Genomic DNA, 55,941 nt, shown 5'->3' with positions numbered 1-55,941 from the left:
AACAGACGGGCGGTCGCGGCCGCCTCGAGCGCGAGTGGTCCGCACCCGCGGGCGGCGTCTGGGTGAGTATCGTAACGCGGCCGACTATCACGCCCGCGCAGGCACCGCTGTACACGCTCGCAGCGTCGGTCGCGATCGCGACGGTTGCGCGAGAGGCCGGCGTCGACGCCCGGATCAAGTGGCCAAACGACGTGGTCGTCCCGGTCGGCGAGGACGGAGACTACCGGAAGCTCGCGGGGATTCTCACGGAGATGGAAGGCCAGACCGATCGGGTGGACTGGCTCGTTCCCGGTATCGGTGTCAACGCGAACCTCGATTCCGACGGGCTCCCCGAGGGTGCGACCAGCATCCGCGACGAGGCCGGCGACGTCGACCGCCGTCACTTCGTCCAGCGGCTCCTCGAGGAGTTCGATCGGTACCGGACCGATCTCGAGGCGGTCGTCCCCGCGTGGCGCGAACTGGCGCTGACGCTCGGCCAGCGCGTGCGAGTCGAGCGTTCCGCGGGCGAGGTCGTCGGCGAGGCGATCGACGTGACCGATTCCGGCGCGCTCGTCATCGAGACCGACGACGACGAGCGGGTGACGGTCTCGGCGGGCGACTGCGAACACCTGCGTCCCGTCTGAGAGACGAGCCGAACGCAGGGCGTGGCGGATGGGGCGACGCGAGGGCCGCTTAGACGACGAGGAGGATCGAACTGGCGGCTGCGGCGACGACCCACCCTGCACCCACCCACGACAGCACGAAAAACGCCTCGCGAGCACCGGCCTCCGTCCAGCCGGAGCTGACCTCGAGTCGGTCCTTCATCCCCTCGATGGTTCTCCCGAGACCGACCGCCGTCGACCACGCGGTGACGCCGAACCCGAGAACGAGCGCGCCGAGTGCGAACGCCGTGTCGGTCGCGGCTCGCGGCGACCAGATCGTCAGCAGCGCGAGCGAGACGGCGACACCGACGACGCCGCCGACGGCGGCCCAGCGAGCAGCGGCGACCACGAGCGCGAGAGTGCGCTCGAGGAGGGGCTCCGAGGGGACGCGAGAATCAGTCGACGGCATCCCTCATGCGGGGGTCGAGGGCGTCTCGCATCCCGTCACCGAGGAGATTGAATCCCAACACGGTGAGGGCGAGGAACAGCCCTGGGAAGAACGACCACCACCAGGCCCCCGAGAACAGGCCCCGCTGGACGCCCTCGGAGAGCATCATCCCCCACGAGGGGTCGCCCGGGCTCGCGCCGAACCCGAGGAACGACAGCGCCGCGATGTCGATGATCGCCAGGCCGTAGTTCAGCGTCGACTGAACGGTGATCGGTGCCAAGCAGTTGGGCAGGACGTGCCGAATCAACAGCCGCGGATCGGTCGCGCCGAGGGCGCGCGTCGCCTCGATGTACTCGTCCTCGAGGACTTTGAGCGCTGCGCCACGGACGACGCGGGCGAACCGCGGCGTGTAGACGAGCGTGAGTGCGGCGACCGCACGCCACAACCCCAGCGAATCGGGGAAGATCGTGACGAGTGCAAGCGCCAGTAGTAGCGACGGGAACGACAGCAGCACGTCCATCGTCCGCATGATAACATTGTCGGTGAGGTCGCCGTAGTAGGCGGCGACGATGCCGGCAGTGATGCCGAGGATCGTCGACGCGAGGACGGTCGCGGTCCCGAACTTCAGTGCGAACCACGCGCCGTAGAGAACACGGGGGAAGATGTCGCGGGCCTGTCCGTCGGTCCCGAACCAGTACTCGGCGCTCGGACTTGCTTGCGTCGGGTTCGATCCGAACTGTGTGTCGACGACCGCGCCGAGATCGTACGCGAACCGCGCGTAGATGGCGACGGCGAACATCCCACCGATGATGGCGAGGCCGATCACGGCGATGCGATTCGACAGCAGTTCCGTGAGGAACGGACTGGCGCGGAGGCGATCCACAGTACTGCGCTCGATGTCTGACGATTGGGTTTCCGTGCTCATTGGTCGATCCGTGGGTCGAGGATGGAGTACGTGATGTCGACGAGGAGATTCACGATCGTGTACATGAACGCGAACACGAGAACGGTCGCCTGTACCACCGGGTAGTCGCTCTGGTTGATCGCGGACACGAGCAGCGTCCCGATGCCGTTGATCTCGAAGACGGTCTCGGTCAGTACGGAGCCGCCGAGCATCGAGCCGAACTGGATACCGATGATGGTGATAACGGGGATAAACGCGTTCCGGAGCCCGTGTTTCATGATGGTCGTCTTCGCGCCCTGCCCTTTCGCGCGGGCCGTCCGCATGTAATCCTGTCGGACGACCTCCAGCATCGACGACCGCATCATTCGGGAGATAAACGCCATCGAATAGACACCGAGGACGACGACGGGCATGAGCAGATGGCGAGCAGCGGACTGGAACGCCGCCATGTCCCCGGCCAGCAGCGTGTCGACGAGGATGAACCCGGTCGTCGAATCGATGAAGTACGTCGACCCGAGACGGCCACTCGTCGGCAGCACGCCCAGAATCTGGGCGAACAGCAGTATGAGGAGCGGACCGCTCCAGTAGATCGGGATGCTGATACCTGCGAGGGCCCCGACCCGAGAGAAGTGGTCGGTCAGCGTGTCCTGTTTGACGGCGCTCAATATACCGAGCGGGAGCCCGAACAGCAGGCCCGCAGCCTGGCCGAGAATTGCGAGTTCGATGGTGATCGGAAGCCGGTCGGCGAGGATGTCACTCACATCGCTGCCACGCCGGACCTGGTAGGATTGTCCGAAATCCAGCGTCGCAGTGTCCTGAAGGAATCGGACGTATTGTTGCCACAACGGATCGTTGAGTCCGAGATCCGTTCGAACCTGTTCGATGAACTCCTGGCTCGCCCGTTGGCCCGCGATGGCTACCGCAGGATCTCCCGGCGAGAGGTGGAGGATAGCGAAGACGACTGTTGCCACTCCGAACAACACCGGACCGAGCAACAGCAGACGTTTGGCTACGAACCGCTTTGAGACCATTATTCGGATGTACGTGTAGGATTTTCAAACGTTTCCGTCAACTGGACGCCTACTCGAGGTCGACCAGGTGGAGGTGTGGACCACCGATAGCCGAAATCGTGTAATTGTTCACGTTGTTACGAACGCCCCGGATTTCGTCGGCGTAGTCGATGAAGACCCACGGCGCTTCCTCGCGAGCGATCTGGGCCGCCTCGTGGTAGAGGGTGGTACGCTCGTCCTCGTCTGACGTCTGTTGGGCTTCCTCGACGAGTTCCATGTAGTCCTGGTTCGCCCACGCGCTCCGGTTGGACGTGTTGAATCCCTCCGTTCCCCAGTCCACCCAGTCCTGTCCGTCGGGGGACTCGACTTGCGGGTGGAGGAGGACGTAGTAGAAGTTGTCCGGGTCGGCGTTGTCCGTGTACCAACCGGCCAGGGACGCGTCGTGTTTCCCCTCGGAAGTGTAGGTGAGGTAGTCCGAGAACTGCCGTTCGTCGATCGTGACGTCAATGCCGATCTCGGCGAGGTTCGTTCGGATGGTTTCCGCCGTCGGAAGCGGTGCCGGGTTGTAGCCACGGGCGTTCTGGAAGGTCGTCAAGTCGAAGGAGAAGCCGTCACTGTACTCCGTTTCGTCCAGCAGGGACTGGGCCTCCTCCGGATCGTAGGCGTACGGACTGAGATCGTCGTTGTGCCCGAAGAGAGCCGGCGGACACGGCTGATCGGCTTGTTCCGCGATACCGGAGTAGACCTCGTTGACGATGGATTCGGTGTCGATGGCGTAACTGATCGCCTTCCGGACCTTGGGATCGCGGAACGCCTCCATCCGGGACTGGTTCATCGACATGTAGCCGACGTTGATACCCTGTCCGGACTGGATCTCTGCGGCATCGGATTCCTCGACCGTGCCGATGTTGTCGGGACCGAGGTTGTCGATGATATCGAGTTCGCCCTCGACGAGCGCCTGCGTGCGCGTCGAGTTCTGGCCGCGCTCGAGGAACAGGAGCTCGTCCACGTTCGGGCCATCGCCCCAGTAGTTGTCGTTGGGGGTCAGCAGGATACGGCCGTTCGAGTCGTCGAGTTCGTCGAGCTGGAACGGGCCGGTCCCGTTAGCGTCTGCGGTGAAGTCGAAGTCGTTCTCGATACCGTCTTTGGGAAGGACGACGGCAGCGAACATCGCGAGATTTCGCAGGAACGGTGCGTAGGGATCCGTAAGCGTGATGTTCAGCGTGTAGTCGCCGTCGGCCGAAACGGAGTCGATCCAGTTACCGAGCGTGAACGGCCCGTAGACGGAACTCTCCTCGACGTAGTACTCGTACTCCTCGTCGACGAACCGCCGGTAGGTCGCGATGAAGTCGTCGGCGGTGAAGTCGGTCCCGTCGTCGAACTGGGCGTCCTCGCGGAGCTCGAGCGTGACGTCTTTGCCGTCCATCGACCAGTCGGTCGCGAGGCTCTTCGTGATGGCCGCCTCGCCGGGTTCGAAGTCGATGAGTCCGTCGTAAATCTGGTTCGTGACTTTCGAAACCTCGCCACTGGTCGTGTTCTGTGGGTCGAGGGTTTTCGAGTGTGCACTGCGACCGTATCGGAGCGTGCTTCCGTTGCCACTGTCACCGCCGAGACAGCCGGAAAGAGAACTCGCTGCGGTTGCGACGACCGTCGCGCTTCCGGCGGACTTCAGGAAACTGCGTCTGTCAAATTGGCCACTATCGCCTGACATAACACTACGGCGTGCATCGATGTATATAGTACTTACGGATGCGCATGGGAATTAAACAGTTGACGGACAAAAGAAGTCAAAATCGACCAAGTTTTCCCCATATTGGGGTAAATATTTAATTAAGTTGTCCGAAACTATCTCGGTGCCGTGTTGGCCGCTTACGGAGACGGTACCGGAGGACAACTGGCACAGCGGCGTGGGCTCGGTCCGTCTACTCGGCGTCGGTGAAGAGATGGCAGGCTGCCGGATGGTCTCCGTCCTCGAGTGTGGGGTTCGACCGCTCGCAGACGCTTTCGAACGTGTCCGCGAGGACGGCCGCGGCGGCGTCCCAGTCGCCGTCGTCGAGGTGGCGGTAGGACGCGTCGACGGCCTCGCGAGCCCGACCTGACAGCGGTCCGTCGAAGAACTGTGCGTCGAGGGCCGCCGCGAAGCTACTGCCGCCATCTGCGACCGCGCGGGCCACTGGTTCCTCATCGGGGGCTTTCTCCCGAGCTGCCTCGAGATCGATGTCTCGGGACTCCACGCGCTGCCGGTAGAACATGACTTCGCGGTAGCGCTCCTGTTCGATGTCGAGGTCCGCGGGTGGAATGATCGACGGACACCGCGTCCGGAAGTGACAGCCCGACGGCGGGTCGATGGGGGAGGGGACGTCACCCTTCAGGATGGTGCGGTCGTCGGTGTCCGCCAGGGGATCCGGCTCGGGAATCGCCGACAGCAACGCGTTCGTGTACGGATGTTTCGGGTCCGCGAACAGGTCGTCGGTCGCTGCGATCTCCACGATTTCGCCGAGGTACATCACGGCCACGCGATCCGAGATATGCCGGACGACCGAAAGATCGTGAGCGATGAACAGGTACGTCAACCCGAACTCCTCTTGGAGGTCCTCCAGGAGATTGATGATCTGGGCCTGGACCGACACGTCCAGTGCCGACACCGGTTCGTCGGCGACGATGAAGTCCGGATCCACCGCCAGGGCGCGAGCGATACCGACGCGCTGGCGCTGCCCGCCGGAGAGCTCGTGGGGATAGCGGCCGTACTGACTCTCGTCGAGCCCGACCTCCTCGAGGAGCTGGAAGACGCGGCGACGGAGGAGCGTGCGCTTCGAGCCCCCCGCAGACACGTCCACCTGTACGCTCGTGATGCGGCCGTCCTCGCGCGTGACGTCCGTCGTCACGTCGAGTGCGCCCTCGACGTCGACGGTAACGTCGCCGTCTGCGACCGCGACCTCCACGGGGACAACGACCTCCCCGTCGGTACTCCCGAGTAACGCGTCCACGTTGTCCGCGACGTCGACCGACACCGCATCCGCCGAGATACCCGTCGTCGAGACCGCAGCGCGCGTCACCACGTCGGGATCGGTCTCCGGGAGACCGTGTATCTTCAGCGGCTCCATGATGGTCTGCCCGACAGTCATCCGCGGATCGAGACTCGACATCGGGTCCTGGAACACCATCTGCATGTCCTTGCGCTTCTCCCGGAGCTCCGACTTCGAGAGGTCGCCGAGCTCTTCACCGGCGAACACCACCGTCCCGTCCGTCGGCGGATTGAGGTGGAGGATGGCACGACCGGCAGTCGACTTGCCACAGCCGGACTCGCCGACCAGTCCGAGCGTCTCGCCCTCGTGAACGTCGAAGCTCACGCCGTCGACGGCCTTCACGCTCGGTTTCTCGCCGAGGAATCGGTCGAGGACGCCGTCTTCCTGCTGATAGTATTTCCGCATCTCGCGGAGTTCGACGATGGGCTCGCCGACGTCGTGCTCGACCGCGGAGGCGACGCCCTCGTCGCCGTACTCGTCCTCGTCGAAGGACTCGAGTATACACTTCGAGCGGTGGTCGATGTCGTCCGGACCGTGCTGGCGGAACGGAATCTCGCCGTCGCGGCACTCGGGCTGGGCCCACGGACACCGGTCGGCGAAGTGGCAGCCGTCGGGCATGTCAATGAGGTCCGGGACGTTGCCCTCGATGGGCGTCAGACGGTCTTTCTCCTCCGTTGGGATCGACTCCAGCAGCGTGTACGTGTACGGGTGGCTCGGGTTGGTGAAGATTTCCTCGACGGGCCCCTCTTCGACGATTTCGCCGGCGTACATCACCGCGACTCGGTCGCAGGTCTCCGCGACCACGCCGAGGTCGTGGGTGATCATCAGCACCGACATCCCGAACTCCTCCTGAAGATCGTCGATGAGGTCGAGTATCTGGGCCTGGATGGTCACGTCGAGGGCGGTCGTGGGCTCGTCGGCGATGAGGAGGCTCGGCTGGCACGCGAGCGCGATCGCGATGAGGACGCGCTGGCGCATGCCACCGGAGAACTCGTGGGGATACTCTTCGAGGCGCGTTGTCGCCTCCGGGATGCCGACCTCGGTGAGGATCTCGACGACGTCCGCCATGACCTCCTCGTCGTGTTCTTTGCCACGGAACTTCGGGAGGATCTCCCGGACGGCGTTTACCCACGTGTCCCGTTTCCGTTCGCCGTACTGGTGGAGTCGCAGGGACTCCGCGACCTGTTCGCCGACGGTCACCGCGGGGTTCAGCGACGTCATCGGGTCCTGGAAGATCATCCCCATTTCGCTGCCCCGGACCTTCCGCATCGCCTCCTCGGGCGCGGCCGTCAGATCGACGACGCCCTCCTCGACCGCGGGTGGGTCGCCGTTCGAGTCGCGCTCGAGTCGGTCGCGCGCCGCCTCGTCCAGGTAAACGAACCCGTCGGCGGCGTCCTCGACCGCCTCCTCGAGGGCGTCCGCAACCGTCGACTCGTCCGTCCCGTCGTCGAGTCGATCGGCGGCGTCGCGCAGGGCCGGCGCGAGCGCCGCAGGGTCGTCGTGGTCGGTGAGGTCGGCGGCCATGCCGCGCAGTTCCGACCCGGCCGACTCCACCCCCTTGTCGATGCGGAGGTCCGCGACGAGTTCCCGAACGGCGTCCACGAGTTCGAAGGGGTAGGGAACGACGGCGTCGTCGAACTCGACTGCGAGTTCGGCGGCGAGGTTCGCGCGCCGTAAGGACACGCGCCCGGCCACGACATCGCCAGGGTCGTCCACGAGGTCCATTGCTGAGAGTGCGGTCACGCTCTTGCCAGATCCGGACTCGCCGACGAGGCCGACGGTCTCGCCCTCCTCGATCGTGAGGTCGACACCGTCGACGGCTTTCACTGCGCCACGTTTGGTATCGAACTGCGTGCGAAGTCCGGAGACGGATAGAAGATCGTTCACTGAAAGGAGTTCTTGAGTCAATAATGAAATAGTTTGCGGGATTTGGGGAACGTTTATCTCCGGTGATGCACGCGATGCAGACATGAGCGAGAACCCGACGGCTGAAACCACCAGCAACGGTCCGGCACAGTCCGGTTGGGAGTCCGTCATCGAGGACATGGCGGCGACTGCAGCGGAGTACCGCGACGACGGCTGGACGACCCTCGAACTCCATCCTGGGGACTCCGTCCTCGTCGACTCCGAGATGCGGACGGGCCTCGACGTGGTCCTCCCGGGCCCCGAGTACGAGGACCTCGAGTCACTGACCGCGGACTGCGTGTTCGCGGACGTGGACGTCTTCCGTGCCGAAGACGGCAGGATGATCTACCTGCTCGTCGTCGAGAAGGATCCCGAGAGACGGACAGCCGTGTTCGTTCCCGCCTACTACGACCCCTCCTCCGGGCAGTCGAAACTCGAGACCATCGACTCCGACGGGACGTTCACGCTGTTCTGCAGGCGATTGAACGACGACTACGTCGAGTTCGTCCACGACGACGTGGGACCGTTTCTCCCGGCAGCGCTGTCGGACGGCCAGTAGCGGTCCCACTCAGTTCCGGCGGCGTACCGCGGCCGGTCGAATCCGATTCCGGTCGAACCGGTCGGCGGAGACGGACCGGTTCGGTCTCGTCACTCGACGGCGAGTCGCGGCTCGTCGTCCCACTCGTCGATCTCGTCGGGATCGACCTGCACCGTCAGTACGGGGACCGAGGCCCGTCGGACGACCCGTTCCGTGACGCTGCCGAGCAACAGTCGATCGATTCCGCCGCGGCCGTGGGTCCCCATCACGATCAGATCGCACGCCGACGGATCGGCTTCCCGGACGATGACCTGACTCGGTGTCCCCTCGAGAACCTGGGTTTCGACCGTCACGTCGTCCGGTGCGAGTTCCTCGACGCGCCGGATCGCCGACCGACCTTCCTCGCGAAGCGCATCACTGACTCCTTCGAGGGCTGTTTCCATGGGTAGCCCGCCGTATCCGGCCGCGTTCACGACGTAGAGCGCGCGAACCGTCGCGTCGTGTCGCTCCGCGAGATCGAACGCGTACTCGAGTGCGCGCTCGACCTCCCGTGAGCCGTCGGTGGGAACGAGAATGCGGTCGTACATTATGATGTGTGGTATCATACAACAAGACACCATATGAACGTTGTTCTACCGCGAAAGAATGTCGAGCGGATTGAGGGGTTGTGGAACGCGAACGGCGGATCATCCCCTACGGACCGGTGAACGCGAGCGACAGCGTCCGCCGGCAGGGCGAGGGGAAACGCTGATACAGCCACCGATCGAACCGGGGGCCATGAGCGACAACCCGTGGACGGACCGGATCGTCGGGGAGCGAATGACCGTCGATCAGGAGTTCTCGACGCGGATCGAGTCGTCGCAGTTTTCCAACCAGCAGTGGAGCCTGATCATGACCGCCACGGAGTTCGAGATCGAGCACCCCGCCGATCCCGATCGGGCACGAATCGTGGCCAACACCGACAAGATAGACGGGATCATCCCCGAACTCGAGAACGTACAGACGGGGATGGGTGCGATGGGCGGACAGGGGGACGGCGGTGGCTCGAGTTCGTCGGGCGGTGGCGTGTTCGACTCTATCATGGGTGCACTCGGCATCGGCGGCAACAGCGGTCCGTCGGAGAGAGAACAACGCGAGGCGGCCGAGCGGCTCACACAGGAGTACGCCGACGAACTCCAGTCCCACCTGGAATCGAAGGGGAAGTGGGAGACGATCCGGCGCACGGCTGGCGACGAGTAAGCCGCCGCCAGTCAGTCGGAGACCGACCGGCCGGCGCGCTCCTCAGTCCCCGGCGTGAAAGAGCGTGTACTCGCTCGTTTCGTAGATGTTGATGAGTTCGTTGATGAGTTCGTCGTCGGATTCATCGTCGACACGCAGTGCATCCAGCCGTTCGAGCGTCTCTTCCTCGAGTTCGACGGATGGCATAGTCGAGCGTTCGTCGTCGACGAGCAAAAACGCCACGGGAGCCGACGTCTCATACGGTTTGCTGTACCGATTTACCGGTGGGACCGCAGGGCGGTCTCGGTCCCACCGGCGATGACGGACAGTAGACCGTATCACGCCAGTTTGGCGTCGCCTGGCCCCCGACGCGGTCCCCCCCACAGCTCCGGTGCAAGCCACAGCATCTTTACGGAGGGTTCCCGACCGTAGAAGTATGACAGACGAAGTCCAGACGACGACCTTCTCGATCAGTTCCGAAGACGGCGAGACCGACGAAGTGACGGTTCCATCCGGCCTCATCGACCTCGTCGCCGAGGGCGATCAGACCGACACCGAAACGGTCGGCGACGTCGTGTTGCTCTCCTTTGCCAGCCGCGCCCACCACATCGTCCACCACGGCGAGGACGCTGACGAGGAACTCGAGGCTCAGGAGGCCCGCGTGATGGATCTCTTCGAGGAACGGTTCGGCGTCACGTTCGGCGAAGCGACCGGCCACCAGCACTGACGGCCGCGACACGCTTCGGCGCTCGAGTAGCCACCTACACCGAGCGATCGTAGCGAACGGGTCAACGAGAGAACGGCGACTCGAGAGCGTCAGCAACGGCTATCCGTCACCGCCACCGGGCGCTGTCTCGGTCGGCGCGGACGCAGTGGCTTCGCCGAGTGATCCCGATTCGTCGGGGGCGTCCGATTCTGCAGGCAGCCCAGGTTCCGCCGGCGGCCCCGGCTCGTCGGGTGGACCCGGTTCTGCGGGCGGTCCAGGTTCCGCCGGTGGAGTCGCTTCGATCGTCACTGACGCCTGATCGTCGTCGGTCGTGATCGTGTGCGTCGACGCGCCCGCCGGCAACGTCGACGAGAATTCGATCTCGGCCGCGTCCCCGCCCGCGAGCGTCACGGTGGCCTCGGCGACGGGCTGCTCGTCGACGCTGTAGGCCACCGTCTGCGTTCCCTCGAGGTCGCCCCGGTTTTCGACCGTCGCAGTCACCGTCACTTCTTCACCGGGCTCCCCGCTCGTAGGCGCTGACACGTCGGCGACGGCGAACGTCGCCGGCTCACCGCTCTCCTCGACGGTGACGGTCCCCTCGGCAGTCTCGTTGTCGGTCGCGACCTCGACCGTGTACTCGCCGGGCTCGAGATCGTCCGTGTCGGTCGATAACGAGACGGCCTGGATCTCACCGGGTTCGAGGGAGATCGGTTCCGAGTCGACCGTGCGGTCGTCGACCGCAAGCGAGACGTTCTGGGTGCCCGCCTCGCCGCCGACGTTTCCGATCTCGGTTTCGACCTCGAGTTGCTCACCCTGTTCGATGGGACTCGATACGTCGGTGATCGAGACGCTGAAATTCGCGGGATCGGCCGGTTCGATATCGCCGGCGGGCGGCGTGGCCGCAGTCACCGGGTCGTCGTAGCCGTAGTTCGCGAAGTCGACTTCCCAGACGAGCCGTTCGTCGTCGCTCTCGGGCGTCCACTCGACCGTGACCGTTCCCTCGCCGGGTTCGAGTTCGCTCGGCGGTTCGTCGGTCGTCGTTCCCTCGACGAACTGACTGTTTCCGGCGATCGCCGCATCGTTCGGGTTCTCGTAGCCGAACGTCACGTCGATGCCGTCGTCGGTCGGTGTCGTTTCCTCGACCGAAAGCGACGGGAGTTCCGGACGAGCCTCCTCGTCACACGCCCTCGCCGACGGATTCGGGTAGTCGATTCCGGCGAAGGGGATCGCCTCGGGCGAACTGATACCGGAGATGTACGTGCCGAACGTGCCGTAATCGGGCACCTCGACGAGCACTTCGTCGCCGTCGGTCGTCACGTTGCGTTCCTCGCCGATCTCGAAGACGATCGTACCCGTAAACGGTGCGTCGACGTCCTCGCCGACGGTGACGTAATCTTCGATGATGGTGTTCCCGAAGCCCGCCTGATCGTAGAAACCGGTGCTCGCGGCGACCTGATCGCCCTCCTCGAGCGAGGCGGTGACCACTGCCCGCGAGCAACTCTCGAACTCGACGTCGAAGGACTCGAGTTCGCTGTCGACCGTGTACGCGACGGAGTCCGTCTCGATGGGCGTTCCGTCCTCGGCCGCGACGACGGCGACGTCCAGCGTCGCGTTCTCCTCGAGGGCTGGCTCGAGAGCCAACTCCGTCGGACCGATCGTCCGGTTGGCCGCAAACGTCTCGCTCTCGGCGAGTTGCGTGCCGTTCTCGTCGGTGACCGTGAGGGCGTACTCGACCGACGCGTTGGCCGCGGTGACGGTAATCGTCTCGCCGTCACCCGTCTGATCGGCCACCGTGAGGTTCGCCGTGGGGTCCGTGGGATCGGGTTCGACGACCGTGTACTCGATCGTGTCGGCTGCCAGCACCGCGTCGTCGGCCACGGCGCGAACGGAGACGTCGACGCTCGTGTTCGCCTCGAGTGGCGGCTCGAGGTCGAGCGTCCGTTCCGCGACCGTCTCGTTCGCTTCGAACCGTTCGCTGTCGACCCGTTCACCGTCGTACTCGGCTGCGATGACGTATGGCACGGACGCACTCGCCGCGTCGATCTCGAGGGTCTCTCCCTCGCCGTCCTGATCGTCGACCGAGAGCGTCGCCGTCGGTTCGTCGACGGGGTCGTCCGCGACGGTGTACTCGATGGAGTCGTTCGCGAGCGTCGTCCCGTCCTCGCCGACGACCGAGACGTCGACGGTCGCGTTCGCCTCGAGTGGCGGCTCGAGGTCGAGCGTGAGGTTAGTCACCCCTTCGTCGGCGTCGAACGTGTCGCTCTCGACGGCGTTCCCGTCGTACTCCGCGGTCACGGTGTACGGGACCGAGGCGTTCGCCGCCTCGACCTCGAGCGTTTCACCGTCGCCGACCTGATCCGAGACCGACAGCGTCGCCTCGGGAGCGTCGCCCGGTTCGTCCGCCACCGTTACGAACGCGCCGTCGAGTACCGGTGCCCCGCTCTCGGCGACGTACGGGACATCCTCCTCGCCACCGGAGTCGGCGTACTCGAAGGTTTCGTCGTCGTTCGTATCGTGATGGACGACGGCCACGAGCGACGTGTCCTCCGCCAGCGGTTCGTCGAATTCGACCGTGACGTTCTCGTGATCGCCCGCCTCGAGATAGCTCGAGACGCCGAGGATATCGTCGGGATCGGCGTCGACGGCGATCCCCCCATAGACGGCCACGAAGCCGCCCTCCGAGAGGGAGACGTCCTCGATCGTGACGGTCTCGCTGTCGGACTCCTGGTCACGGAAGTCGATCGAAGCCGTTCCCTCGATCCGATCGATCGTCTCGATCCGCTGGACGACTTCGACTTCGACGCGTTGGGAGATCACCGTGACGTCGTCGGTATCCTCCCGAATGGCATAGGCGGTCGCGGTGGCCGCCGTCTCCTGTGTCAACGTCTGGAGTTGCGTGATACCGATCCGTTGGGACTGGACGACTCGAGCCGTCTCCACGGTCGCGATTCGCGCCGCCGTCTGGACCTGCGTGACCGTCGCCGCCTGTGACTGGACGAGCGCGCCGCTCGCGCCGCCCTGGGCGAGGCGCTGGACCTGCGTCACGCCGACGAGTTGCGTCTGGGTCACCGCACCCGAACCGGCACCGAACGCCGCGGCCTGTACCTGCTCGAGTGACACCTCCTGGCGCTGGACCGCGCTGGTGACCGCACCCTCCGCGGCACCGATCGCAGCCGACTGAATCTGGGTGATCGAGACCGACTGCCGCTGGAGCACGCCGCCCGCGCTCCCGTCAGCGGCGGCCTGGATCTGCTCGACGGTTGCGTCCTGGCTCTGGGAAATCGAACCCGTCGCGGCACCGGAGGACGCCTCCGCGACCTGCCCGATCGAGATCCGCTGGAACTGCTCGATGCTGACCGATTGGAGCTGTTTCAGCGAGCCGCGGCTTGCACCGCGGGCAGCGGCCTGCGTCTGCTCGACCGAGACCGCCTGTTCCTGCACGAGCGCCCCCTTCGCCGCCCCGGCTGCGGCCGTCTGCACCTGTTTGATCGTCACCCGCTGGCGTTGCTCGACCTCGATGCCGTCCTCCTGCCCTCCGTCGGCTCGTTGCTCCTGTCGAACGTCGGCTCGTTGCTCCTGTTCGAGCACCGCACGCGTGCTCCCCTCGAGCGCTCCCGCCGCGGCTCCGGCCGCCGCGTGTTGGACGTGCTCGAGGGTCACCCGCTGGCGCTGTTCGACCGAAATCGCCCGATACTGCGTCAGGACGCCGTACGCCGCCCCCTGCGCGGCTTCCTGAATCGTCCCGACGGCACCGACGTCTTTCGCGCCGGCCTCGCTCGCGGCACCCGCGGCCGCGCCGCTGGTCGCGACCTGCAACTGTTCGACGGTCACGTGCTGGCTCTGGGCGATCGCGCCGTGTGCCCCACCCCAGGTCGCGCTCTGCAGCTGGGTCGCGTTCACCGACTGGGACTGCGAGAGCCCGCCGTCGGTCGCGCCGCCCACCGCGGACTGAATCTGCGTCGCGTTCACCGACTGTTTCTGGATCAACGTGCCGTGAACCGCACCTTTCGTCGCCGCCTGGACCTGCTCGGCCTCGACGGTCTGATACTGCGCGGCCGCTTCTCGCGCACCCTCGAGCGCTGCCGCCCGCTGTTCCTGGGTCACCTCGACGCCCTGTGACTGGACGAGCGCGACTCCCTCGCTGACCCCTTCCTCGAGGGCTTCCTCGTGGTCAGCCTGCACCACGGCCCGTTCGTTCCCGTCGTCAGCCGTCGCAGCGTCATCCATCCCGGTCGCAGGCGGGTCCACCGGATCGAACGCGGCGTCGGCTGCCGGCTGTGAATCGGCCTGATCCACCTGAAACGCGGCCTGTGACGGTCCTGTCCCACCCGCGGGCGAGGCCGTCCCATCGGCGGGCACGGGTTCGACGGCCGCGCCGGCACCCGCGCGATCGCCCTGCTCGGCGGTTTCGAGGCCGCCGCCGAGGACCGGCAGTGCAACGACGCTTCCGACCATCGCAGCCGCGACCAGAACGACCGCGATCGTGGTTCGACTCCAGCTCATCGGGACGGCCCTCCCGCTGTTCCCTCCGTTTCCGCTACAGTTGCCGTGGCCGGGCGTCCTCGAACCGGACGCTCGCGGACGCGCCATCCCGTCCAACGAAGCGTCGTCACGTCGTCGGCACGTTTGACACCCGGTTTCGCGACGCGATTCCCCCGATCGACAGTCCACCTACTACCGAGACGCATTTCTCCATCACGGGGTCGAAAGAGCGCATAAGACCGCCGTTCGTTTCGGTTTCCGAACCGAGACAAGCAACCATTACCCGCTTCGACCGAACTCGAGATCGGCGTGGACGGCAGGGTGGTGGCTTCCAGCCGGAGAATACGGAACACCTGATAGGAACCGTGATAGTTGCACGTTCCGAGTAGAAGCACGCTGTTTCGGACCGTTCGGAAATCGATTTCGCGAGGGACACGCCTCGAGAGGACCTGTCAATCCACTCGCCACTGTCTTCGGAAACCGAAGTGTTGATCCCGGTTTACGAGAGAGCGAGGGTATGGCAACGGAACGGAATTCGGTCGAATTGGTCGACGACACCGTCGTCCGGCAGTTCGCTCGGGCGGCGATGCTCGCGGCGCTGATGGGCGCGTCGGTACTAGTAACGATTCCGGTTCCCATCTCCGGGGCGCCGCCGATCACGCTTCAGGTGCTGTTCGTCTTCCTCGCCGGGCTCGTTCTGGGACCGGTCTGGGGGACGGCGTCGATCCTGCTGTACCTCACGGCGGGTGCCGTCGGCGTCCCGGTATTCGCCGGGATGGAGTCCGGATTCGGCATCCTGGTCGGAGACACGGCCGGCTATCTGTGGGCCTATCCGGTCGCTGCGGCCGTGACCGGCCTCGTCGTTCACCGCGGAACGACGCTGCGTGATCTCCGTACCGCCCCGCTTCCGATCGTCGTCGTCGCGCTCGGTATGGCGACGATCGTCATCTACGGCATGGGGGCTGCCTACCTGGCGTGGCTTTTCGAGCTGGCGCCCTGGGCAGCCATTACGGCCGGCGTGCTCCCGTACGTTCCCGGCGAGATCTTCAAAATGGCCGCCGCGATCGCGATCGTGAGATCCGGGCGGATCACGCCTGTCGGTGCGTGATCCCGACGAGACGATGATCGAATTTCGATCGGTTTCCTACGCGTTCGACGACGTCCCCGTTCTCGGGGAGCTCTCGCTGACGATCGACGACGGCGAGTTCGTCCTGCTCGCGGGCGCGAACGGCAGCGGGAAGACGACGCTCCTGCGTCACTGCAACGGGTTACTGACGCCCGACACTGGTCAGGTTCTCGTCGACGAGACATCCGTCGCGGACGACCTGATCGCGGCCCGCTCGAGCGTCGGCATGGTGTTCCAGCATCCTCGCGATCAGTTCGTCTCGGCGACCGTCGGCGCGGACGTCGCGTTCGGCCCCGAGAACCTCGGCCTCGAGCGTACCGAGATCGACCGCCGCGTCGAAGCCGCCCTCGAGGCCGTCAACATGGCCGGCCGCGATGACGAACGGATCGACGCCCTCTCCGGCGGCGAACAGTCCCGCGTCGCTATCGCCGGTGCGCTCGCGATGGAGCCGACGCATCTCGTTCTCGACGAACCCTTTACCGGCCTCGACGAGCCCGCGCGCCGGTCGGTCCTCGCTCGGCTCGAGGCCCTCTCGGCCGACGGGACCGGCGTCCTGCTCGCGACCCACGATCTCCGGGACGTACTTGGACTGGCCGATCGGGTGATCGCGATGCGGGACGGACAGGTCGCCGTCGACGGCCCGCCCGAAGACGCGCTCGGAGAACTCGAGGGACTCGAGGTCCGCGTTCCCGACCGATGATGGCGAGCGACGAATCAGGGGTACCCAGACGGCAAGGAGGACCGGAGCGATGCTAACGTACGAACCCGACGATACGTTCGCACACCGGGTCGATCCTCGATCCAAGCTGGCGGTCCAGATCGGGTTCGCCGCGACGGCCCTCGCACATACGTCGCCGCGGGCGCTGGTCGTCCTCTCGGCAGTGACGGCGCTCGTGATGGCCACGGCGCGGGTGTCGCTCCGTCGGACCCTCGTCGCCTATCGGATGGCACTGTTCGTCCTCGTCCTCGCGCCGCTGCTCGCGGGCGTGACGCTCGGTCCGCCCTGGTTCGATCGATCGGCCGCCGTCGCGTCGGGGCTCGCGAGCTACCGAGTCTTGCTCATCCTGCTCGTCAGCGCGGCCTACGTCCGCTCGACCCCGGTACGAGCGTCTCGAGCCGCGATCCAGCGGACGATTCCCGGGAAACCCGGCCAGCTACTGGGCCTCGGCGTCGGCCTCGTCTTCCGGTTTCTCCCCGTGGTTCGGAACGATCTCCGAACGATCCGCGAGGCGATGGCCGCGCGATTGGGGACCGAACGCGGCGCGGTCGAGCGCGCGAGCACCATCGGCATCCTCGGGCTGACCCGCGCGTTCGACCGCGCCGATCGGCTCTCACTCGCGCTCCAGGCACGGTGTTTCGCGTGGAACCCCACGCTTCCGCCGCTGGCTTTCTCTCGAGTCGATTACCCCGTCCTCGCCGTCGCCGTCGTCCTCGGACTCTCTACACTCTACTGATCGGTTCGCGACGGAGTCACCGAAGCGCTCGAGACGGGTGAACCGTCTCTCGAGAGTGCCGAAACAGCCCCCGTAAAACGGATTCGGCGGCAGCCTCGCTCACCAGCGAACCATCACTCGTCTCGGCGGAGAGTCGGCGCTGGGAGCCCCGCAGGGGCATCGGGGACGAGCCAGGCGGGCACGACTCGAGTGAGAACGACCATCCCGATCAGTTCGACCAGCGTCTGCGTGACGACGACCGCCGGTGCCAGTTCGTAGCCCGCCGGCAACGCGAGCGCCAGTGGCAGGACGACCAGCGAGTTCCGCGTCGTCGCCGTGAACACGAGCGCGCGCGCCTCGCCGACGTCCAGCCCACCCAGCCCCGCCGCCAACCGACCGACCAGCGGCATGACGACGAGGAAGGCGACGTAGACGGGAACGACGGCCGCGATCTGTCCGATAGAATCCCACACGCGAGGAAGTTGGGACGCGATGACCACCAGCAGCGTGGCGGCCATCATCGGGACGGGCACCCACCCGATCGTCGCCTGCCACCGCTCGCCCGTCTCCGAGCGGTTCGCCCAGAGCTCGGTGAGCCACGCGAGCGTCAGCGGCACGCCGATGAGGACGAAAAACGCCTCGAGGAACGGTCCCGCTTCGACGATGTCGGCCATCCGACGCCCCACGAACAGCCAGAGATACACCGGAAGCAAGAGCAACTGCACGACGAGCAAGACCGGCGTCGCGGCAGTGACTTGCTCGGCGTCGCCGCCCGCGAGGTCGCTAAAGGGGATAACGTAGTCGATACACGGCGTCAGCAACACCAGCAACGCGCCGACCAGGAGGATCGGCTCCTGGGGGAGCACTCGAGTGAGGCCGTAGACTACGACCGGGACGACGAGGAAGTTCAGCCCGAGCGCCAGGGCCATGAACCGACCGTTCGTGAAGGCACGACGAAATCGGACGAACGGCACCTCGAGGAAGGTCGCATACAGGAGAACGGCCAGGACGGGAGTGATGAGTCGCTCGAACAGGGCGGCCGACGCGGGGAGGCCGAGCCCGAACCCGCCGGCGAGCAAAACGGCGACCGCGTAGATGGCGACCTGCCGCCGCTGGAGCCACTCCTTCGAAAGCATCGGCCAGACGTTCGGGAACGAGACGGATACCGTCGTTGCTCTCGAGCGAGCCGCCGCGTCGTCGTTCTCGAGTGAGCCGCCGCATCGATCGGTTCGGCTCGCATCGTCGACCCACACCCTGCCGGTTCGATATCGCGGCTATTGGTTTATTCCAGTGGGTGCGAAGAACCGGGTTGCAGACGAACGGGGACCCGTAGATCGGGACTCCCAGTGGGAACGACTCGTCCCCACGAGATCGGATCCGTGATCGACTCGAGCGACGTGAAACCGGAACTGCGCGTCGCTCGAGCGCCGGTATCGGTGGATGCAGACTGCGAAAACGGAAGTCAATGGGGAAGCCAGTAGGGGGGACCCACGGTCGCAGCGAAGCTGCTCCCTGGTTCAAATCACCCTGACGGAGTTGCTGCTCGCGAATTTGCTCGCAGTAAAACAAGCCGGTGGAGGGATTTGAACCCTCGACCTAATCCTTACGAAGGATTCGCTCTGCCAGTCTGAGCTACACCGGCACACTCGCTTCGGTCGCGTCCCGTGCATCGGCGACGTCCGTCGCCCCACACCGGCGCGCATTCATTCGTACGCTCGATATCGTCCATAAGGGTTGCGAATCGATCCGGTCGTGTGAGTGAGTTGCGCGACTCGAGAACCGAGCCCACGCTCGGTTAGCGCTCGAGTCGGACGTCCAGACAGACGTTCAGCTCGTGGGGCGCGTACGATCGGACGGTGTGGCGGGTCTCGACCGTCACCTCGTAGTCGGGCTCGGCGGCTGCGCGGATCGCACGCTCGCCCGGTCCGAAGGGGTCGTCCTCGTGTTGGATGTCGTAGTAGTGGAGGGTACAGTCCTCGCTGGCCAGACTCACGGCCGACTCGAGGAACTCGTCGGCGCTGTGTGGGAGGTTCATCACGATCCGGTCGGCCCAGCCCTCGTACTCGGCGGCGACGTCGCGAACGTCGTCGTTGATCGCGGTTACCCGATCCTCGACGCCGTTCCGGCGGGCGTTCTCGCGGAGGTAGTCGATCGCGTCCGTATTGATATCGACGCCGACGCACTCCGCGCCGCGTTTCGCGAACGGGATCACGAAGGGGCCGACGCCGGCGAACATGTCGAACGCGTGCTCGCCTGTAGTCACCTGTTCGGTCACCCGATGGCGTTCGGTCGCGAGTCGCGGCGAAAAGTACACCGCCGCGAGGTCCAGCAGGAACTCACAGCCGTACTCCCGGTGGACGACCTCGGTGTTTTCGCCCGCGAGCAACTCCCAGTCCCGAACTCGGGTCTCGCCTTTGACCTTCGAGGCCTTGTTCAGCACCGTCTCGACGGGGAGATCCGACTCGAGGATCGCATCCGCGATCGCACGCGCACGGTCGGCGTCGTCCTCGTCGATGAGGGCAGCCCGTCCGAGGCGCTCGTAGGAGGGGGTTGCCTCGAGGAGATCCGCGGGCATGGTCTGCTGGTCGCGGGCCGGCACCGTCCGCGAAACGACCTCGACAGCGTCGTCGAGCGTCGCCCGAGCAGCGTCGGGATCGACGACTGGAACGTAGAGCCAGCCGTCCTCGACGTCGATCTCGTACTCGTCGTCGATCAGATCCGCGTCGGCGAGCGTCGAACGCGTCGCTTCCCCGGCTTCGGGAGCGACGCGAACGCACGGAACGTCCATACCCGAACTGACCGGTGAGTCGCCGTAACGCTGACGTTTGGCCGACACGGTGGGAGCACGACCTCAGCATAAACTAATTGTTGCGATATCAAATCAGGACGCGGCCACCGGCAACCAGTTTCGGACGACCATCGACGGGGACGTTTATTGCGAAGCGGGCAGTTACCGGTAGGCGGCCACAGATGGACGATTCGACACAGCCGTCGTCGCTCGAGCGACTCGAGGCCTCCCTCACCGACACGCCCACCGAGGCCGTGACGTGGCTCGAAGGGGTCGAACGAGACGACGCCGAGACGCGGAAAACGGCGCTTCGAGCGCTCCGAGAGGTCGCCGAAACGCAGCCGACCGCACTCGAGCCCGTACTCGCGCCGCTTTCGGCGTTCCTTACCGACGAGGAGCGATCGATCCGGTTGAGGACTGCGAAACTGTTCGTCACCCTCGCCGAGGCCGACCCGGACGCCGTCTCGTCGGTCGTCTCGCCGCTCGCTGACCGGTTGGCTGACGCCGACGAGTTCTACTACGTACGCGCACGGTCGGCAGAGGCGCTGGGCTACGCCGCACTGGCCCGTCCCGAAGACGTCGCCTCACCCGCGGTGCTGGCGGACCTGCGAATCGGGCTCTCGTTCGACGAACCCGAGGTACGGGAGAAACTGGCGAAAGCGCTCGAGTACGTAGCGCTGGGCGACCAGGACCGACTCAGCGATCACGTCGGGGAACTGACCGAGCATCTCACCGACTCGAACGAACTCGTGCGCTATCACCTCTGTACCGCACTCGTCGCGGTCGGCTGTGGGGATCCGAACGCGCTGTCCGAGCGCGTCGACGCCCTGGTCGATCGTCTGGACGACGAGAACCCGTACGTGCGGGGACGGGCGGTCGAAGCCCTCGGCTTGCTGGCTCGGTCGGGGACGGACGTCTCGATACCGGACGTGCGGTCGGCCGCGGAGGACGATGCCGAGCAGTTCCTCCTCGAGCGGATTCGCTTCGCGACCGACGGGAGCGACGACGGATCGGGAGCGACCGCGCCCGAAGGAATCGGGACGGTCGAGTCGATCCGCGAACGAACCGACGAAATCGTCCACGAGATCACCGCTCCCGACGGTGACGAGTGTCCCCATTGTGGCTGTGCCCTTCCCGAACCGGGACCGCCGATGTGTCCGCGATGCGGTGGGCCCCGCTGAGAGTGGTAGCGTATTAGGCCGACCTAAAATCGGAACGGTTTTATTGTTTAGGTTGGCCTAAAAGAATACGATGAACGAACTCGGGGACATCGGCACACCGACTGGTCGACACCACCGAAAATACGACACGCCGGTCATCGGCGGCGTGTCGCTCTCGAGGTGGTCGGAGTTCCCAAGAGACGACGATGGGGCGGCAAACAGACGGCGAGACCGAGTCTCGCACACGATCCTAGTCGAACCGCTCGATGAGGGTCCGCGATGAGCGGGGAACGCTCGCGCATCGAGACGGATCGGACCGCGACAGCGACGCGAAACGAGACACGGGTCGGCTGGCTCTTCGATCCGGCACTCCTCACGGTGGTCCTCGGTAGCCTCGCTATCGTCGTCGCCGGCGGATTGATCCAAGTGAGCTTCGGCGCTTACTCGATGACGTTCCTCGAGGCGTGGCGTGCGGTATTCAACCCGGATGTCGTGTTCAATCCGCAGGCCTGGGACGCCTTCTTGCTGGGAGAGGCGATGCCAGAGATGAGCCAGGAAAGTCTCATCGTCTGGAACATTCGGCTTCCGCGGGTCTTGGTTGGGGCCCTCGTCGGAATGAACCTCGGCGTCTCCGGGGCGATTTTCCAGGCCGTAACTCGGAACGAACTCGCGAGTCCGTTCATTCTCGGCGTCTCCTCCGGTGCGGGATTGATGATCCTGCTGACGCTCGTCGTGTTCGGGAGTTTGACGGCGTTTCTCCCGCTGATCGCCGCTCTCGGTGGTGCCGGTGCCTTTCTCATCGTCTACGTGATCGCCTGGAAGAACGGAACGTCCCCGGTTCGGCTGGTCCTCGCGGGGGTCATCGTCGGGACGGTCTTCGGCTCGCTCCAGACGGCGCTGTTTTTCTTCGCGGACGATATCGGCATCGTCCAGTCGGCCATCGCGTGGACCACGGGTTCGCTCACCGGGACGGACTGGGAACAGGTTCGGCTCGTGCTTCCGTGGACGGTCGTGGTCGTCTTGCTCTCCATCGCGGGATCGCGCCAGATGAACGTCCTCCTCCTTGGCGAACGGACGGCGAAATCGCTGGGAATGTCGATCGAGAAAGTCCGGTTCGCGCTGTCCGGCGTCGCGGTCCTCGCGGCAGCGGCGAGCATCGCGGTCGCTGGTATCGTCGGCTTCGTCGGCCTCATCGTTCCGCACATGGTCCGAAACCTCGTCGGGAGCGACTCGAAGAAGTTGATCGTCGGCTCTCTGTTCGTCGGTCCGGCACTGATGGTCGGTGCCGACGTGGGCGCGCGACTCGCGCTGAGTCCCACCCAGATCCCCGTCGGCATCGTCACCGGCCTCCTCGGTGGTCCGTACTTCCTCTATCTGATGCGAAAACAGGAAAACATGGGTGAAATCTGAACGTGGACAGCTGTCGGGCGAGCAGCACCACCGGATCGCGCTGGCTCAGGTGTCCCTCGAACCCTTCCGACCGGCCGACGCCGGTGCTTGCCCAGCGCATGTGAACTGTCAGAAATATCGATGCGATCGGTTCGCTGGCAGACGGACGGATCGTCGAGCGAAACACCACGAGGAGGTGCTCGCGGCGCAGGGCCCGTCTGCCACACTGTAGAGCGCACAGCTGTCGAGATCATCGACCCGTACTCTCGTGAAGTGGTCGATGGCGAGCCAATATTTTAGGCCATCCTAAATCAGAGGGTTTATTATTTTTTAGGTGGGCCTAAAACGTAATGGGAGGCGAAACGAGACGCGGGCCACCGACGCGCAGAGATGCACTGAAATACGGCATGACGCTCACAACCGGTGTCACCCTCTCGGGATGTTCGGATCTGGCCGGTCAGGGAAAAGGAGACGAGACCACGGGACCGTCCAGCGGCGGTTCGTATTCGGTCACAATGGCCCCGATGGGAGCCGTCGAGTTCGACTCACCGCCAGTGAGCATATTCACGCGACTGACCCACCTGGCGGGGATGGCGTTCGCCCTCGGACGCGGGGACGACGTGAACGCGATGCACGCGCCCGAGTACTACGATCGATTGTGGGCCCAATTCACCGACCGACTACCCGGTGTCACGGTGGACTGGAGGGGGTTGTACTCGTCCTGGGAGCCGGACAAGGAGACGCTCTACCAACTCGACAGCGATATTCACCTCACCGACCCGGCGAGCGTGGACGCCCTCGATAGCTGGGATGGGGAAGACATCGAGGAGGTACGAGAGCGCATCTCTCCGTGGTTCGGTAACAAATTCAGCGACAGACGCGACCAGCCGCCAGCCGACTGGATCGACCGCTACCAGTATTACACCCTTTGGGAGATCTTCGAGAAGGTCGCAACAGTATTCCGAGAGGAGTCGCGGTACGAGGCGCTCTCGACGATCCACACGAACCTGCTGGAGACGATCGAAGAAAACCTCCCCCCGGAACGCGACCGTCCGACTGCGGTGCTGGCTGGGTTCAGCGACGTCGAGAACCCGTACGTCTACACTGTTGATACGCCCGGCTTCCTGACCGCACACGTCCGTCCGCTCGCGCCGACCGATGCTTTCGGTGACGAGGTTTCCTCCGGTGACGCAGTCGACATGGAGATGCTGCTCGAGGCGGATCCGGACGTCATCTTCGTACTGGGCGGAATGCACCCAGAAACGGAGATGCCCGGGATCCGAGAAGGGTTACGGACCCACGCCGTCGGACAGCACCTCTCCGCGGTCGAAGCCGATGGAATCTACGCCCAGGGGGCGCGGTATCAGGGACCGATCCTGAACCTGTTCCAACTCGAGATGACGGCCAAACAGCTCTATCCCGAGCACTTCGGCGAGTGGCCGACCTACACCGAGGGCCCGTATCCCGAGATTCCCGCGGACGAACAGTTGTTCGACCGACAAGCGGTTGCCGATATCATCACTGGAGACAGCAACGCATGAACGACGAAACCAATAGCACGACCGTGGTACCGACGCGCAGAGACGCACTAAAATACGGCGGGACGCTCGTGGCCGGCGTTTCCCTCGCAGGCTGTTCGGACCTCGTTGGCCAGAGCGAACAGACCGAACCATCCAAGAACGGCTCGCACTCGGTGACGATGGAGCCGATGGGCGAGGTGACGTTCGAATCCGTCCCGACGAGATGGGTTCCGTACGGCGGGGATTACGCCGATATGGGCGTTGCACTGGGGCAGGCAGACGGAATGACCGGCATCGGTCAGGCCAGTGAGTACTATACCGACGTCTATGACGAACTCCCGGGAGTGAGCGTCGATCGCGAGCGGATCGCGACGAACGACTTGGTCGAGGCGGAGATGGACAAAGAACTGTTCTACGAGATGGACAACGACGTCCACGTCATCGACACTGGAATGCTACGCAACTGGTTCGATTGGGACCAATCCGATATCGAGGAGCTCAGCGAAGCCGTCGGCCCGTTCGTCGGGAACATGATTTTCAGACAGTCCGACAGCTGGCACGAGTACCGGTACTACACGCTGTACCAGGCGTTCGAAAAGATGGCGGCACTGTTTCAGGAGAAAGAGCGGTTCGAGGCCCTCAAACGACTCCACGACGAGCTTATCGCCGACGTTCAGTCGCGAATTCCGCCCGCGGACGAACGCCCGAACGTCCTCCTGACGTACGAAGGAACGGACGAACCGGAAACGTTCTCGCCCTACCGACTCAATGATACGGGAACGAGCAAAAAGCAGTGGAACGACCTCGGCGTTGCGGACGCGCTCACCGGGACCGGCATCGAGAATCTCAGCACCGAGAACCGCAGCGAACTCGATTACGAGACCCTCCTCGAGATCGATCCCGACGTCCTCCTCGTTCGCGGGCACGAACACAAGTCAGCGTCGGCGTTCCGCGAAACGGTCCTCGAGTACATGCGAGACCACCCCATCGCCAGTGAACTGACAGCCGTCAGGAACGGCCGTGTCTACCGGGGCGGCTATCTCCGTCAGGGACCGATCCACAATCTCTTCCTGACCGAACGCGGGGCGCAACAACTCTACCCGGACACGTTCGGCGACGTCACCAGTAAGAACGACCTGTTCGACCGCCAGCGGGTCGCAGATATCATCACGGGGGCACGGTGAATGCGCGCTCGAGAGTGGGTGATCGCAGGAGCCTTCCGTGAGCCGGAAGAGTACGACATTCCCACCCTGCCGGCGTGGCACGTCCGTCGCAGTGACTGTGGCAGGCTGGTGTTCGCCGACGAGGACGGAGAGCCGTTCATCGCCGCCGACCGCCCGGTGAGGGTCAGACGATAGCTCTGATCGATGTGGGACGACACGACCCAGACGACAGACGAGAGCCGAGGAGAGTCGTCTCGAGCCGGTACGCGTTCGGACTCACAGGTCGGCCCGGATGGAAAGAGCGGCAACCGTTCCGCCTCCGTGAGGCCACACGGCGGTTCGAGTACCAACAGGACGGACATCGGTAATGGAGAGAGCGATCTATGAAAGAGACCGACGACACGACTGCGGGACCGACGCGCAGAGATGCACTGGAATACGGCGGCACCGTACTCGGCGGCGGACTGCTCGCCGGCTGTACGGGTAACCCGGGAACGGAATCACCCGAGGACACGGACGGATCGTACTCGGTGACGATGGACCCCGTGGGCACCGTCGAGTTCGACGAGGTTCCCGAAACGTGGTTCCCCTACACGGGCGATTACGCGGACATGGGCGTCGCACTCGGCCAGGGCGATGGACTGGCAGCCGTCGGCGTCCACGCTCGGTTCGCATCGCACGTCTACGACGAGCTACCGGGCGTCTCCGTCGACGAGAACGACCTCGTCGAACTCTATCGGGACGGCACCGGCAAAGAGGTCTTCTACGAACTCGAGGCCGACGTCCACCTCATCGACCCGAACTTCATCGTGAACCGCCTCCAGTGGAGTCGGGCCGACGTCGACGAGATCCGAGAGACCGTCGCGCCGTTCGTCGGCAACACGATCTTCTCTCGCGTCTACGACTGGCACGACTACACGGCGTACACGATGTACGAGGCGTTCGAAACGGTCGCGGACGTGTTCCAGGAGCAGGCACGGTACGAGGCGTTCAACGAGTATCACGACGACGTGCTCGCGGACGTTCGAGCGCGGATTCCGGACGAAACGCCCGACATCGCCGTTCTCTACCCGGCCGAGGTGCCGCCGGAATCGTTCTACCCGTACCTGATCGGCTCCGGGACGCAGTCCAAACACTGGAACGACCTGAACGTCGGAGACAGTCTGGCTCGGAACGGCATCGCGGACGCGCAGGCTGGCGGGGGCATCATCGACTACGAAACGCTGTTGGAGATCGATCCGGACGCCATCGCGATCAGGATGCAAGGCGAGATCACGCAGGCGTACTTCGAGGACGAGATCGTCTCACACCTCCGGAACCACGAGGTCGCGAGCGAGCTGCGGGCGGTCCAAAACGACCGCGTCATCTACGGCGGCCTGACCTACCAGGGGCCGATCATCCACCTCTTCCAGCTCGAGCGAGCGGCTCGTGACCTCTACCCCGAGGAGTTCGGAGACGAACGGCTGTTCGACCGCCAGCGGGTCGCAGATATCGTCACCGGAGCGTTCGAGCGATGACGTCGCCGGAGATGAACCACGCGGCGGCGTTCGATCACGACGTCGTCGTGGTCGGCGGTGGTCCCGCAGGCTGTGCAGCCGGCGTCTTCACCGCCCGATACGGTCTGGACACGGTCGTCTTCGACCGCGGGCGCTCCTCGATACAGCGCTGTGCCTACCTCGAGAACTACCTCGGCTTCCCGGCGGGGATCGACATCGAGACGCTGTATGGACTGATACACGATCACGCCGGGCAAGCGGGGTGTGAGATCGTGACCGACCTCGTCGAGTCACTCGAGCGCAGCGAGGATCACCAGGGGTTTCGCGTTCGTACGCAGGAGGGTGATCGGGTCACCGCTCGTCGGGTGATCGCGGCAACGCGCTACGACGGCGAGTACATGCGCGGGCTCGACGACGAGACGGCGATGTTCGAGACGTTCGAGTACGACGGCGAAGAACGCGAGCACTTCGACAAGAGCTACGCCGAGCGCGACGGGACCACGCCTGTCGACGGGCTCTTCGTCGCATCACCGTACGGAGAAACCGGCTACCAGGCGAGTATGGCGGCCGGACGCGGCACGCGAGTGGGGATCACCGTCGTCGAGGCCGTCCGACGAGCGCGGGGCTACCCCGACCCGATAGCCAACTACTACGATTGGATGCGTCGCAGGGTGGAACTCGACGACGAACGCGGCGACCGCGAGCAGTTGGGCGAACGCTTCGACGAGCGATTGCCCGACGATCACGACCTCGAGGCGGCGCGACTCGCCGAGCTCCGCGAGCGGGAAATCGACCGCAGGCTCGGGACGTATCTCTCCGCGGACGAGATCGAGCGCCGGACCGAGCGCGGGCAGAAACGACTGCTCGAGCACGTCGACGACGACCTGATCCGCCAGGCGGCACGGGAGATGGAGGGCGAGTGAGCGACCGGAGCCAGGTCGTCGTTGTGTGTCGCCGGGATCGTTTTCTATTGGACGCCCATACCGTTCGCCCGAGATGAGCGACTGGACGCGACTCACGACCGTCGAGACGGTCTACGAGAATCGATCGTGGCTGTTTACGGTTCGGGATCAGTACGGCGAACCCGACGAAGCGATCCTCGTCCCCTGCGAGGACGGTGTCGAGCACGGTTCCACGAACAGTCGGCCCGGGGCCGACGACGGCGTCGAAGCGTGGATCAATCGTTGTACCCACGAAGCCCAGCGGTTCGATACGGGACGTGGGGTCGCGATGCGCGACGGCCAACTCATCTGTCCGAAACACGGCTCGATGTTCGACGCCTGCTCGGGCTACTGTGACAACGGTGAAGCTGCCGATACGACCTTGCCGTCCGTCGATATCAGCGTCGATGACGGCGTCGTCTACCTGACCGACGACGACCTGACGTTCGCCCACGCGGGCGGGATCGACGACGGGGACGACGAGAACGACGACGACGGCCCCGCATCGACGTCGCACATCGGCTTCTGATCCGAAGCGACCGCCCATCGAGGACTGGGAAGCGGTCGGCGAGTTCTTCGCCGACGTTCGGCCAGCGTGTAGCATGGTCGAGGGACAGCGGTCGATCGATCCCGAGCACCTGGTCGAGATCGAGGCAGTCGCGACCGTGGACGACTAACGAGCGAGTCCGAACGCCGGGGGCCGTGAGTCGTCTCGAAAGGGTATTCCGAGTGCTGGCAGTACGACCGCCTATGCTCACCTTCATCGGCCTCGGTCTCTACGACGAGCGCTCGATCACCGTCGAGGGACGGGAGGCGCTTCGGGCGGCCGACCGCGTCTACGCAGAGTTCTACACCAGCGAACTGATTGGAACGACAATCGACGACCTCGAGTCCTATCACGACGCCGAGATCGAGGTTCGGGACCGCGCGGGCGTCGAGCAACACCCGGAGGAGATGCTCGAGGCGGCCGAGAGCGAGGACGTCGCGTTTCTGACGGCGGGCGACACGATGATCTCGACGACTCACGTCGACCTCCGCCTGCGGGCCCACGACCGCGGGATCGAGACGCGAGTGATCCACGGGGTCACCGCCCAGACGGCCACCAGCGCGCTGACCGGCCTACAGAACTACCGCTTCGGAAAAGCGACGACGCTGCCGTTTCCCTACGCCCACGGGGCCGATGGGCTCCCCGCGAGCGTAACGGAGACGATCGACGACAACCGGGCCGACGGGCTGCACACGGTCGTCTATCTGGATATCAAGGTAGAACGAGAGGAGTACATGACCGCCGACACGGGTGCGACACTGCTCGCCGAGGAGTATCCCGACCTCGTGGGCGTCGTCGTCGCCCGCGCGGGCAGTCCCGAGCCGCTCGTCGAAGCGGGGACGATGTCCGAACTCGCTGGTCGAGAGTTTGGCGATCCGCTGCATCTGCTCGTCGTGCCGGGCGAGTGTCACCTGCTCGAGGCCGACGCCCTCGTCGAACTGGCAGGAGCCGACCGGGACGCCCTCGAGATCGCCTGATCGACGCCGGCAGATTTACGGTCGGGGCGGGAAAGGGTGGCCCATGAGCGGTCGGGAGGTCACGGACGATTCGGCCCGTGGGGACGGGTCGACGGCGGCCAGCGAGCGGAGCGACTTCGACCGGGAGACGTTCGAGTTGGCCCACGAAGAGCTTCGGTCGACGTTCGACTCCCAGGTAACCCGGGTGCAGGAAATAGACGAGAAGGCCATCGAAATTCTGAAAGCGAACCTCCTGTTGATCGGGCTGGTCGTCACGGGTGGGTCGATCGTCGTCCAGACCGACCTCGACATCGGCCCCTTCATCAACCTCTTTTCGATCACCAGTGCGCTCCTCCTGCTGGCGTCGACGGGACTCGCCGGCGTGACGTACACGGCGTCGAACCTCAGAGGGGGTATCGACGGCGATGCGGTCGAGGTCGCCCTCGCGACGGCTCGCGGCGACCCCACAGCCGACGCGGACCGGTTCGAGGTGCGACTGCTTCGCAGCTACGGCCGGTGGATCGAGTACAACGCCCGGGTGACGGCCGTCAACGACATGTTCGCGACGATCACCGTCCTCATGGTGATCGCCGCGTTCGTCTACGTCGTCGCCGGGATCGCGGTCGGCGCGCTCGATCCGTCGACGATCGTCTCGGCGGTGACCTTCCTCGCACTCACGGCCGTCCTCCTGTGGCTCGGTGCCTTCGCGTACTACATGGACCACCTCGGCGCGAGCGACGAGCGCTGGGAGGGCACGTTCGACGGCGTCAGAATCTCGAAAGGGGTGACCCGAAAACGCGGGCTGTCGACGCTGCGATCGATGCGCAGCGAGGGGGCGACCGACGAAGCGGAAGAAGAACGGGACGGCGACGCGGCCCCGGCACGAAACGCGCGGTCGTAAGTCCCACTGAACGCGGCGGCCACACCGCGTCCCCTCAGCCGCCCAGCACGGACTCGAGCCGGTCGCGGAAGTCCCCCGGAACCTCGAGATGCGGTGTATGCCCCGTATTGCCGAAGACGACTTCCTCGAACTCGCCGCCGCGATCGGCGTAGATCTCGAGGACGGCACGGGTCTGGTCGACCATCGGTTGGGGCGGGAAGACGTCCTCGCCGGGCCACTCCGGGAGTTGCCCCATCCGACCGAGCGTCCCGAGATCGAACAGGGAGGCGTTCGAGACGATCTGGTCGGAATCGCCGCGGATCCACAGGACGGGCGGTTTCTCGTCGGGATCGATCTCGGTGATCCCCTCGAGGTCGCAGTACTTCGGCGAGATGGCGTTGTTCACTCCGGTTTCGCCCGGCGCGATGCCGGGCCAGTTGTCGCTCGGTTTCGAGGTGCCCGGATAGTTCCCGTCGCCGGTGGCCGTATCGAGCATTCCGGTCAGGTACGACTCCTCGCGGTCGGCGTCGAACTCGTGGGTCGGGTCGACGTAGTACGTTCGCAACACCTTTCGCGGCGAGGTCTGGCCCTCCTCGCTCCGATCGCGGGTCGCCAGCCCCGCCACGAACCCGTCGTTGCCGATCCCCCCGCCGGAGCCGGCGTAGTCGTCGAAGCAGGGCGTTCCCTCCGTATCGTTCGTGCCGCCGAAGCCGTACGGCGAGATCGGGTTGACGAGAACGAGGTCGGCGACGGCTCCGGGATGATCGATCGCGTACCGCATCGCGACCCCGCCGCCGTTCGACCAGCCGACGAGAACGAACGGTTTCGGGAGGGCGAGTTCGTCGACGAGCGCTCGAAAGTCCCCCGCGAAGTCGCCGAGCCCGTTCGTCGCATCGACCGGTTTCGTTTCCGAATCGCCGTACCCGCGAAGATCAGATGCGATCGCACGGTGATGAGCCGGGAGATCGGCCAGTACGTCCTCGAAGAACCGCGAGGACGAGACGTTTCCGTGGAGGAAAACGATAGTTCGGTCCTCCCCGTCGGCTCGACCGTTGCCCCCCGACTCGAGGACGTGTGTCTCGAGTCGATCAGTGTCGACGGTTCGCGAGTCGACCCCAGCGAGGGTGTCGTCTCGAGTCATGGCCGCGGGTACTACGGCCCCCCTGATAACTCTCGGGCCGAGACTCGGTCGCTGAGCCGTTCGGTCGGACCGACGTTCGGTCAATCGTCCGCAGTGACGCCGTCCCCGGCCCGCCGTCCGGAGCGGGAGCGGAGCGTCCCGCCGAGGAGGGCGGCGATCACGGCGCAGGCGGCGACGACGCCGAGAAACGCCGCCGTCGTCGAGAACGCCTCGAGCCAACTGACGACGAAGATCGGAATGACCAGCTCGTAGGTGTGGAACACGGCGTGGCCGAGCATGGCAAATGCCGTCACGGCCCTGTCGTTGCGATCCATGGTCAGTGCAGTTCACTCACACGGCCATCCTGTCTCCCGAAAATGCGTGCGGAAACGACGCTCGCACGCGTCGTCGCGTCTACTGCCGAACGGAACGACGTAAAGACGCTCGTCTTCGTATCGACTGCTGTCCGGTCTATGAGAGTCGGTCGATGATCGCTTCGGTCACGTCGTCCGTCGAGGCGTCGCCGCCCAGATCCGCCGTGCGTGGCCCCTCCTCGAGCGTGGCCTCGACGGCGTCGTTGACGGCCTCGCTTTCCGCCTCGTAGCCCAGATACTCGAGCAACATGGCGGTCGAGAGGATCATCGCGGCGGGGTTCGCGATCCCCTCACCCGCGATGTCGGGCGCGGTGCCGTGGACGGGTTCGAACACGGCGCGCTCGGGACCGATGTTCGCCGAGGGGAGCAGGCCCAGCCCGCCCACGAGTCCGGCCGCGAGATCCGAGAGCACGTCGCCCGCGAGGTTGGGACAGACGACGACGTCGAACTGTTCGGGGTCGAGACAGACCCGCGTCGCGAAGGCGTCCATCAACACTTCGTTCGTCTCGACGCCCTGCTCCTCGGCGACGTCGCGAACCGTATCACGGAAGAGACCGTCCGTCTCCCGCATGACGTTGGCCTTGTGGACGATCGAGAAACCGTCGTGTTCGTCGCCGGCGACGTAGTCGCAGGCGAATTCAGCGAGTCGCTTCGAGGCCGACTCCGTGACGACGCGCGTCAGCGTCGAGACGTCCTGTGTCAGTCGATCCTCGAGCCCCGAGTAGACGCCTTCGGTGTTCTCCCGGAGGAAGACCAGGTCCGTCTCGGGTCGCACGGCGTCGACTCCCGGATACGCCTTCGCGGGGCGGATATTGACGAACGAATCGACCGCCGTTCGAAGCGGCAGGATGACGTCGGCGGCAGTCTCACCGACCGCGCCGAACAGGGTCGCGTCGGCCGACGCCGCCAGATCGTAGGTCTCCTGGGGCAGCGCCTCGCCCGTCTCCGCGAGGACCGCGTCGCCGGCCTCGGCCTCGACGAACTCGAAGTCGATCGGGAACGACTCGAGGACCTCGACGGCGGCGGGTGTTACTTCCTGTCCGATTCCGTCGCCCGGAATAACGGCGATTTCGTGAGTCATGCCCAAACATCGATGTGGGGGCGAAAAGAGGGTATCGATACCGTCATGCGAACGCAGGTGATGGGTTACGGACTGCCGACGCCGGTCGCGGTCCCCACCGCGTCGGCGATCGAGCGCCGTTTGAGCAGTGCGAACCCGACGACGACCAGCCCGAAGCCAGCGATCGTCATCGCCCCGACCGTCTCGTCGAGCAAGACGACGCCAGCGATCGTCGCGACGATCGGGACCAGATAGCCGATCAGCGCCGCCTCGAACGCGCCGTGTTCCTCGAGGACCCTGAAGTAGATCAGAAAGGCGATCGCGGTCGCGAAGACCCCGAGATAGATCACTGCGCCGACCGCGGTCGGGACGAGGACGTCCGGTGACGGGAACTCACCAGCCCCGAAGCTGACCGTGTGCAGGACGATCCCGCCGACGAACATCGACCAGCCGACGAGCGACGCCCGCTCGATGGTCGGGCCGGCGCGCTGAATCAGGACGCCGCCGAGTGCGACGCTACAGACCTGGCCGACGACGAGCAGTCGGCCGGCGGCGTCCCCCCCGAGGAGATTACTCGGATCCGGCTGGACGACGAGGCCGACGCCGAAGAAGCCGATCGCCGCGCCGACGGCACCGAGCGGGGAGAGTCGTTCGCCCAGCAGGACGATCGCCCACAGCGCAGTGACGATCGGGACCAGCCCCTGAATGATCGCTGCGATCCCGCTCGGGACGGTCTGCTGGCCGATGAACAGGAGTCCGTTGCCGCCGATCAGGAACACGCCACCGCCCACGACCGCGACCAGGTCGTTTCGTCGGGTGGGCACCCAGTCGTCGACCCGGAGCGCGGCGTAGGTCAACAGTATCACCGCCGCGATGTCGTACCGAACGGCTGCGAACAGCAACGGCGGAAGGGACTCGAGGCCGACGGAGATGGCCGGAAACGAAAAGCCCCACAACACGGCGAGCACCAAGAAAAGCGACACGTCGAGGGAACGAGACATACAAAACGATATCGGGGCAATCGCCGAAATACCTCGCGGTTTCGGTGGCCCGCTGCCGCGACCACAAGAGGGGGGAGTGACGCCAGCAGGCGACGGCTTCAGTCCACGGCGGAGTCGATCGTACCGACGCGACGGTACCGGAGGCTCGGCTCCGGAGAACGAGGACGAAGAGAGGGCAACTCACTCCAATCGCAGTTGGATCGATTTTCGAAAAAACGGGACGGACGATCGCTACGTTACTCGGCGTCGGGAATCGCCGCGTCGTCGACGTAGGGCAACTCTCGAGCCGTCTCTCGGACTGCGCCGGCGTTGGACTTCATCAGCGCCGTCGTGTCCCAGACGCCGTCGACGAGGGCCTTGCGCTGGGCGTCGTCGACGGTGACGTCGATGGTCCGATCGCCGTAGGTCACTGTTTCGGCCTCGACGTCGATCTCGAGGTCGCCGTCGGGGTTCGCGTCGACCCACTCCTGGAGGTCCTCGATCGTCTCGCTGTCGGCGGTCACGGTCGGAATCCCGAGGGCCAGACAGTTGCCCGCGAAGATTTCGGCGAAGCTCTCGCCGATGATCGCGTCGATCCCCCAGCGCATCAGCGCCTGGGGCGCGTGCTCGCGCGAGGAGCCACACCCGAAGTTCGAGTTGACGACCATCACCGAGGAGTCCTGAAACCGGTCCTCGTTGAACGGGTGCTCTTTCTGGTCGTCGTCGTCGTCGAACCGCAGGTCGAAGAACGCGAACTCGCCCAGTCCGTCGAAGGTGACGACCTTCATGAACCGCGCGGGGATGATCTGGTCGGTGTCGATGTCGTTGCCCCGGATCGGGACGCCCGAACCGGAAACGTAGTTGACCTCCGGAATCTCGACTTCATCCGTCATGCGAGGTTCACCTCCTTCAGATCGCGCACGTCGGAGACTTCGCCGGTAATCGCCGCCGCGGCGACCATCCGCGGGTTCATCAGGACGGTTCGCCCGTCCTTCGATCCCTGGCGGCCGACGAAGTTCCGGTTCGAGGAGGAGGCACAAGCCTCGTCGCCCTCGAGTTGGTCCTCGTTCATCCCCAGACACATCGAACAGCCGGCGTTGCGCCACTCGAAGCCGGCCTCCTCGAAGGTGTCCTTGAGCCCTTCCTCCTCGGCAGCGCGCTGGACGCGCTGGCTGCCGGGGACGACCATCGCGCGGACGTCGTCGGCGACCTCCCGTCCCTCGACGATCCGGGCGGCGCGTCGCAGGTCAGGCAGGCGGGCGTTCGTACAGGAGCCAAGGAAGGCGACGTCGATATTGTAGCCCTCCATCGTCTCGCCGGGTTCGACGCGCATGTGTTCCTGCGCACGCCGGGCGGTGTCTTGCTTCTCCGCGGGGAGCGACTCCGGCTCCGGAATCGGATCGGAGATGCCGACTCCCTGCCCGGGCGTGGTCCCCCAGGTGACGACCGGCTCGAGTTCGTTCGCGTCGATGTGAACGACGTCGTCGTACTCGGCGTCGTCGTCGGAGCGGATGGACTCCCAGTAGGGCTCGAGTTCGTCGAACTTCTCGGGATTGTCCTGGAAGTAGTCCGTCTCTTTCAGCCACTCGTAGGTGGTCTCGTCGGGGTTGACGTAGCCCGCGCGAGCGCCGCCCTCGATGGACATGTTACAGATCGACATCCGTCCTTCCATCCCCAGCGACTCGATGGCTTCGCCGGCGTACTCGTAGACGTAGCCGACGCCGCCCTCGGTGCCCAGGCGACGGATGATCTCGAGGATCACGTCCTTGGCCTCGACGCCGTCGCCGAGTTCGCCGTCGACCTGGATCTTGCGGACCTTCTGTTTCTCCATGGCGACGGTGCCCGTCGCGAGCACGTCGCGGATCTGGGAGGTCCCGATGCCGAAGGCGAGCGCGCCGAAGGCACCGTGCGTCGAGGTGTGGCTGTCGCCACAGACGATGGTCTTGCCGGGTTGGGTGATCCCCTGCTCCGGTCCGATGACGTGGACGATCCCCTGATCGCCCGTCGTCGGATCCGAGAACTCGATGCCGGCCTCGCGGACGTTTTCCTCGAGTTCGGCCATCATCTCCTCGGCCGCGTCCTCCTCGTAGGGCCGGGACTGGTCAGCCGTTGGGACGATGTGGTCGACCGTCGCGTGGGTCAGTTCCGGATAGGCGACCTCGAGGTCGCGCTCGCGGAGCATGCCGAAGGCCTGCGGGCTGGTCACCTCGTGGATGAGGTGGAGCCCGACGAACAGCTGGTCCTGTCCGGTCGGCAGGCGGGTTACTTTGTGTCGATCCCACACCTTGTCATACAGTGTATCCTCGCTCATTCGTCGTCCTCTACGGAGTCACCGTGCTCGACGCCGCGTTCGAAGACGCGGTTCGCGTCGTCGGCACTGTTGGGCGGCGTGTGGTCGACGTCGCGCATTTTCGTTTGTCGCTCCGTCCGTTCGTCGGCCCCGTCAGCCTCGTCGGGCTCCGCTGTAGCCGAGTCCGGCTCGCCGCCGTCCGCTGCGACGGTCGGCCCGCGGCTGAACAGCTGGCCAGCCGTTCGTCCCGTGTAGGGATTCGTGTGGCTGACGTCGGCCATCGTCTCTGTCGTGTCGTCGGTTTCGTTCATCGTCGTTCGGGTCCGTAGTTAGTCGTCCGCCTGCACCGTGGCGGACTCGTCTTCGCTCTCCGCTGTCTCGGCCCAGGCGAACAGATCGCGCAGTCGTTCGCCGACCTGCTCGATCTCGTGGTTCTTCTCGGCCTCCCGAAGCTGGTTGTAGCTCGGACGACCGGCCTGGTTCTCGAGGATCCACTCGCGCGTGAACTCGCCGTTCTGGACCTCCTCGAGGACCTCTTCCATGTTCTCGCGGACGGTCTCGTCGACGATGCGGTCGCCACGGCTCAGGCCGCCGTATTCGGCGGTGTCGGAGACGGAGTCCCACATCTCGGCGTGGCCACCCTCGTACATCAGGTCGACGATCAGCTTGAGTTCGTTGAGACACTCGAAGTAGGCGATCTCCGGCGAGTAGCCGGCGTCGACGAGCGTCTCGAAGCCGTGTTTGACCAGCGAGGTGACGCCGCCACAGAGGACGGCCTGCTCGCCGAAGATGTCGGATTCGACCTCCTCCTGGAACGTCGTCTCGATGACGCCGGCACGGGTACAGCCGATTCCCTTCGCGTACGCCAGCGCGCGGTCGGCCGCGTCGCCGGTCGTATCCTGGTAGACCGCGAACAGACCGGGCGTCCCCTCGCCGTTGACGTAGTTACGGCGGACGAGGTGGCCCGGGCTCTTGGGAGCGATCATCGTCACGTCGACGTCTTCGGGCGGCTCGATCTGGTTGTAGTGGATGTTCAGCCCGTGAGCGAACTGGAGCGTGTCGCCTGCCTCGAGGTTCGGCTCGATGGCGTTCTCGTAGACGTCCGGCTGGACCGTATCGGGAATGAGCACGGAGACGTAGGAGGCCTGTGCGGCCGCGTCGGCGGGCGTCGTAACCGTGAGACCGTCGGCTTCGGCGGTATCGCGCGAGGACGATCCCTCGTGGAGGCCGACGACCACGTCGACGCCGCTGTCGTCGAGGCTCAGCGCGTGGGCGTGTCCCTGGCTCCCGTAGCCGAGCACGGCCACGGTCTCGTTGTCAAGCGTCGATACGTCTGCGTCGTCGTCGTAATAAATCTCGGTGGTGAATTCGTCAGTCATCGTTAGCAGTGTGTGTGTATTGGTCTTCGTAGTTCGCCTCGTCGGCGGGCTGTGCCGTCGAACTGGCTGCGGTCCGATCGGTACCGCGGGCCAGTGCCGTCGTCCCCGTTCGGGAGATCTCCCGAACGCCGAACTGGCTGAAGGTATCGATCGCGGCCTCGATCTTCTGGCGCGCGCCGGTCACTTCGATCGTCGCGGTCTCCGGACTCGAGTCGACGGTCTTTCCGCCGTACATCTCCGCGACGGCAGCGACCTGATCCGGCCGGCTGGCGTCGACCTTGATCAACGCCAGCTCCCGGCGCATCGCGTCGGGCTCGAGTTCGCGCACGGAGATCACCGGCACGAGTTTGCGGAGCTGTTTCTCGATCTGGTCGATGCCAGGATCGGGCTCCTCGACGACGATCGTGATCCGCGCGTGATCCTCGTCTTCCGTGGGGCCGACGGTCAGGCTCTCGATGTTGAACTGCCGTCTCGAGAACAGCCCCGAGACGTCGGAGAGCACGCCCGGTTCGTGCGTGACCAGCGCGGAGATGACGGTGCGGCGAGGCTCGTGAGTCGCTTCGACCTCGGGATCGATACGAATGCCTTGCTTGTTGCGTCGCCCGGCTGGCGTCGGTCGGTCCGCCGGCGGCGGGCCTTCGAGTCCTTTCTTCATGCGAAACACCTCGTGTGTCGCTGCACGGCGTGGGGAACCGCTCGAGACGGCGACGTCGTCTCGGGGTTTCGATTGCAGTCGGACGCGGCTCGTCCGGCGCTCATAGCTGGTCCTCCGTGAGTGCGAACTGGCCGTTGTCGCCGCCGCTTGGAACCATCGGATAGACGTTGGCGTCGGGATCGATGTGGACGTCGATCACCGAGGGGCCGTCGTACGCGATGGCGTCGTCGATCGTCTCGGCGACGTCGTCGTAGTCGTCGATTCGGAAGCCACACGCGCCAAACGCCTCGGCGAGTTTGTCGAACTCGGGCATCCAGCCGTAGTCCGACGCGGAGTGACGCCCGTCGAAGAAGGCGTCTTGCCACTGACGGACCATGCCGATGTACTCGTTGTTGAGCACGGCGACCGTGATGTCGAGCTCCTCGCGGACGGCGACCGACAGGCCCTGCAGCGTCATCAGGAACGAGCCGTCGCCGTCGATGCAGACGACTTCTTGGTCGTCGTCGGCCGCGAGCCGCGCGCCGATCGCCGAGGGCAGTCCGTACCCCATCGCGCCGAGGCCGTGACTCGAGACCCAGGTCCGGGGCTCGGTGTACGTCCAGTACTGACAGGCCCACATCTGGTGTTGGCCGACGCCGGTGGTAACGATCGCCCGGTCGCTCGTGGCCTCGTCTAAGGCCTCGACGACGAACTCCGGCTGGACCGGCTTGTCCTCGGGCGCGTCGTAGGCCATCGAGTAGTCGGATTTCCACTGCTGGCACTGCGCGCGCCACTTCTTCGCTTCCGGCGAGGAATCGACCGCCTCGCTCAGTTGCTCGACGACGGTTTCGGCGTCGCCGACCAGCGGGTAGTCCGCGTGGATGTTCTTCGAGATCTCCGCGGGGTCGATGTCGACGTGGATGACCTCCGCGTCGGGCGCGAAGGTCTCGATGCCACCGGTCAGTCGGTCGTCGAACCGGGTCCCGATCCCGATCAGCGTGTCACAGTGGGTGACCGCCATGTTCGCGTAGCCGGTGCCGTGCATGCCCGCCATCTCGAGGGACAGTTCGTGGTCTTCGGGGAACGCGCCGATGCCGGGCATCGTGGTGATGACCGGAATCTCGTGTTCGATGGCGAACTCGCGGCAGGCCTCGCTGGCCTCGCCCTTGATGACGCCGCCGCCGAGCAACATCACCGGACGAGCGCAGTTCTCGATCCGCTCGGCCGCCGCGTCGACGATCTCCGAATCCGCCCGCTCTTGCACCTGGTAGGTGTCCGGAACGGTCGGGGCGTCGGGCTCGCGGTCGGTCTCGCCGTTCGTGACGTCTTTCGGCAGGTCGACCAGAGTCGGCCCCGGTCGGCCCTCGCGGGCGAGTGCGAACGCCTCGCTGACGTCGCTGCCGACGCGATCCGAATCGCTCGCGAACGTGTTGTCCTTCGTGACTGGCGTCGTGACCCCGGTGGTGTCGGTCTCCTGGAAGGCGTCGTTGCCGACGAACTCCGTCGGGACCTGTCCCGTCAGCGCGACCATCGGATCCGAGTCCATATCGGCGTCCGCGATGCCGGTGACCAGGTTGGTCGCACCCGGCCCCGACGTCGCCAGGCAGACGCCCGGCTCGCCGGAAACGATGCCGTAGGCGTCGGCCGCGTGGGCCGCGCCCTGTTCGTGGGCCATCGTCACGTGACGGATATCCGAATCGTAGAGGGCGTCGTAGACGGGCATGATCGCCCCGCCCTGGACGCCGAAGGCGTACTCGACGCCCGCGTTCTCGAGGGCTCGAACGACGGATTCGGCACCCGTCGTGACCGGCTCGGCCGGCGATTCGGCGTCGTCACCTGCCGCGTCGTCCTCGGTGACCGCATCGGGCGCGGCGCTGTCAGTGATCTGATCGTCGTCCTGTTCGTCGTCCGCTGGCGTGACCTTTGCTGCGCGTTCGCTCATCTGTTATCTCCCGCCGGTTGCTGGCGATCGAGTGGTGTACGGTAGTGTGGTGTCATCTGGTGGGGTGGTGATCGCTCGAAGAACGATACGCCGTCGGGTCCGAAGCTACGAAGTACTAGAGATGGGGCTATAGAGCCCCTACAATACGAATCGAAGCGAACGCGCTGGTGTCGACCGTGCGAACGCGAGCCGACAGGGGAGCGCGGACCGTCATTACTGTATACGTAGTTCCGTCGAGGATCATAATCCTTACGAGTCGCTCGAGCCCGATCGCTCGACCGCGATAGCCGGGGCTCGCCAACGGAGGCAAACGGGGCGGACATCCCTCAGGCGCGCACCTCCTCGTGGTCCTGCTGGCGTTCGACGCCAGCCTCCGTCGCGAAGCGCTCGAGGTCGTCGACGGTGACCTGGCGCTTCTCGGCCCCGTAGTCTTTGACGCGGCGGGTGACCGCTCGAACCTGCTCGTCGGTGGGCGCAAAGCCACACTCGACGAGCCGTTCGCGGACCGAGTGGGTCCCGGTGTGTTTCCCCATGACCAGTCGGCGTTGTGCACCGACCATCTCGGGGGTCATGACGCCGGGTTCGAAGGTATCGGAGTTCTCGATGACGCCGGCGGCGTGGATGCCGCTCTCGTGGGAGAAGGCGTTGGCACCGACGACGGGCTTGTTGCCCGGCGTGTCCATGCCGCTTTTCTCCTCGACGACGTTCGAGAGTTCGGTGATGCGTGTCGTGTCGATCCCCGTATCGGTCTGGTAGAGCGACTCGACGGCCATCACGTACTCCTCGTAGGCGGCGTTGCCGGCGCGTTCGCCGATCGAGTTGACCGACACCTGTGCCTGGGCCGCGCCGGCTTCGATGCCGGCCAGGGCGTTAGCGGTGGCCAGCCCGAAGTCGTCGTGGGTGTGGACGTCGACCTGTGCGTCCGTGTGGGCACAGACCTTCTCGATCATGGCCCGGAATCGGGTCGGCGTGGCGACGCCGCAGGTGTCGGGAATGTTGATCCAGTCGGTTCCCGCTTCGGTGACCGCTTCGATCACGTCGATCAGGAACTCCTCGTCGGTTCGGGTCGCATCCATCGGCGAGAACATGCAGGTCACGCCCGCGTCTTTGATGCGTTCGACCGACTCGACTGCGCGCTGTACGACTTCCTCCCGGGTGGCGTGCATCGAATCCTCGATCTGGACGTCGCTGGTGGACACGAACGTATGCACCATCTCGACGCCGGAATCGAGTGCCGCTTCGATGTCCTTGTCGACGACGCGGGCTAACCCGCAGGTCGTCGAACTGGTTGCCGAAGCGATATCACGAACGGCCTCGAACTCGGCGTCCGAGTTGACGGGGAACCCGGCCTCGATGACGTGGGTTCCCATCTCGTCCAGGATGGACGCGATCTGCCGTTTGTCGTCGTAGGAAAACGATGTGCCGGGTGACTGCTCGCCGTCCCGGAGGGTCGTATCGAAGACACGTGCTGACTCTATTTCGTCAGTGGAATCTAACGTGCCCTGGAAGAACTCGACCCCCCTGATTGGTATCAGAGGATGGGCTGTCTTGTGAAGACATTGTATCTGAACCCGACGTGCGACGATATATATAAAACTATCGCTGTGACTGGCGCTGGGTGGCGGCCAACAGGCTGTTATCGTTCGTGGTGTTCCGAAAATCGCAAGACAGCGACGACCTATTATGGTATCCCCCTCTCCTAGTACTCTCTAGTGATCGGCGGACGACTGGCCCAATCGACGGCTGCTCACCTCGAATTGCCGCCCGTTTTCCCCCGCTGACCTCGCTCGAGCGCTGGCGCGCGCTCGATGGTGGACGTTCGGTCGATATGATCTTCGATAGCAGCCGATTTCAGTAGATCGTCCAAATATCGGGCGATTGAGGTCACGAACGCTCGGTCGGACGGTGTCAGGCTCGAGAATCACAACTCCTCCCCCGACGGGCTCGTGGTTTCGGAGTCGCCGCAAGCTGAAGCCCCGAAACTCCTGTCGGCGTTCGCGAAACGAGCGCGCGTGTGAGGACTATATGCCCGGTCGTGATAGGACGGTGCGCATGACGACCGACGAGATTACCGATCTACTGACCGCAGCGTACATCGACGAACTCGAGACCGTAATGAACTACCTGACCAACGCGATCGTCCTCGACGGCATCCACGCCGAAGAGGTCAAGGCGAGTCTCGAGGAGGACATCCAGGAGGAACTCGAGCACGCCCAGATACTCGGCGAACGGCTGAAGCAACTCGACGAGTCGCCGCCGGGCTCGGAGTCGTTCGAAGCCAACCAGCACAGCCTCCAGCCGCCCGAAGACACGACCGACGTCCAGTCGGTGATCGAGGGCGTCCTCGAGGCCGAGGAGAGCGCCGTCGAGACCTACCGGTCGCTGATCGAGGCCGCGACCGAGGCCAACGACCCCGTCACGGAGGACGTCGCGGTGACGATCCTCGCCGACGAGGAGGCCCACCGCACCGAGTTTCGGGGCTTCCAGAAGGAGTTCCCGATGGACTGACCGATCGTCTCCGCGAGCGAACGCAGTGAGCGAGCGGGCCGAGGAACTCTCGAAGCCGCGCCTCCGGCGCGGCTGAGGGGGTGACGCAGGCTTTTCATCGAAGCTAAGCGGGAGCTTCGCTCCCGCGAGGTCCGAGAGAGCGCTTCGCGCTCTCTCGAGATTTTGCCGAGGGCGCGCCGAAGGCGCGCCCGTGGTTCGAAAGGCGCTCCGCGCCTTTCGTCATCACGGAAGACGCGTAGCGTCTTCCGAACGACAGCGCAAAAGTTCGGAGGCGAACGTTTTTCTCGCCCCGGTTCGACCCACCGGGTATGAGCGATTTCGACCTCGACCTCCGGGCTGTCGAGGACCACATCGACGAGGAACTCGACCTCGAGGGGAGTATCGTCCTCGGCGTCCTCGATGGGACGACACCCGACGACGAGTGGCTCGAGTCGGTTTCGAACGGAAACGTCCTCGTCCTCAACGTCGAGGGGGACGTCAACGAGTTGGCTGCAGGGTTCGCACGGGATCTCAAGGAAGCGGGCGGCAGCCTCGTCCACTTCCGTGGGTTTCTGCTCGTGACGCCGCCGGGCGTGGACGTGAGTATGGACCGACTCTAAGACCCCCACGACACGACGGCAGCACCGATATCGAAGGCACCGCTCTCACGTCGAGACGAACGTCACGAAGTGACCGTCCGGATCGCGAACGACGACTGCTTCGTCCGTCTCCCGCTCGAGCGACCGGATTCGATCGTCGACCGCCGCGAGCGCCGCCTCCGGATCGGCCGTCTCGAACCCGAGATCGACGTGGACGCCGCCGCGAGCGTCGGCGATTCCCAGTTGAGGTTCCCAGAGCTCGAGCGCCATCGGACCCTGCAGTCGCACGCGTTTGCGGCCGTGGCCTTCGTCGACGGGTTCGAACCCCAGGTCCTCGTAGAAGGCCCGTGAACGCTCGAGAGCCGCGACCTCCAGGACGACCTCGAAGAGCCCATCGATCCCCGGACCGGCGACATCCTGTTGACCGAGTTCGACGCAGTTGCCGTCGGGATCGTACAGATACAGCGACCGCGTGGGGCCAAACTGCGCTTCCTCGAGGTCGTAGTCGTCGTCGAGCCGGGTCCACCACTCGTCGTACTCGGCGTCGGGAATCGAGAACGCGTAGTGGGTGTGCAATCCGCCCCGTGGGAGGCCGTCGGGACGGCGGACCACGAGATCGGTATCGCCCGCTGTAAAGACCAGTTCCCGATCCCCGCGCTCGCGGACGGTCAGTCCCAGCCGCTCCGCATAGAACTCACGTGCCGACTCGAGGGATTTCGCCTCGAGTGCCAGCCAGGCCAGCCCGGTTAGCATGCGAGGACGTACGCGGGGGAGGAGCATATACTGTTGGACGGCAGTCGGTGCGAAAGCGGTAGTCCGCCACCGATCAGTGCCGAGGTCGGGAGGGGACGAGAGGAGCCACTGCGCGTCACCGCACACCTGACTCGCCCGATAGCCGTGCGATCAGTGTGTAACAGTTGCAGTCGTTCCGAGAGCAGCGGCCGCCGTCAGGACCGGCACGGTCCCACCGATCCACTTCCCTACCGACCCGAAACAACGGGAAGCCATCGAGGGACCGTTTACTTACGCTTATGGGGTTACGTTACGTAACCTTCGGTATGAGCTCACATGTCGACGAGCGGCCGAGCGGTTTCGAGGAGATCGATCGGTTCGACGGCGGCGTCGGCTGGATCGCCTATCCCGAGGAGACGATGAAACGTGCCAGTCACGCCCTCGAAATCGACGGCGAGGTCTGGGTGTTCGACCCCGTCGACGCCGCGGGGATCGACGAGCTATTCGCGGAGTTCGGCGACGTCGCCGGCGTCGTCGTCATGCTCGACCGGCACAAACGAGACGCCGCCGCCATCGCGAACCGCCACGACGTTCCCGTCTACGTCCCCCGGTTCTTCGAGGGGGTCAGCGAGGAACTCGACGCGCCGGTCGCTCGCTTCGACGACGAACTCGCCGATACCGGACTCCAGGCGTTTCCCGTGGTCGACAACCGCTTCTGGCAGGAAGTCGCACTGTACAACCCGGCTGACGGAACGCTCATCGTCCCCGAAACGGTGGGAGCGGCCGACTACTTCCTGGCCGGCGACGAGGAACTCGGCGTCCACCCCATGTTACGGCTCAATCCACCACGGGAAGCGCTTCGCAACGTGGCTCCCGAACGGGTACTCGTCGCCCACGGCCCCGGTGTCATGGCGGCTGCAGCGCGACCGCTCGAGGACGCACTCGCCGGGTCCCGCAAGCGAACCCCACGGCTGTACGGAGAGATGGTCCGAGCCCTGCTTCCCGTCTGATCGGCCACCGGACGCGACCGGAAACCCGACCGCTATCGGGCATACATCTAACTAGCAGCCACTCAAAGGAGGGGCTGTGGTCTACGTAACCCGTGCACTCGTCGACGTCCTACTGGACCTGGCCAGCGATGCCGATCCCAACGACGTGACGACCGGCGTTTCGATCACGCCCGCCAGCGAACTCGAGGGCGCGGACGGCCTCCCCGAAGCGATGCCGGTATTTACCGACTTCTTCCTCCCCGATCCTGGCAACGCCGTCAACGCCGTCTTCGGCGTCGACCTCTCGACGCCCGCTCGTCAGGCCCAGGGGCGGTTCATCTCCCACCCCGTCGGCGAACTCGAGGTAACACGCCGGGACGATCTCGCCGAAATCGTCTTCGTCGCCGTCCCGCCGTGGGAAGTCGACGACGGCTCGTTCGCCGCGTTCGACCGGAGCGGCAAGCGCCAGCCCCTCGAAATCGTCGACGCCTCACCACCGGGGCAGTCGCTGACGGACTGAATCGAGCGGATCTCGTCTCGAGTCGAAACCGTGCTCCGCTCGGAAGGTCCCGACCGTGGGACCGTGCCGGTCGATAGCAGGGCGTGGAGCCGCCTCCCTCACTCGAGGTAGCCGAGTCCGCGGAGCTGTTCGGTGATCTCTTCGAACTCGGCTTCGGTGAGTTCGCCTTCCTTCTGGTGTTGGATGACGATGCTTCGCAACAGGAACCGGACGAGGTCGCTCGTGCTCTGGAAACTCGTCCCCTCGATGGTCTCCTCGACCCGATCCGCGAGGTCCTTCGGGATCGACACCGTGGTGTAGTCGGTCATACGCCATACTCCGTCCCGGTCCCCAAAGGAGTGTCGACGACTGGATCGCCGAGACGGGTCCGATAGGCGGGGTGTCGCGACCCGGTTCGGTCGACCGTCGTGTTCCGTCGCGGCTGGTCGATCGTCTCCCCAGCCATTTTTGTATCAGGCTCCATAGCGAGAGGTATAGCATGGGAGTCCGGCCACCATCGAGCGGAGACGACGAGGAGCCCGACAGCGTCGAGTTCGGTATCGCTGCCGTCGACGCCCACCTCAGGGACGCGGATCTGTCTTTTCCGGCCACGAAAGACGACGTCCGAGCCGAACTCGGTCACGAACGCATCCCCTACGACGTCCACGGAAACGACGTGGCGCTGGGCGAGATGCTCGCCGAAGTCCGGGCCGAGCGGTTCGACTCTCGGCAGGAGTTGCTGAACGCACTCCATCGCCCCTTCGAAAAGCACCGCCAGCGCCACTCGAGTGGCGTCGTCGCACAGGTTCGCTCGCTGTTACCGTTCTAGCGCAGTCTCCCTTACTCGTCGTCCGCGTCTCGAGCGATCCGCTCGAGGCGGCGGCGCTGTTCGCGGTGTAAGGTCACGAGCATGTCCGAGAGGACGCCGAACATGAGCAACTGGACGCCCAGCAGGATGGCAGCCGCCGAGGCGAGCGCCATGACTTCGTGGCTCTGGTGGTACTGAACCCACTCCCAGAGGACGTACACCGCGATGAGGCTCCCCGAGAGGATGCCGGCAACGCCGAGACTGCCGAAGTAGAACAGGGGGTTGTTCGTCTTGGCCAGCGAGTACAGAGCGAGGAGAATCGTCCCGCCGTCTTTGACCGGGTGCAGGTTCGTCTCGGATTCGTCGGGTCGAGCGCTGTAACTGACCGGAACGACCGTCGTCTCGACGCCGTGTTTGACGCATTCGACGGCCAGTTCGGTCTCGATGGTGAACCCGTCCGAATCGAGGGACAGCCGTTTGAACGAGTCGACGGTAAAGGCCCGATACCCCGAGAGGATGTCCTCGTAGTTGGCCCCGTGGACGAACCCGAACGCGCGGTTTATCATCCGGTTGCCAAAGCCGTTCAACGCGCGCATCGCGTCGTCGTCCATGTCGGCGAATCGGTTGCCGATCACGTGTTCGTACCCCCGCGAGAGCGGTTCGAGCATCCTGTCGGCGTCGGCCGGATCGTAGGTCCCGTCGCCGTCGAGCATCAAGACGTACGGAACGGTGACGTACTCGAGCGCCTCGCGGACCGCTTGCCCCTTGCCGTCGCCCGACTGGACCAGTACCTCCGCCCCGTGGTCGCGGGCGATCTCACGGGTATCGTCGGTCGAATCGCCGTCGACGACGAGGACGTTCGTGTATCCCCGCTCGGCGAAGCCCTCGATCACGTCGGCGATCGTCGCCGCCTCGTTGAGCGTCGGAATGAGAACGCACACCTCGTCGGGCGAGATTTCCTCGGTCTCGTCCGTAACGGCTATCGCCTCGCCGCCGTCCGAGAGGGGGCCCGAGCCTGTTCGAACCGCATCGTCTTCCATCGAACACAACTCCCCTACCGAACCGCAAAAGGCTACTGATTGAGCAGTGTCGGGTTTTTACGGTCAGTCGGTCCGACGCGAATCAGCCACCACTATCGTCGCCACTGAAAGTCATTGTACACCTGATCGCACGACAGCGTTGCGATCAGTGTATGAACCGTTTCAGTTGCGACTCTACCAGGTCAGTCCCTCGTAGACCTCGAGCGCGTCCTCGTCGACGTCGATCCGCCGCCCATCGACGACGACGCTGCGGGCCATCCCCTCGAAGGAGAGGTCGTCGAACGCCGGCCAGTCGGTCGCAACGACGGCCCCGTCCGCGCCCTCGAGGGCCCCCGCCGCCGAGTCGGCGTACTCGATGTCGGGATAGTCGGGCCGGACGTTCTCGATCGCGACCGGGTCGAAGGCGACGACGACAGCGCCGCGATCCGTCAGGTGATCGATCACGTCGAGTGCGCGCGACTTGCGGATGTCGTCGGTGCCGGGCTTGAACGACAGACCCAGCACCGCGATCCGGGCCCCCTCGAGGTCGACGTGGGCCGCGAGCAACTCGACGAGCCGTCGCGGTTGCTCGTCGTTGACCGCGACGACCGCATCGAGCAGTTCGGGGTCGTACCCCTGTTCGCGAGCGCCGGCCCGCAAGGCGTTGACGTCCTTCGGGAAACAGGACCCACCCCAGCCCAGTCCGGAGCGCATGAACCGGTCGGAGATCCGATCGTCGAGCCCGACCGCCTCGAGCACCTCGTAGGCGTCCGCGTCGTACTCCCGTGCGATATTCCCCAGCTCGTTGACCAGCGAGACCTTCGAGGCGAGGAAGGCGTTGTTCGCGTACTTGATGAGTTCCGCCTCGCGGATATCGGTCTCGACGAGGTCCGTGTCGTCTCGCTCGAGGATCGGCGCGTACAGTTCGCGAAGCGTCGCGGGGGCCTCGTCGCTGGCCGTCCCGAAGACGACCTTGTCCGGCTCGAGGAAGTCCTCGACTGCGGTTCCCATCCGGAGGAACTCGGGGTTCATCGCGAGCTCGAGCCCGTCACCGATCTCGGTTCCGGATTCGGCCTCGAGGATCGGACCGACGACGTCTTCGGTGGTGCCGGGCAGGACCGTGCTCTTGACGACCACGAGGTGATCGTCGTCCTTCTCGGCGAGTGCGCGCCCGAGCGATTCCGCGCCAGCCTGCATGATCGCGAGGTCGAGACTCCCGTCGTCGGACTGTGGCGTGGGCAAACAGAGGAACGTGACGTCCGTCTCGCGGACGTCCTCGTAGTTCGTCGTCGCACGGAGCGTCGTGCCGGCGTGTGCCGCGATTCGCTCCGCGAGGCCGGACTCGTGGATCGGGGCCTCGCCGGCGTTTATCGCCTCGACGATGTCCTCGTCGATCTCGACGTTGGTCACGGTGTGGCCGAGATCGGCGAGACAGGCAGCGACGGTCGTGCCGACGTAGCCGCTCCCGACGATGGAGACGTTCATGTGACCTGCAAGGAACGGGGACGATTAGTCCCTTTTGGGTCGTCCTCGAGTCGTTCGACAACTCGAGGACGGACTCGTTCGGGGGAGTAACTACTGTTCGACCGGCTCGGCTGGGTGGTCCGTGAGTCGCTCCTCGGCGCGATCCCTGTCTTCGGGGTAGCCGACGTCGATGCGCCAGCCGTCCATTCGGATCGCATCGATGGTCCGACCCGACTGGATGAGCAGATCGATCGCGTCCGGCAGTTCGTACTCGCCGCGATCCGAGGGCTGGACGAGGTGACACGCGTGGAAGATCTCGGGCGTGAACGTGTAGAACCCGGTCATGACGAGGTTCGACGGCGGATCCTCGGGTTTCTCCATCACCTCGACGATCTCGCCGTACTCGTTGGTGTCGAGGACGCCGTATCTCGAGGCCTCCTCGTAGGGGACTTCCTCGACGAGGAACGCGGCGTCGGCCCGTTCTTCCTGCTGGCGGTTGATCACGTCGCCGAGGTTCGCCCGGAAGACGTTGTCCCCGAGCATGAGCATGAAGTCGTCGTCGACATGGGGTTCCGCCTGGAGGATGGCGTGGGCGAGCCCGAGCTGTTCCCGCTGGTGCGCGTAGGTGATCGGAACGCCCTCGTACTCGTCGCCGTAGCGCTCGATGATCTTCTCTTTCATGTAGCCGACGACGAGGACGAATTCGGTTGCGCCGACCTCGATGAGGTTGTCCATGACGTCCTCGACGAGCGGTTTGCCGTCGACTTCGACGAGGACCTTCGGCTTGTCTTCGGTGAGCGGCCGGAGGCGGGTACCCTTTCCTGCGGCCAGCACGACTGCTTGCATGTGCACACAGATTCTACTTGAGTGTTATATGTTTTCGGGGATTGTCGTTGCCTTAGTGTGTGTTCGACTGAACACCGTGGTAGTTTCTGCACCATCGCGCAACGAGGTGCAAAACCCGTACTGAGAGGGAGAATCGTCGCCGACCGGCGTTGTCGACGGCTGCCCGTCGGAAGTCTGCCGGCGTGATCGTGGATCCAGCCACACGTCGACCGGATTCCTGAGATGAGCGGACGTGTCGATAAATTAGATCGTCCTCCGAGCCTGTCGATCGAGTGGCGATCGCCGCCCGGTCATTGATTTCAAACCGTCGGGAAATCGATCGGGAGGTTTTGGTCGACGGTTGTCCGGAAATACGAGGAGATGGCAAACAGCGTTCCGAAGTATACCGCTGCACCGAAACCGACGAGCGTTATCACTACGACGAGGTTATTGCCGACTGAGATGTGCGCTGACTCGAGCCAGAGGCCAGTATAGACGACTACCCCCATAACGGCTGCTGCAGTCCACTGTTTCCCAATCTCGCCGAGCGGAACGGAGAACTCGATCAGTGACGAGAGCGAGAAGTAGGCTACGACGAGGCTGATGGCGACCGATGCAGCGGTCGCCGCCGCTGCACCCACGACCTCGAAGGGGGGGATCAGACTGACGTTTAAAATCACGTTTGCACCGATGAATACGGCATTCACTCTGAAAGAGACATCCGGTCTGTCGATGGCATCGAGTGTTGTCGTGAACTGACGCTGGTATCCCTGGATGAGTGTTGCAACGATGAGTACCGAGAGTACGACTGTCCCTTGTGTGAATTCCTCTCCGTATATTCGAAGGAGACGCTCCCCGAGTAGCGTTCCCCCGACGAGTCCCGGAATGAGAATCAAGCCGCCGTACGTGAGTGCGGTTTCGAACAGGTCTGCTACCGATTGTGCGTCTTCTTCGGCCGAGAGTGAACTCATCTCGGGGAACAGCGTCTGGCTCAGCGATCCACCGAACAGTATCAGAAACACGGCGATGTTCCAGGCCGCCGTGTAGATACCGACGAGCGACGACGATACGAAGAATCCGAGGACGGCTACGTCGACCCAGTTGAACGCACGGGAACGGATCTCACCGAGCCACGAATACTCCGCGTAGGAGATGATCCGACGGTAGTGTTCGAGCGTTGGCAGAGAGACCGATGGAAAGTTCCGAACCGCAATCCATAGTCCGAGTACGGACACGAGCGCGTAACCAGCGGTGTATCCGATGAATAGGCCTGTGATTTTGAGTCCGAGAAGGATCGCGCTGATCTGTACAATACTCCGCGTTCCGGTACGAATCGGATTGAATATTCCCGAGATATGGACGAGGTGTTGCCCGTTGAGTATCGAATTCACGGACGACTGAATAAGGTTGACGAACAAGAACAGTACCACGATCTGTGCAGCCGGATATCCGATATAATCATTTATATGGTGTCGAAAGAGGAGAATCAAAACGGAAACGACCAGAAACAGGCAAAAGGCGATTACCCCGCCAGCGATCGCGTAAGCGGCCTCGTCTTCGTCCTCGCTCACTCGTTTGTTGATAGCGCTCGGAACCCCCATTTCCACTGCGATCCCTAACCAGGATACCGTCGAAAGAACGAGATAATAGGTCCCAAGCGTTCCGGAACCGAGAAACCGTGCGATGAATATCGTCGCGACGAACCCCAGCAGAGACGCAAAAAACCTGGAGGTGAAATGAATTACTGATGTCTGGCCTAGCCGCATATCCCTACCGGTGAGCGAGAATACAAAAAGAGCACCTTTTCTATTCGACCGGCGAGACAGAACGAGGGTAGTTCTATTATGCGCGATAGCCGAGTTCGTGCAATCGCTGCTCCACTGCGGCTTCGATCTCTCCGTCGGCTTCCGTAATGTCGATAGGGTCTAGTTCGTCAACGGTTGACTCGATAAACTCCCGATCCGCGTGTGCTCTCGTTGCTTGCTGGTCGGGAATCGAAGATTCGAATCGGACCTCATCTTCGCGACGGACCGCGTCAACGACCGTCGCGCCACCCTGTTCGTGACAGACGGCATGCCACGGCCCAAAGTACGGTTCTCGGTCGGACTCCGGGATCGGCAATCCCTCTCCGGGTTCCTCGATTCGATACGAAGTCGTGATTGCGTGCCCAGTTTCCGGGACGAAACCACCCCTTTCACCGTTTATACAGTTTCTAACGACGGACGGAAATCGAGTCAGTGAGGCGGGTTCGGTTACGGTTTCACCTGTCGACTGGTCGGGATACTTCACGACCAGAGGGACGTGTGCGACCTCATTACCGATCCCCCAGCTATGGTCGATCAAGCGTACCGCGTCGTTTACAACGCTGTACTCGCCGAATCCCTCTCCATGATCGCTCGTCACAACAATCAGCGTCTCCTCGAGTTCGTTCGCTGCCTCGAGTCCCTCGAACAGTTCGGAGAGGTACGCGTCGGCCTGTTTAATACAGCCATCGTACAGACTCATGCACGCCTCGAGTTCCCAGAACGGACGGTCGCCGAGATATTGGGTCGTGAGCGGCCCTCCCATCGCCTCTCGATGGAGGCCCCGCAAGACATCACCCCCCCATAGATCATACCTCTCTTGGGGCAAATACGGATAATGGGCGTCCATGAGATTGATGCATGCTGCCCACGGGTCGGAGCTCGATTCCCGCCACTCGAGGAACTCCTGGACGTACTCGCCGCCGTGTTCTCTTTCGGGATCGTGTGCTGCGCTCGAACTGCCAAACTCCCTCGCTAGCCCGTTCACGATAGCCTTGGCCGGTGACTCACTCTCGAGACACGCTCGGACGTATTCCAGATAACTCGGATCCCCCGAGATGCTTTCGGGCCCGAGCGCCTCCGGGAAGAGTAACACGTTTCGTTTCGGTCCCGTCACATCGTCGAAGAAAGAAGCGAGGTTCGACGATTCGGCAACGATCGCGTTCGGTGTGAACAGACCAGTTCGATAGCCGTCGTCAGCCAGTTCCTCCCAAATGGTGTGTCCCGGGGCCAGGCTCGCACCGTGTGACGTCGCTCGATGTTCAGCGACGTGATAGCCAGTGAAGAGACTCACGTGACTCGAGATACTATGAATTCCCGGTGCCCTCGTATTGGTATAGCTCGTTGCTCGAGCGGCAAACTCGTCCAGATGAGGCGTTGTGTCGCGCGGATAGCCGAGGTGACCGACGTTCTGAGCGCGAACGCTGTCGAGAACGACGAGGAGGACGTTCGGCTGGCTCATAGATAGGGATCTAAACGAGCGTATTTGTATACTTCGATAGCTGGGATAACATCGAGGCAACCATTCTAGACGCGAACAACGTCGCCTACGCTTCGATTCGCCGTTCTAATTTCCGTTCCAGTTCAGCAGTATCGACGTGGAGATCGATCCCCCGGCTTTCACACTGTAGATACCCGTACTCGAGACCCTGTAAACGGGCGATCCGATAGAACGTCGATTTGAGCCAATCGCCGAACAACTCCACGACAGTGGTATCCGACGAGTAGATGGTATTGATGAGCCCTGCTCCGTGCGGTCCGACCACGATGTCAGCGTTCGCGAACAGCTCGATCTGTTCTTTGACCGTGAGAGCCTCGAGTTCATAGGACGTAAAGCCGAACTGTTCGAGTGTCGACATTACGTCCGCCTCGTTCGCGATTCGTCTGCGAGTTGCGTTGGACCGCGAGACGTAGATCCGCTCGTCGTTTCCGGGGGTATCGATACCGAGCTGATCGTAGGCACGCTGACGCAGCCACTGACATTCTTCGGGCGAGGGGTCGGGAAACGATGGGACGACGAGATGATCGACCTGCATCGTGTCAGCACCCGTTTGGATCCATCTCCGTGGACCGAACCCGAGCAACTCGAGAGACTCGGTCATCCACGAGGGAGGATCGGTTGGCAGCAAGAGTTTCGGCGATCTGTCCGTTTCGCGCTCGTACAAGGAGACGCCCATGAGTTTCGTGAGCGATTCTGCCGTCCAATGATAATAGTTGTCCCAGAGCGGGACGAGTGTACAGACCGAATCGACCGTTGGTCCATCCCGTGACCGTGTTCCATTTCTGGTAAGCGTCCGCCGTCCTGTTTGGATCGGATTACTTTCGTGCAGGACAACTGAGAGAGCTGTCTGAAGGCGATTTTCGAGATTCCACTGAAACGAGATCGTATCGCCGATAAACGAGCCATCACCCGTAAGACCGAGGCCGGCAGCGGCCCAGAGTTGCGCATTGGGTACGTCACAGACGAACGGCTCTGGGGGTTCTCGATGCTCGAGTGAATCGAATCCATCCTGGGTGTCCGTAACGTCCTTCGTCGGGATTTCCGGTCGAACCGCCTCGGTTGGAACATCCCACCGCCGTCCATGCTGATCCGCCCAGACAGCAAACGAGTTCGTATCGAGTACCGGCCGAGACGTACGCGAGAGAAGTGTCGGTGCAACGAATCGCTTTAACAGCGATTTTCGGTACGCGATGTCCCAGCCGTTCAGGAGAACACTTTGGAGACCGTTTTGCTGATATTTTCGGTATGCTCGAGTGGATAATTCCGTCATCGTATTAGAGGCAGCCAGAATATACCAATAGGCCCACGCTCGTGCCGTCTCTGAAATAGTTGTCCACGGGTCGATCGATTCCAGGTTCTTGGTCGACAAATATATATTCTGCCTTTGATTACTGCGGGCAACTAATGATCGACAATGTCATCGTCGTTGTCCTCGATGCACTCCGTGCGGACAGGGTCAAGTCCGACGATGGTCGAGATCTCACCCCTTATTTAGACGAGCTTGCGAGCGATAGCGTATTCTTTAGCCAGGCGTACAGTACGACGACTGCCACGGACCCGGCAGTTACCTCGCTGCAAACGGGACGGCATCCACTGTCACACGGGGTGCGTAATCACGGAACGCACGTGACCAGTGAGGAGAAGGCAGCCGTCGAAGCCGTCGAAGCTGCACCCGAGGTATTCAAACGAAACGGGTTCGCAACGTCCAAGATCGGGCGTCCCCTCGGCCGATGGCACAAGCGCGGGTTCGACGAGTATCCGAACGTTTCATCGACTCACTGGCATCGACGTGCGTTCGAAAAACGGATGAGCAAACTCCTGTATAACGTTCATCCGTCGATCGGGGATACGATATCCGGCGTCTACAACAAAATATTCGAGTCCGGAGAAACCGACTATGCGGAGCCCGAGGAAGCGGCGGACGAAATCGTCGAAACTCTCGAAGACGATGACCGCGCGTATAGCTTCGTCCACTGGATGGATACGCACACCCCGTACTCCGCACCGAAGGGGTACGTCGAAGAATGTCTCGATCGGTACGAATACGGCGATTCCAGATCGCTGGAAGCCGTCGCCTCCGAGTACCCGGAGGAATCAATAACTGCGAACAGTCTCCGATCTGGCGGTGTCGTCTACGAGGGATCCGAACCCTGGATCGAAACGGAGTCCGACCCAGAGACGGGACTTATCGATGCTCGATACGACGCTGCAGTGCGATACAGTGATGCCAAACTCGGTGCCCTGGTATCGGAACTTCGAAGTCGAGGGTTGTACGACTCGACCATGATCGTCGCGCTCTCGGATCACGGAGAATCCCTCGGTGAACACGGAATTTATTACGAGCACCACGGTCTCTACGAGTGTACAGTCCGTATCCCGTTATTGCTTCACGTTCCGGGTCAGCAACCGACAGAGATCAACCAACTCGTGAGCATAATGGACGTTCTCCCGACGATGTATGATTATGCAGGGATAGATGATGCACCTCCGACGGACGGTCAGTCGCTGCGACCGGTCATCGAAGACGGTGAATCGGTCGATCGAACGGAAATCCTTGCTGGAGAGGCCAATGCCCAGCGCCGTCGTGCGATACTAACAGATAACTGGAAGTATATACGGGCTCTCGATGACGGAACCTGTCGGTACTGTGATCGACAACACGCTGCTCGTGAGGAGTTGTACAATCTCGAGGAGGATCCGGAAGAGAACCGGAACGTCATCGAAGAGAACCGAGATATAGCAACCGATCTTTCAGCACGGATGGAGGATCGGGTCGAGGAACTAACACAAAACAGATCGGAATCCGACGGCGAGATCACCTACGACGACGAGGAGGAAATGATGGATAGACTTGAGGCACTCGGCTATCGATGAACAGAGGAAAGTATGAATACGATTCTGATCACCGTCGATGCTCTTCGTGCGGATCATCTCGGTCAATACGGCTACGAACGCGAGACGATGCCGGCTCTCGACCGGCTGTTGGCGGACGGAACGAAGTTTACCAACGCCTTTGCTAACGGGCCATACACACGCATCTCGGTCCCCTCGTTTCACACGTCCCGGTATCTAGCATACGAGCGATTGGACGAACTCCCGACGATCGGATCGACGGTCAGCGACGCGGGAATCCAGACGGCAGCGATCGGAACACGGACGGGATTTAGACAGTACGAAGGCGGCCTGATGTTCGACGAATTCGTCGATCTCGGGCGGGACA

General features: G+C 64.0%; 53 protein-coding genes, 1 tRNA gene and 1 pseudogene (2 of these 55 cut by a window edge). 25 read left to right on the top strand and 30 right to left on the bottom strand.

The features are described from left to right. Positions 1-623: the 3' portion of a biotin--[acetyl-CoA-carboxylase] ligase gene (locus J0X27_RS11920; RefSeq protein ID WP_207269408.1), read on the top strand. The gene continues 319 nt to the left of window position 1, outside the view; the window shows 623 of its 942 coding nt (coding positions 320-942); its start codon lies beyond the left edge, outside the window; it ends in the stop codon at positions 621-623. Positions 624-672: 49 nt separating this feature from the next. On the opposite strand, the gene J0X27_RS11915 is transcribed toward J0X27_RS11920, so the two are convergent. From J0X27_RS11915 to J0X27_RS18115, 5 genes are all read right to left on the bottom strand, one after another. Then, the gene (locus tag J0X27_RS11915; protein ID WP_207269407.1) at positions 673-1,050 is read right to left on the bottom strand and encodes a DUF7268 family protein; all 378 of its coding nucleotides are present in this window, start codon (positions 1,048-1,050) and stop codon (positions 673-675) included. Then, positions 1,037-1,954 carry an ABC transporter permease gene (locus J0X27_RS11910; protein ID WP_207269406.1) on the bottom strand — a complete coding sequence of 306 codons (918 nt, stop codon included), beginning with the start codon at positions 1,952-1,954 and terminating at the stop codon, positions 1,037-1,039. The genes J0X27_RS11915 and J0X27_RS11910 overlap by 14 nt, the downstream gene beginning before the upstream one ends. Next, positions 1,951-2,964 carry an ABC transporter permease gene (locus J0X27_RS11905; protein ID WP_207269405.1) on the bottom strand — a complete coding sequence of 338 codons (1,014 nt, stop codon included), beginning with the start codon at positions 2,962-2,964 and terminating at the stop codon, positions 1,951-1,953. The genes J0X27_RS11910 and J0X27_RS11905 overlap by 4 nt, the downstream gene beginning before the upstream one ends. A 49-nt stretch (positions 2,965-3,013) precedes the next feature. Beyond that, on the bottom strand, positions 3,014-4,654 hold the full coding sequence (locus J0X27_RS11900; protein ID WP_224214582.1) for an ABC transporter substrate-binding protein: 1,641 nt from the start codon (positions 4,652-4,654) through the stop codon (positions 3,014-3,016). Positions 4,655-4,865: 211 nt separating this feature from the next. Further along, the gene (locus tag J0X27_RS18115; RefSeq protein WP_425491908.1) at positions 4,866-7,856 is read right to left on the bottom strand and encodes a dipeptide ABC transporter ATP-binding protein; all 2,991 of its coding nucleotides are present in this window, start codon (positions 7,854-7,856) and stop codon (positions 4,866-4,868) included. Positions 7,857-7,938: 82 nt separating this feature from the next. On the opposite strand from J0X27_RS18115, the gene J0X27_RS11890 reads away from it, so the two are divergent. Next, the gene (locus tag J0X27_RS11890; RefSeq protein ID WP_207269403.1) at positions 7,939-8,433 is read left to right on the top strand and encodes a DUF7529 family protein; all 495 of its coding nucleotides are present in this window, start codon (positions 7,939-7,941) and stop codon (positions 8,431-8,433) included. Between the two features lie 89 nt (positions 8,434-8,522). Here the strand turns inward: J0X27_RS11890 and J0X27_RS11885 are convergent, their stop codons facing one another. After that, complete coding sequence (locus J0X27_RS11885) at positions 8,523-8,999, bottom strand: universal stress protein (protein ID WP_207269402.1); 477 nt, start codon at positions 8,997-8,999, stop codon at positions 8,523-8,525. A 190-nt stretch (positions 9,000-9,189) separates the two neighbouring features. On the opposite strand from J0X27_RS11885, the gene J0X27_RS11880 reads away from it, so the two are divergent. Then, positions 9,190-9,651, top strand: coding sequence for a DUF5799 family protein (locus J0X27_RS11880; RefSeq protein WP_207269401.1), 462 nt, complete (start codon positions 9,190-9,192; stop codon positions 9,649-9,651). Positions 9,652-9,693: 42 nt separating this feature from the next. On the opposite strand, the gene J0X27_RS11875 is transcribed toward J0X27_RS11880, so the two are convergent. Next, positions 9,694-9,837: a DUF7557 family protein gene (locus tag J0X27_RS11875; protein WP_207269400.1), complete on the bottom strand. Its 144-nt coding sequence runs from the start codon at positions 9,835-9,837 to the stop codon at positions 9,694-9,696. A 229-nt stretch (positions 9,838-10,066) separates the two neighbouring features. On the opposite strand from J0X27_RS11875, the gene J0X27_RS11870 reads away from it, so the two are divergent. Then, positions 10,067-10,357, top strand: coding sequence for a DUF7545 family protein (locus J0X27_RS11870; RefSeq protein ID WP_097380445.1), 291 nt, complete (start codon positions 10,067-10,069; stop codon positions 10,355-10,357). A gap of 99 nt (positions 10,358-10,456) precedes the next feature. On the opposite strand, the gene J0X27_RS11865 is transcribed toward J0X27_RS11870, so the two are convergent. Next, the gene (locus J0X27_RS11865; RefSeq protein WP_207269399.1) at positions 10,457-14,839 is read right to left on the bottom strand and encodes a DUF7282 domain-containing protein; all 4,383 of its coding nucleotides are present in this window, start codon (positions 14,837-14,839) and stop codon (positions 10,457-10,459) included. Between the two features lie 496 nt (positions 14,840-15,335). On the opposite strand from J0X27_RS11865, the gene J0X27_RS11860 reads away from it, so the two are divergent. From J0X27_RS11860 to J0X27_RS11850, 3 genes are read left to right on the top strand one after another with little or no spacing between them, the layout of a single operon-like run. Continuing rightward, complete coding sequence (locus J0X27_RS11860; protein WP_207269398.1) at positions 15,336-15,926, top strand: biotin transporter BioY; 591 nt, start codon at positions 15,336-15,338, stop codon at positions 15,924-15,926. A 13-nt stretch (positions 15,927-15,939) separates the two neighbouring features. Further along, positions 15,940-16,644 (top strand): energy-coupling factor ABC transporter ATP-binding protein, encoded by a 705-nt coding sequence (locus tag J0X27_RS11855; RefSeq protein ID WP_207269397.1) that lies wholly within the window; start codon positions 15,940-15,942, stop codon positions 16,642-16,644. A gap of 49 nt (positions 16,645-16,693) precedes the next feature. After that, the gene (locus tag J0X27_RS11850) at positions 16,694-17,398 is read left to right on the top strand and encodes an energy-coupling factor transporter transmembrane component T family protein (RefSeq protein ID WP_207269396.1); all 705 of its coding nucleotides are present in this window, start codon (positions 16,694-16,696) and stop codon (positions 17,396-17,398) included. A 113-nt stretch (positions 17,399-17,511) separates the two neighbouring features. On the opposite strand, the gene J0X27_RS11845 is transcribed toward J0X27_RS11850, so the two are convergent. From J0X27_RS11845 to J0X27_RS11835, 3 genes are all read right to left on the bottom strand, one after another. Then, complete coding sequence (locus J0X27_RS11845) at positions 17,512-18,513, bottom strand: arsenic resistance protein (protein WP_207269395.1); 1,002 nt, start codon at positions 18,511-18,513, stop codon at positions 17,512-17,514. A 432-nt stretch (positions 18,514-18,945) separates the two neighbouring features. Continuing rightward, positions 18,946-19,019: transfer RNA gene (locus tag J0X27_RS11840), tRNA-Thr, on the bottom strand. A gap of 153 nt (positions 19,020-19,172) precedes the next feature. Then, positions 19,173-20,165 carry a class I SAM-dependent methyltransferase gene (locus J0X27_RS11835; protein ID WP_207269394.1) on the bottom strand — a complete coding sequence of 331 codons (993 nt, stop codon included), beginning with the start codon at positions 20,163-20,165 and terminating at the stop codon, positions 19,173-19,175. A gap of 182 nt (positions 20,166-20,347) precedes the next feature. Here J0X27_RS11835 and J0X27_RS11830 point away from each other — a divergent pair, with 182 nt between their 5' ends. From J0X27_RS11830 to J0X27_RS11785, 11 genes and pseudogenes are all read left to right on the top strand, one after another. Further along, positions 20,348-21,346: a sister chromatid cohesion protein PDS5 gene (locus J0X27_RS11830; RefSeq protein WP_207269393.1), complete on the top strand. Its 999-nt coding sequence runs from the start codon at positions 20,348-20,350 to the stop codon at positions 21,344-21,346. Positions 21,347-21,604: 258 nt separating this feature from the next. Beyond that, positions 21,605-22,735: a FecCD family ABC transporter permease gene (locus tag J0X27_RS11825; RefSeq protein ID WP_207269392.1), complete on the top strand. Its 1,131-nt coding sequence runs from the start codon at positions 21,605-21,607 to the stop codon at positions 22,733-22,735. 329 nt (positions 22,736-23,064) lie between these two features. Further along, the gene (locus J0X27_RS11820; protein WP_224214583.1) at positions 23,065-24,255 is read left to right on the top strand and encodes an ABC transporter substrate-binding protein; all 1,191 of its coding nucleotides are present in this window, start codon (positions 23,065-23,067) and stop codon (positions 24,253-24,255) included. Beyond that, entirely contained in the window at positions 24,252-25,418 is a 1,167-nt protein-coding gene (locus J0X27_RS11815) for an ABC transporter substrate-binding protein (protein WP_207269391.1), read from the top strand. Before J0X27_RS11820 ends, J0X27_RS11815 begins: the two co-directional genes overlap by 4 nt. Beyond that, positions 25,419-25,592 (top strand): hypothetical protein, encoded by a 174-nt coding sequence (locus J0X27_RS11810; protein WP_207269390.1) that lies wholly within the window; start codon positions 25,419-25,421, stop codon positions 25,590-25,592. It begins immediately after the preceding gene. Between the two features lie 188 nt (positions 25,593-25,780). Further along, positions 25,781-26,914: an ABC transporter substrate-binding protein gene (locus J0X27_RS11805; protein WP_207269389.1), complete on the top strand. Its 1,134-nt coding sequence runs from the start codon at positions 25,781-25,783 to the stop codon at positions 26,912-26,914. After that, positions 26,911-27,816: an FAD-dependent oxidoreductase gene (locus J0X27_RS11800; protein ID WP_207269388.1), complete on the top strand. Its 906-nt coding sequence runs from the start codon at positions 26,911-26,913 to the stop codon at positions 27,814-27,816. Before J0X27_RS11805 ends, J0X27_RS11800 begins: the two co-directional genes overlap by 4 nt. Positions 27,817-27,889: 73 nt before the next feature. Beyond that, entirely contained in the window at positions 27,890-28,363 is a 474-nt protein-coding gene (locus J0X27_RS11795) for a Rieske (2Fe-2S) protein (protein WP_207269387.1), read from the top strand. Positions 28,364-28,379: 16 nt separating this feature from the next. Beyond that, positions 28,380-28,511: pseudogene (locus J0X27_RS17930) on the top strand (RidA family protein); the annotation flags it as partial. A gap of 73 nt (positions 28,512-28,584) precedes the next feature. Next, the gene (dph5, locus tag J0X27_RS11790; RefSeq protein WP_207269381.1) at positions 28,585-29,358 is read left to right on the top strand and encodes a diphthine synthase; all 774 of its coding nucleotides are present in this window, start codon (positions 28,585-28,587) and stop codon (positions 29,356-29,358) included. A 43-nt stretch (positions 29,359-29,401) separates the two neighbouring features. Then, entirely contained in the window at positions 29,402-30,238 is an 837-nt protein-coding gene (locus J0X27_RS11785) for a hypothetical protein (RefSeq protein ID WP_207269379.1), read from the top strand. A 34-nt stretch (positions 30,239-30,272) separates the two neighbouring features. Here the strand turns inward: J0X27_RS11785 and J0X27_RS11780 are convergent, their stop codons facing one another. The 11 genes from J0X27_RS11780 to J0X27_RS11730 form a co-directional block, all read right to left on the bottom strand. Then, the gene (locus tag J0X27_RS11780) at positions 30,273-31,358 is read right to left on the bottom strand and encodes an alpha/beta fold hydrolase (protein ID WP_207269377.1); all 1,086 of its coding nucleotides are present in this window, start codon (positions 31,356-31,358) and stop codon (positions 30,273-30,275) included. Between the two features lie 80 nt (positions 31,359-31,438). After that, a complete protein-coding gene (locus tag J0X27_RS11775; RefSeq protein WP_425491907.1) occupies positions 31,439-31,672 on the bottom strand; it encodes a hypothetical protein in 234 nt (77 codons plus the stop codon). Positions 31,673-31,808: 136 nt separating this feature from the next. After that, entirely contained in the window at positions 31,809-32,792 is a 984-nt protein-coding gene (locus J0X27_RS11770) for an isocitrate/isopropylmalate dehydrogenase family protein (protein WP_207269376.1), read from the bottom strand. A 65-nt stretch (positions 32,793-32,857) separates the two neighbouring features. After that, positions 32,858-33,772 carry a DMT family transporter gene (locus J0X27_RS11765; protein ID WP_207269374.1) on the bottom strand — a complete coding sequence of 305 codons (915 nt, stop codon included), beginning with the start codon at positions 33,770-33,772 and terminating at the stop codon, positions 32,858-32,860. A 236-nt stretch (positions 33,773-34,008) separates the two neighbouring features. After that, positions 34,009-34,644, bottom strand: a complete 636-nt coding sequence (gene leuD / locus J0X27_RS11760) for a 3-isopropylmalate dehydratase small subunit (RefSeq protein WP_207269372.1) — start codon at positions 34,642-34,644, stop codon at positions 34,009-34,011. Continuing rightward, positions 34,641-36,062, bottom strand: coding sequence for a 3-isopropylmalate dehydratase large subunit (leuC, locus tag J0X27_RS11755; protein ID WP_207269371.1), 1,422 nt, complete (start codon positions 36,060-36,062; stop codon positions 34,641-34,643). The genes leuD and leuC overlap by 4 nt, the downstream gene beginning before the upstream one ends. Further along, positions 36,059-36,352, bottom strand: a complete 294-nt coding sequence (locus tag J0X27_RS11750; protein ID WP_207269370.1) for a DUF7989 family protein — start codon at positions 36,350-36,352, stop codon at positions 36,059-36,061. Before J0X27_RS11750 ends, leuC begins: the two co-directional genes overlap by 4 nt. Positions 36,353-36,370: 18 nt before the next feature. Continuing rightward, positions 36,371-37,420 (bottom strand): ketol-acid reductoisomerase, encoded by a 1,050-nt coding sequence (ilvC, locus tag J0X27_RS11745; RefSeq protein ID WP_207269369.1) that lies wholly within the window; start codon positions 37,418-37,420, stop codon positions 36,371-36,373. Then, a complete protein-coding gene (gene ilvN / locus J0X27_RS11740) occupies positions 37,413-38,075 on the bottom strand; it encodes an acetolactate synthase small subunit (protein WP_207269368.1) in 663 nt (220 codons plus the stop codon). Before ilvN ends, ilvC begins: the two co-directional genes overlap by 8 nt. A 100-nt stretch (positions 38,076-38,175) precedes the next feature. Then, positions 38,176-39,996, bottom strand: a complete 1,821-nt coding sequence (gene ilvB / locus J0X27_RS11735) for a biosynthetic-type acetolactate synthase large subunit (protein WP_207269367.1) — start codon at positions 39,994-39,996, stop codon at positions 38,176-38,178. Between the two features lie 326 nt (positions 39,997-40,322). Continuing rightward, the gene (locus tag J0X27_RS11730) at positions 40,323-41,561 is read right to left on the bottom strand and encodes a LeuA family protein (RefSeq protein ID WP_425491971.1); all 1,239 of its coding nucleotides are present in this window, start codon (positions 41,559-41,561) and stop codon (positions 40,323-40,325) included. 487 nt (positions 41,562-42,048) lie between these two features. Between J0X27_RS11730 and J0X27_RS11725 the strand changes: the two genes are divergently transcribed. After that, complete coding sequence (locus tag J0X27_RS11725; protein WP_097380473.1) at positions 42,049-42,504, top strand: ferritin-like domain-containing protein; 456 nt, start codon at positions 42,049-42,051, stop codon at positions 42,502-42,504. Positions 42,505-42,812: 308 nt separating this feature from the next. Next, the gene (locus J0X27_RS11720; protein ID WP_097380474.1) at positions 42,813-43,103 is read left to right on the top strand and encodes a DUF5779 family protein; all 291 of its coding nucleotides are present in this window, start codon (positions 42,813-42,815) and stop codon (positions 43,101-43,103) included. 45 nt (positions 43,104-43,148) lie between these two features. On the opposite strand, the gene J0X27_RS11715 is transcribed toward J0X27_RS11720, so the two are convergent. Continuing rightward, entirely contained in the window at positions 43,149-43,835 is a 687-nt protein-coding gene (locus J0X27_RS11715) for a VOC family protein (protein ID WP_207269366.1), read from the bottom strand. Between the two features lie 305 nt (positions 43,836-44,140). On the opposite strand from J0X27_RS11715, the gene J0X27_RS11710 reads away from it, so the two are divergent. Together J0X27_RS11710 and J0X27_RS11705 are read left to right on the top strand one after the other, a co-directional pair. Further along, positions 44,141-44,824 carry a hypothetical protein gene (locus J0X27_RS11710; RefSeq protein WP_207269364.1) on the top strand — a complete coding sequence of 228 codons (684 nt, stop codon included), beginning with the start codon at positions 44,141-44,143 and terminating at the stop codon, positions 44,822-44,824. Between the two features lie 76 nt (positions 44,825-44,900). Then, positions 44,901-45,323, top strand: a complete 423-nt coding sequence (locus J0X27_RS11705; protein ID WP_207269363.1) for a JAB/MPN domain protein-containing protein — start codon at positions 44,901-44,903, stop codon at positions 45,321-45,323. A gap of 98 nt (positions 45,324-45,421) precedes the next feature. On the opposite strand, the gene J0X27_RS11700 is transcribed toward J0X27_RS11705, so the two are convergent. Then, complete coding sequence (locus J0X27_RS11700; RefSeq protein ID WP_076143843.1) at positions 45,422-45,631, bottom strand: ribbon-helix-helix domain-containing protein; 210 nt, start codon at positions 45,629-45,631, stop codon at positions 45,422-45,424. 170 nt (positions 45,632-45,801) lie between these two features. Between J0X27_RS11700 and J0X27_RS11695 the strand changes: the two genes are divergently transcribed. After that, on the top strand, positions 45,802-46,131 hold the full coding sequence (locus J0X27_RS11695) for a DUF5789 family protein (protein ID WP_207269362.1): 330 nt from the start codon (positions 45,802-45,804) through the stop codon (positions 46,129-46,131). Between the two features lie 11 nt (positions 46,132-46,142). On the opposite strand, the gene aglJ is transcribed toward J0X27_RS11695, so the two are convergent. From aglJ to J0X27_RS18110, 6 genes are all read right to left on the bottom strand, one after another. Continuing rightward, the gene (aglJ, locus tag J0X27_RS11690) at positions 46,143-47,150 is read right to left on the bottom strand and encodes an S-layer glycoprotein N-glycosyltransferase AglJ (RefSeq protein ID WP_207269361.1); all 1,008 of its coding nucleotides are present in this window, start codon (positions 47,148-47,150) and stop codon (positions 46,143-46,145) included. Positions 47,151-47,324: 174 nt separating this feature from the next. After that, positions 47,325-48,614, bottom strand: coding sequence for a UDP-glucose 6-dehydrogenase AglM (aglM, locus tag J0X27_RS11685; RefSeq protein WP_207269360.1), 1,290 nt, complete (start codon positions 48,612-48,614; stop codon positions 47,325-47,327). 90 nt (positions 48,615-48,704) lie between these two features. Continuing rightward, entirely contained in the window at positions 48,705-49,439 is a 735-nt protein-coding gene (gene aglF / locus J0X27_RS11680; RefSeq protein WP_207269359.1) for a UTP--glucose-1-phosphate uridylyltransferase AglF, read from the bottom strand. A gap of 299 nt (positions 49,440-49,738) precedes the next feature. Beyond that, positions 49,739-51,184, bottom strand: a complete 1,446-nt coding sequence (locus J0X27_RS11675) for an oligosaccharide flippase family protein (RefSeq protein ID WP_207269358.1) — start codon at positions 51,182-51,184, stop codon at positions 49,739-49,741. Positions 51,185-51,260: 76 nt separating this feature from the next. Beyond that, positions 51,261-52,682, bottom strand: a complete 1,422-nt coding sequence (locus tag J0X27_RS11670) for a sulfatase-like hydrolase/transferase (protein ID WP_207269357.1) — start codon at positions 52,680-52,682, stop codon at positions 51,261-51,263. An 85-nt stretch (positions 52,683-52,767) separates the two neighbouring features. Continuing rightward, on the bottom strand, positions 52,768-53,991 hold the full coding sequence (locus J0X27_RS18110; RefSeq protein WP_224214584.1) for a glycosyltransferase family 61 protein: 1,224 nt from the start codon (positions 53,989-53,991) through the stop codon (positions 52,768-52,770). A gap of 134 nt (positions 53,992-54,125) precedes the next feature. On the opposite strand from J0X27_RS18110, the gene J0X27_RS11660 reads away from it, so the two are divergent. Next, on the top strand, positions 54,126-55,595 hold the full coding sequence (locus tag J0X27_RS11660) for a sulfatase family protein (RefSeq protein ID WP_207269355.1): 1,470 nt from the start codon (positions 54,126-54,128) through the stop codon (positions 55,593-55,595). Positions 55,596-55,607: 12 nt separating this feature from the next. After that, a protein-coding gene (locus tag J0X27_RS11655) for a sulfatase (RefSeq protein WP_207269354.1) crosses the window boundary here: on the top strand, positions 55,608-55,941 show its start. The gene runs 1,025 nt beyond the window's last position; only the first 334 of its 1,359 coding nucleotides appear in the window; its start codon is at positions 55,608-55,610; its stop codon lies beyond the right edge, outside the window.

Origin of the sequence: Natrinema longum (assembly GCF_017352095.1) — an archaeon.
GTDB lineage: Archaea > Halobacteriota > Halobacteria > Halobacteriales > Natrialbaceae > Natrinema > Natrinema longum.
Note: the sequence above shows the minus strand (reverse complement) of the source record. Positions and strands in the feature narration are given on the sequence as shown.

What these genes read in the sequence shown, in the direction of transcription:
- aglJ (WP_207269361.1), bottom strand. Translation starts at nt 47,150, where the DNA reads ATGGAAGACGATGCGGTTCGAACAGGCTCGGGCCCCCTCTCGGACGGC.
- J0X27_RS11845 (WP_207269395.1), bottom strand. Translation starts at nt 18,513, where the DNA reads ATGCTTTCGAAGGAGTGGCTCCAGCGGCGGCAGGTCGCCATCTACGCG.
- J0X27_RS11805 (WP_207269389.1), top strand. Translation starts at nt 25,781, where the DNA reads ATGAAAGAGACCGACGACACGACTGCGGGACCGACGCGCAGAGATGCA.
- J0X27_RS11720 (WP_097380474.1), top strand. Translation starts at nt 42,813, where the DNA reads ATGAGCGATTTCGACCTCGACCTCCGGGCTGTCGAGGACCACATCGAC.
- J0X27_RS11820 (WP_224214583.1), top strand. Translation starts at nt 23,065, where the DNA reads ATGGGAGGCGAAACGAGACGCGGGCCACCGACGCGCAGAGATGCACTG.
- J0X27_RS11835 (WP_207269394.1), bottom strand. Translation starts at nt 20,165, where the DNA reads ATGGACGTTCCGTGCGTTCGCGTCGCTCCCGAAGCCGGGGAAGCGACG.
- J0X27_RS11815 (WP_207269391.1), top strand. Translation starts at nt 24,252, where the DNA reads ATGAACGACGAAACCAATAGCACGACCGTGGTACCGACGCGCAGAGAC.
- J0X27_RS11890 (WP_207269403.1), top strand. Translation starts at nt 7,939, where the DNA reads ATGAGCGAGAACCCGACGGCTGAAACCACCAGCAACGGTCCGGCACAG.
- J0X27_RS11885 (WP_207269402.1), bottom strand. Translation starts at nt 8,999, where the DNA reads ATGTACGACCGCATTCTCGTTCCCACCGACGGCTCACGGGAGGTCGAG.
- J0X27_RS11905 (WP_207269405.1), bottom strand. Translation starts at nt 2,964, where the DNA reads ATGGTCTCAAAGCGGTTCGTAGCCAAACGTCTGCTGTTGCTCGGTCCG.
- aglM (WP_207269360.1), bottom strand. Translation starts at nt 48,614, where the DNA reads ATGAACGTCTCCATCGTCGGGAGCGGCTACGTCGGCACGACCGTCGCT.
- J0X27_RS18110 (WP_224214584.1), bottom strand. Translation starts at nt 53,991, where the DNA reads ATGACGGAATTATCCACTCGAGCATACCGAAAATATCAGCAAAACGGT.
- J0X27_RS11860 (WP_207269398.1), top strand. Translation starts at nt 15,336, where the DNA reads ATGGCAACGGAACGGAATTCGGTCGAATTGGTCGACGACACCGTCGTC.
- J0X27_RS11715 (WP_207269366.1), bottom strand. Translation starts at nt 43,835, where the DNA reads ATGCTAACCGGGCTGGCCTGGCTGGCACTCGAGGCGAAATCCCTCGAG.
- J0X27_RS11775 (WP_425491907.1), bottom strand. Translation starts at nt 31,672, where the DNA reads ATGGATCGCAACGACAGGGCCGTGACGGCATTTGCCATGCTCGGCCAC.
- dph5 (WP_207269381.1), top strand. Translation starts at nt 28,585, where the DNA reads ATGCTCACCTTCATCGGCCTCGGTCTCTACGACGAGCGCTCGATCACC.
- J0X27_RS11810 (WP_207269390.1), top strand. Translation starts at nt 25,419, where the DNA reads ATGCGCGCTCGAGAGTGGGTGATCGCAGGAGCCTTCCGTGAGCCGGAA.
- aglF (WP_207269359.1), bottom strand. Translation starts at nt 49,439, where the DNA reads ATGCAAGCAGTCGTGCTGGCCGCAGGAAAGGGTACCCGCCTCCGGCCG.
- J0X27_RS11750 (WP_207269370.1), bottom strand. Translation starts at nt 36,352, where the DNA reads ATGAACGAAACCGACGACACGACAGAGACGATGGCCGACGTCAGCCAC.
- J0X27_RS11850 (WP_207269396.1), top strand. Translation starts at nt 16,694, where the DNA reads ATGCTAACGTACGAACCCGACGATACGTTCGCACACCGGGTCGATCCT.
- J0X27_RS11670 (WP_207269357.1), bottom strand. Translation starts at nt 52,682, where the DNA reads ATGAGCCAGCCGAACGTCCTCCTCGTCGTTCTCGACAGCGTTCGCGCT.
- J0X27_RS11765 (WP_207269374.1), bottom strand. Translation starts at nt 33,772, where the DNA reads ATGTCTCGTTCCCTCGACGTGTCGCTTTTCTTGGTGCTCGCCGTGTTG.
- J0X27_RS11870 (WP_097380445.1), top strand. Translation starts at nt 10,067, where the DNA reads ATGACAGACGAAGTCCAGACGACGACCTTCTCGATCAGTTCCGAAGAC.
- J0X27_RS11875 (WP_207269400.1), bottom strand. Translation starts at nt 9,837, where the DNA reads ATGCCATCCGTCGAACTCGAGGAAGAGACGCTCGAACGGCTGGATGCA.
- J0X27_RS11855 (WP_207269397.1), top strand. Translation starts at nt 15,940, where the DNA reads ATGATCGAATTTCGATCGGTTTCCTACGCGTTCGACGACGTCCCCGTT.
- J0X27_RS11880 (WP_207269401.1), top strand. Translation starts at nt 9,190, where the DNA reads ATGAGCGACAACCCGTGGACGGACCGGATCGTCGGGGAGCGAATGACC.
- J0X27_RS11770 (WP_207269376.1), bottom strand. Translation starts at nt 32,792, where the DNA reads ATGACTCACGAAATCGCCGTTATTCCGGGCGACGGAATCGGACAGGAA.
- J0X27_RS11865 (WP_207269399.1), bottom strand. Translation starts at nt 14,839, where the DNA reads ATGAGCTGGAGTCGAACCACGATCGCGGTCGTTCTGGTCGCGGCTGCG.
- J0X27_RS11660 (WP_207269355.1), top strand. Translation starts at nt 54,126, where the DNA reads ATGATCGACAATGTCATCGTCGTTGTCCTCGATGCACTCCGTGCGGAC.
- leuC (WP_207269371.1), bottom strand. Translation starts at nt 36,062, where the DNA reads ATGAGCGAGGATACACTGTATGACAAGGTGTGGGATCGACACAAAGTA.
- J0X27_RS11915 (WP_207269407.1), bottom strand. Translation starts at nt 1,050, where the DNA reads ATGCCGTCGACTGATTCTCGCGTCCCCTCGGAGCCCCTCCTCGAGCGC.
- ilvN (WP_207269368.1), bottom strand. Translation starts at nt 38,075, where the DNA reads ATGAAGAAAGGACTCGAAGGCCCGCCGCCGGCGGACCGACCGACGCCA.
- J0X27_RS11800 (WP_207269388.1), top strand. Translation starts at nt 26,911, where the DNA reads ATGACGTCGCCGGAGATGAACCACGCGGCGGCGTTCGATCACGACGTC.
- J0X27_RS11910 (WP_207269406.1), bottom strand. Translation starts at nt 1,954, where the DNA reads ATGAGCACGGAAACCCAATCGTCAGACATCGAGCGCAGTACTGTGGAT.
- ilvB (WP_207269367.1), bottom strand. Translation starts at nt 39,996, where the DNA reads ATGAGCGAACGCGCAGCAAAGGTCACGCCAGCGGACGACGAACAGGAC.
- J0X27_RS11785 (WP_207269379.1), top strand. Translation starts at nt 29,402, where the DNA reads ATGAGCGGTCGGGAGGTCACGGACGATTCGGCCCGTGGGGACGGGTCG.
- J0X27_RS11795 (WP_207269387.1), top strand. Translation starts at nt 27,890, where the DNA reads ATGAGCGACTGGACGCGACTCACGACCGTCGAGACGGTCTACGAGAAT.
- J0X27_RS11695 (WP_207269362.1), top strand. Translation starts at nt 45,802, where the DNA reads ATGGGAGTCCGGCCACCATCGAGCGGAGACGACGAGGAGCCCGACAGC.
- J0X27_RS11675 (WP_207269358.1), bottom strand. Translation starts at nt 51,184, where the DNA reads ATGCGGCTAGGCCAGACATCAGTAATTCATTTCACCTCCAGGTTTTTT.
- J0X27_RS11900 (WP_224214582.1), bottom strand. Translation starts at nt 4,654, where the DNA reads ATGTCAGGCGATAGTGGCCAATTTGACAGACGCAGTTTCCTGAAGTCC.
- leuD (WP_207269372.1), bottom strand. Translation starts at nt 34,644, where the DNA reads ATGACGGATGAAGTCGAGATTCCGGAGGTCAACTACGTTTCCGGTTCG.
- J0X27_RS11780 (WP_207269377.1), bottom strand. Translation starts at nt 31,358, where the DNA reads ATGACTCGAGACGACACCCTCGCTGGGGTCGACTCGCGAACCGTCGAC.
- J0X27_RS11725 (WP_097380473.1), top strand. Translation starts at nt 42,049, where the DNA reads ATGACGACCGACGAGATTACCGATCTACTGACCGCAGCGTACATCGAC.
- ilvC (WP_207269369.1), bottom strand. Translation starts at nt 37,420, where the DNA reads ATGACTGACGAATTCACCACCGAGATTTATTACGACGACGACGCAGAC.
- J0X27_RS11710 (WP_207269364.1), top strand. Translation starts at nt 44,141, where the DNA reads ATGAGCTCACATGTCGACGAGCGGCCGAGCGGTTTCGAGGAGATCGAT.
- J0X27_RS11830 (WP_207269393.1), top strand. Translation starts at nt 20,348, where the DNA reads ATGGACGATTCGACACAGCCGTCGTCGCTCGAGCGACTCGAGGCCTCC.
- J0X27_RS11825 (WP_207269392.1), top strand. Translation starts at nt 21,605, where the DNA reads ATGAGCGGGGAACGCTCGCGCATCGAGACGGATCGGACCGCGACAGCG.
- J0X27_RS11700 (WP_076143843.1), bottom strand. Translation starts at nt 45,631, where the DNA reads ATGACCGACTACACCACGGTGTCGATCCCGAAGGACCTCGCGGATCGG.